A 52,661-nucleotide genomic window follows, 5' to 3' on the forward strand; every position below is an offset into this window, starting at 1 on the left:
TCTTGCAGCTCGCCGTACGCGAGGTACGGCTCGTCGCGCCGCAGGTCGAAGTCGACGCCGGAGGCGCGGGCGATGGGGCCGCTCACGCCGTACGCGTGCACGGCCTCGGCGGGCAGCACGCCGACGTTCCTGGTCCTGGCCCGGAAGATCTCGTTGCCGAGCACAAGCCCGTCGTACACGTCCATCCGCGAACGCACCGAGGCGACGGCGTGCCGCACCCGGCCGAGCCAGCCGAGCGGCAGGTCCTCCTTGAGGCCGCCGACCCGGTTGAACATGTAGTGCATCCGGCCGCCGGAGATCTCCTCCATCACGGCCTGGAGCTCCTCGCGCTCGCGGAACGCGTGGAAGACGGGGGTGATGCCGCCGAGCTCCAGCGGGTACGAGCCGAGGAACATCAGGTGGTTGAGGACGCGGTTCAGCTCGGCGAGCAGGGTGCGGGTCCACACGGCGCGCTCGGGGACCTCCATGCCGAGCATCCGCTCCACGGCCATGACGACGCCGAGCTCGTTGGAGAACGCGGAGAGCCAGTCGTGGCGGTTGGCCAGCATCACGATCTGGCGGTAGTCGCGGGCCTCGAAGAGTTTCTCCGCGCCGCGGTGCATGTAGCCGATGACCGGCTCGGCGTGCTGGATGCGTTCGCCGTCCAGTACGAGCTTGAGGCGTAGCACTCCGTGGGTGGAGGGGTGCTGGGGGCCGATGTTGAGCACCATGTCGGTGCTCTCCGCCCCGCCCCCGATGCCGACCGTCGTCTCCGTCATGGGGTCAGTATCCCCTGCGGGGGGCCGGCGCCTGCGCCGGGTTGGGGTGGGGGGCGCTCCCTTCTCTGCGCAGTTCCTCGCGCCCCTAGAAACCGTCTTCGCCCGCGGACCGTGCGTGGCTGGTCGCGCAGTTCCCCGCGCCCCTTAAGTGCTCGGTGCTGGCCAGCATGGGCCACCTCAGCCCGTCCGGCGTTTGAGGACGAGCGCCGTTCAGGCGCGAACGGGGTCTGGGGCGGAGCCCCAGGGCGTCCGCGGACCGTGTGTGGCTGGTCGCGCAGTTCCCCGCGCCCCTAACCCCGCTCGATCCTGCGGACCGTGGTCGCTTCTCGCGCAGTTCCCCGCGCCCCTGGCAGTACTGGTGCTGGCCCGCATCGGGCATTTCAGCCCGTCCGGCGATTGAGGACGAGCGCCCTTAAGGCGCGAACGGGGTCTGGGGCGGAGCCCCAGGGGCGGGTTGGAGTAGCCAGGTGAAGGTGCCCAGGCCGGACCGGGAGGTCAGCTCCGCTGCTTCGCCCGCCCGGGCGAGAGCCCGTACGTACGCCGCGGGATCCGAGGACGCCAGCGATAGTGGGGGCCGGCCGCCCGAGACCCCCAGGCGAGCCAGCGCCTCGCGCTGGGACAGCAGCTCCGCCCCCGGCAGCGCGCACGCGTCGAGCGCCACATGCGCCGTGATGTCGCAGGACCCGTCCGGCACGGGCGCGACCTCCCGCCCGTCGCGGAACCCGCTCAGCGTCCCGAACGGCGGCCGCGCATCCCGCGTGTGCGCGTAGTCGACCGCCACCGCGAGTCCCGCCTCCAGAGAGCCGACCGCCGCCGCCCACGCCTCGTCGCGCGGCCGCCCGATCTCCGCCCGGGTGCCCGGCTCGGTCAGCGGCCACCAGCGCGCGAGCCACGCGGCGTCCGCGCCCGACACGGGTTCGCCCAGCGTCTCCGTACCATCGGGCCCTACGCGTACGAGCCGGACCACCCCGTCGGGGTCGACCTCGGCCACCTCCACCGGCACGTTGTCGAGCCACTCGTTCGCGAAGAGCAGCCCGCGCACGCCCCGGGGCATCGAGGCGCGCCAGTCGATCCGCTCGTCGAGCCCGGCGGGCCGGGCCGCGCGCTCGACGGCGTACGCGCGGACGGGGAAGTCGGCGGGCAGCGCGGCGAGCACCCCGGTGAGCAGCTCCCCGCGCCCGGCGCCCACGTCGACGAGGTCGACCGGCCCGGGTCCGAGCCCGGCCGCGACCTCCGTAAGGAGGCGGGCGACGGCCCCCGCGAAGAGGGGCGAGGCGTGCACCGACGTACGGAAGTGTCCCGCGGGTCCCTCGGGCCGCAGATAGAACCCGCCGTCCCCGTAGAGCGCCCGCTCGGCCGCCGCGAGCCACCCCCGGGGCCCGTCACCCCCGTCGAGCGCCCCGCCCGCCGCACGGAACACCTCCGGTTCCGCTCCTCCCACGCCCGTCCCCGAACCGCTCCCGCCCGCGGGCTGCTGACACGTCTCATCCGTCACGTGTTCAAGTCTCCACCTTGCGGAGTACGCCGTCGGTGTCAGGATCGCCCCGGCGGTTGACTCCTGCACCTATCCGGCTTCCCTACGCTGGGTTACGTGCAGCGCCTCTATGACTTCATCCGCAGACACCCGACCGGGGTCGACACCTTCTGGGCCGTCATCCTGGTCGGGTTCTCCTGCCTGCAAATCGTGGAGGCGCCGGAGCATCCGAGGCAGGCGGCCTGGAGCATCCAGGCCCTGGTGGCGCTCGGCATGGGCGCGGTCGTGGCGCTGCGGCGCAGGGTGCCCGAGAAGATGCTGCTCCTCGTGATCGGGCTCGGTCTCGCCCAGGTGGCCCTGAACGTCCACCCGCAGATCGCGGACTTCGCGATGCTGGTCATCGTCTACACCGTGGCCTCGGCGGGTGAGCGCTGGGCCTCACGGCTCGCGCTGGTGGGCGGCCTGTTCGCGGCGCCCGTGGCCCAGGTGCGCTGGATGGAGATGGCCGGCGGCACCGACGGCACACCGGAGAAGATCTTCTTTGTCGTCATCATGACCGTCCCCTTCGTGCTGGCCTGGGTGCTCGGCGACTCGATGCGCACCCGCAAGGCGTACTTCGCGCAGCTGGAGGAGCGTGCCTCACGCCTGGAGCGGGAGCGCGAGGCGCAGGCCAAGGTGGCGGTCGCCGCCGAGCGGGCCCGCATCGCGCGCGAGCTCCACGACGTGGTCGCGCACAACGTGTCGGTGATGGTCGTGCAGGCCGACGGCGCCGCGTACGTGATGGACACCTCGCCCGAGCAGGCGAGGACCGCCCTGGAGACGATCTCGACGACCGGCCGCCAGGCCCTCGCCGAGATGCGCCGGCTGCTCGGCGTGCTGCGTACCGGCGAGCACCAGGAGGCGGGCGAGTATGTGCCGCAGCCCGACGTCCAGCAGATCGAGGACCTGGTCGAGACGGTCCGCGGGGCCGGCCTCACCGTCGACTTCAAGATCGAGGGCACCCCGCGCCCGCTGCCCAGCGGCGTCGAGCTCACGGCGTACCGCATCGTGCAGGAGGCCCTCACCAACACCCGCAAGCACGGCGGTCCGGACGCGGGGGCCAGCGTGCGCCTGGTGTACTTCGACGACGGGCTCGGCCTCCTCGTCGAGGACGACGGCCGCGGCGCCGCCCACGAGGTGTACGAGGACGGGGGCGCGGACGGCCAGGGCCACGGTCTGATCGGCATGCGCGAGCGCATCGGCATGGTCGGCGGCACCCTCGACGCGGGTCCGCGCCCCGGTGGCGGCTTCCGCATCAGCGCCCTGCTGCCCCTCAAACCGGCCCACTGACGACGGGCGCCTGATTTCCTGTACGTGCCGCTTACGAGCTCGTACGCGGACCGGTGCTCCGGTACGCGCTCGTGTGCCCGACCTTTGTACGGCTTGATGGAGAGGGAACGATGACGATCCGCGTGATGCTCGTCGACGATCAGGTGCTGCTGCGCACCGGGTTCCGGATGGTGCTCGCCGCCCAGCCGGACATGGAGGTCGTCGCGGAGGCGGGCGACGGCGCGGAGGCGATCGAGACCCTGCGCGCGACCGCCGTCGACGTGGTCCTGATGGATGTGCGCATGCCGCGCCTGGACGGCGTGGAGGCCACCCGGCGTATCTGCGAGGCGACCGATCCGCCGAAGGTGCTGATCCTGACCACCTTCGACCTCGACGAGTACGCCTTCTCCGGCCTGAAGGCGGGTGCCAGCGGCTTCATGCTGAAGGACGTGCCGCCCGCCGAACTGCTGGCCGCGATCCGCTCGGTGCACAGCGGCGACGCGGTGGTCGCGCCCTCGACGACCCGGCGCCTGCTCGACCGGTTCGCGCCGATGCTGCCGAGCGGCGCCAAGGAGCCGGAGCACCGGCAGTTGGAGCGGCTGACCGAGCGCGAACGCGAGGTCATGCTGCTGGTCGCGCAGGGCCTGTCCAACGGTGAGATCGCCGCCCGGCTGGTCCTGTCGGAGGCCACGGTCAAGACCCATGTGGGCCGCATCCTGACCAAGCTGGAACTGCGCGACCGCGTCCAGGTCGTGGTCCTGGCCTACGAGACCGGCCTGGTGCGCGCGGGCGGCGGCGCCAACTGACGTGCGCATGAGGCCACTTGGGGACGGGTCTTTCCGTGACCCCATTGCCCTTAGTTCGATGAGCGTCGTACTATCGGGGGCGTCCAGTGCTCCGGCACTCGGCGCTCGGTGTGATTCGACTGATGATTCGGCTACGGGGGAAGTGGCGTCATGCGTGCGATCAGGTTCGACGAGTTCGGCGGTCCCGAGGTGCTCCGGCTGGTGGAGTCGGAGGTCCCGGCGCCGGGGCCGGGCGAGGTGAGCATCGATGTCGCGTACGTCGGCGTCAACTTCGCCGACCTCAAGGCGCGTTCGGTGGGGTACCGGGTCGAGGCGCTGCCCTTTGTGCCCGGTCTCGAACTGTCCGGCCGGGTCCGTGCGCTCGGCGCCGGGGTCGAGGGGCTCGCGGTCGGCCAGGAGGTCGCCGCGCTGACCGAGGGCGGCGCCTACGCGGACGTGGCCCTCGCCCCGGCCGCCACCGTCTTTCCGCTGCCCGATGGCGTGAGCCTGCGCACGGCCGCCACCCTGCCCACCGTGCTGCCGACCGCGCACGCCCTGATCCACGAGGTGGGCCGGCTCCAGGCCGGTGAGAGCGTCCTGGTGCAGGGCGCGGCGGGCGGTGTCGGCACCGTCGCCGGGCAGCTCGCCAGGCTGGCCGGGGCGGGCGCGGTGTACGGGGTGGTCTCCAGCGGGGCCAAGGCCGACTACGCCCGCAAGCACGGCTACGACGACGCCTTCCTCACCGACACCTTCGACGCGGATGTGCTGCGCGCCACCGGGGGCCGTGGCGTGGACCTGGTCCTCGACCCGGTCGGCGGCGAGACCCTGCGCCGGGGCCTCGACTCGCTCGCGCTGTTCGGCCGGCTCGTCTCGTACGGCAACGCGAGCGGCGAGGCAGCCTGGCAGGTGGGGCAGGACGAGCTGTACGGGCGGGGCCGCAGCGTCTCGGGGTTCTCCATCCTGGGGCTCGCGGCGGGCGACCCCGAGGCGCTGCGCGTGATCGCGGACCGCGCGCTGCGGCTCGCCACCAGCGGGGCGGTGGAGCTGCCGGTCACCGCCGAGTACGCCCTCGAAGAGGCCGCGGGCGCCCATGAGTTGATGGAGAGCCGGACCTCGACGGGCAAGCTCCTGCTGCGGGTTTCCTAGCCGCGGATCCGGCGGGCCGGGGTGCTCCCTGGGAGCGGGGGCCCGGGGTGGGGCGGGGCCCCGCCCCTCCCCGGGCCCCCGCTACCTCAGCACCCCCTCCAGGAAGTCGCTGCCCAGGCGGGCCACCACCGTCAGGTCCAGCTGGTGCAGCACATAGCGGCCGCGCCGCCGGGTGGTGAGGAGGCCCGCCCGCTTCAGGACGGCCAGATGGCGGGAGACCTCGGGCGCGCTGATGCCGTGCTGCTCGGCGAGCTCGCCCGTCGTGTTGGGGGAGCGCGCCAGGTTGCGGCACAGGCGCATCCGCATCGGGTGGGCGAGGGCCTCCATGCGCCGCTTGAGCAGCTCCACCGAGGCGGGGGAGGGCAGTTCGGGACCGTGCACCGGGTAGTGGATCACCGGCCGCCAGCCCGGCGCGTGCAGCACCATCAGATGCGGCCAGCCGAACGAGGTGGGCACGAAGGTGAGCCCGGCACCGGGCTCGGGGTCCAGGGCGGTCGTGTGGCCCTCGCTCAGCTTGTCGATGGCGATCCGGTTGCCGCCGTCGTCCAGGCTGAGCGCGGCCGACACCGCCTGGACTGCCTCGGCGAGCCCCTTGCGGCGCAGCAGCTCCGCCTTGTGCCGTGCGTCCGCGGCCAGTTGGACCCGGGTCCGCCGCCAGGTGTCGGCGAAGAACGCCTGGTCGCAGTCCTCCAGGAGGCGCCGCAGCCAGGCCCGTACTGACGCCGGGTCGTCCAGGAGGCGCCGGGTGAAGTCGACTTGGCGGGGACCCCGGTTCGCGGCCAGCTCCAGGGCGCGCGCCCGCATCGCCGGATCGTGCAGCGGGGAGGGCGTCTTGACCGTGTACAGGTTGCAGGTGAACTCGAGCGCGGCGGAGGTGAACCGCTCGTCCGAGAGCTGGTCGAGCAGGTCGAGGTCCTCGGCGAGCGTCGCGCCCGTGCCGCCGTCCCGGCCGGGTATGCCCGCGAAGGGCATGAACACGTCGGAGAAGGTGTGCCGCCACAGGAATTCGGCCTCGTGCATCCGGTCCGCGAGGTCGGGCTTGAGGGCGGCCGCGGTCGCCGTGGCCCAGCCGTGCAGCCCCGGGTGGTGCCCCGGCTCGGAGAGCGCGTGCAGGGCCAGGCCCAGCTCGGCCAGCGGCGAGATCGCGAAGCCGATGCGCTCGGGCGGCAGGCCCGTGATGTCGATGGTCACGCTCATGCGCCCATGGTGCACCGGGCCACCGACAACCCGGCCGCCGATTGACGGTCCCGGTCAATCGGCGGGCCGGCCGCGCGCCCACCCGGGAACGGGCCCGTTTGACGCGGCCCGTCAATCGGCGCGACGCGCGGCCCGAACGGGACCACTGTGGACGCATGGACGCGATGCAGCAGCACATGATCGACAGCTACCGCGCGGCACGCCTCGGCACGCCCGCGCCACCGGTGCCGGGCACCCACGACGTGGCGACCCTGCGCGGGATACGGGACCGGCGCCGCTTCGAAGCGGTCCTGGCGGGCCGTCTCGCCACCGGCCGGGTACGGGCCGCCCTGGCCCATCTGTTCGCCCCGCAGCACCACCACCGCCACCCGCCCGCCTGCCACTGAGCGCGGCCCCCGCGGGAACCCGGCCCCCGCGGGAACCCGGCCCCCGGGTGAGCGCGGTCCTCGGGAGCCCCCGGGGGCTACGGCAGCCGGCGTACGAAGTCGGCGACCGCGGCCCGTACGTCCTCGGCGCTCCACCGCAGGCCCGGGGCGTTCACGGTGACCTCGGTGAGGGCCAGGCCCGCCGGCCCCGAGGGGCTCGGGAACCAGCGCCGGAACAGACAGACGCCGCTCTCCTCTGCCTGCTGGAGCGCGGCCGCGCCGAGCACCTCGGCGTCGTAGGGCAGCCACACCTGGAACTGGTGGGTGTGCGGCGGCTCGGGGTGCACCCGGAACCATGGCACGCCCGCCTGCGCGAGACCCTCCCCGATCGCCTGCGCCACGACCTTGGCGTGGGCCACGTACGCGGGCAGCCGGGGCAGCTCCTTGCGCAGGCCGAGCAGCCCGGACAGGGCGGCGGGAAACTGCTGGAAGAGCTGGCCGCCGTAGCGGTGTCGCCAGGTGCGGGCCTCCGCGATCAGCGACTCGGGGCCCACCAGGACGGCGCCCGAGAGGCCGCCCAGCGTCTTGTAGAAGGACACGTACACGCTGTCCGCGAGGCCCGCGATCTCCCGCAGGGGCCTGCCGAAGTGGGCGGTGGTCTCCCAGAGCCGGGCGCCGTCGAAGTGCACCACCGCGTCCCGCTCGCGGGCCGCCTCGACCACGGCCACCAGCTCGTCCCAGCCCGGCAGGACGAAGCCCGCGTCGCGCAGCGGAAGCTCCAGCATCAGCGTGCCGAAGGGCTCCTCGAAGGTGAGCACCTCCTCCGCGTTCGGCAGCCGCGGCTCGTCGGTCGGATGGACCGTGCGCAAGCCGCTGAGCTGGGCGAAGGCCTGGCGCTCGTGCACCTCGGGGTGGGCCAGCGGGTGCAGGGCGACCGTCGGGTTCCCGGTGCGCGCCGCCCAGCAGCGCAGCGCGGCCTGCTGGGCCATGGTGCCGGTGGGGAAGAACAGACCGGCCGGAAAACCCAGCTCCTCGGCGGTGGCCCGCTCCAGCTCCGCCACCGCGCCGCTGCCGTAGAGGTCGGCGAACTCGTCCAGGTCGTACACCTCGGCGCCGTCCGCCAGGAGGGCCCTCAGACGCTCACCGAGGGTGTGGTCGCCCGAGTGCTCGGCCAGGGTCCGTTCCGCGCCCCTGAAGACGGCCAGGCGGCGCTGGTGGGCCTGGTCCGGGGTCTCCCCGGGGCCGTCCTCGGGGGTGGGGGAGGCGGTCTGGGGGTCGGAATCCCGCTCGGTTTCTGCCATGGCGCGATGATCGCCCACACCCTGTGGACAACCAAAGGGGTTTCCGTGCCCGGGGCGTAGCATGAGGGGCCGTTTGATTTTGGTTTGGCGTCCGGTACCCCTCGCGGACTGGAACGGAAGGCCCACCGCGTGAACGCACCATCAGAGCACCGCCACGAACACTCCCCGGCGGACCGCCCCGCCCGCCTCACCGTGGGCGTCGTCGGCGCGGGCCGGGTCGGCCCCGCGCTCGCCGCCGCGCTCCAGCTGGCCGGACACCGCCCGGTCGCGGTGTCCGGGGTCTCCGACGCCTCGGTGCGCCGGGCCGCCGCCCTGCTGCCCGACGTGCCGCTGCTGCCGCCCGCCCAGGTCCTCGAGCGCGCCGAGCTGGTCCTGCTGACCGTCCCCGACGACGCCCTGCCGGGCCTGGTCGAGGGCCTCGCCGAGACCGGCGCGATCCGGCCCGGCCAGCTCCTGGTGCACACCTCGGGGCGGTACGGCACCGCCGTCCTCGACCCCGCGCGGCGGGCCGGCGCGCTGCCCCTCGCCCTGCACCCGGCGATGACGTTCACCGGGACCGCCGTCGACGTCCAGCGCCTGGCGGGCTGCTCGTTCGGCGTGACCGCCCCCGAAGAGCTGCGCCTGGCCGCCGAGGCCCTGGTCATCGAGATGGGTGGCGAGCCCGAGTGGATCGAGGAGGCGGCCCGCCCGCTCTACCACGCGGCCCTCGCGCTCGGCGCCAACCACCTGGTCACGCTGGTCGCCCAGTCCCTGGAGGTGCTCTCCCAGGCCGGGGTCGCCCACCCCGACCGGATGCTCGGCCCGCTGCTCGGCGCGGCCCTGGACAACGCCCTGCGCTCCGGGGACGCGGCCCTGACCGGGCCGGTCGCGCGCGGCGACGCCGGCACGGTCGCCGCGCACGTGGCCGAGTTGCGCGAGCACGCCCCGGGCACGGTCGCCGGATACCTCGCGATGGCCCGTACGACCGCGGACCGCGCGCTGGCCCACGGCCTGCTCAAGCCCGAGCTCGCCCAGGACCTGCTCGGTGTGCTCGCCGAAGGAGAATCCCGATGACTACGCCGACGACACCGACTTCACCGACGGCATCGGCGACACCGACTTCACCGACGGCATCGGCGACACCGACTTCACCGACGGCATCGACGACCCCGACGGCATCGGGGGCATCGGCGGCATCGACGACGCCGACGGGCCGCACCGCCCTGGTGCGTACGGCCGCACAGCTCGCGGCCCTGGAGCGGACCGGGCGCCGCGCCGTGGTGATGACCATGGGCGCGCTCCACGAGGGCCACGCCACCTTGATCCGCACCGCCCGCACCCTGGCCGGGACCGCCGGGCAGGTGGTGGTCACGGTCTTCGTCAACCCGCTGCAATTCGGTGCGGGCGAGGACCTGGACCGCTATCCGCGCACCCTGGACGCGGACCGCGCGATCGCCGAACGGGAGGGCGCCGACGCGGTGTTCGCACCCTCCGTGGACGAGGTCTACCCCGGCGGCGAGCCCCAGGTGCGGGTCACCGCGGGCCCCATGGGCGAGCTCCTCGAAGGCGCCTCGCGGCCCGGCCACTTCGACGGCATGCTGACCGTCGTCGCCAAGCTGCTCCACCTCACCGCGCCCGACGTCGCCCTGTACGGACAGAAGGACGCCCAGCAGCTCGCCCTGATCCGGCGCATGGTGCGCGACCTGAACTTCCCCGTGGAGATCGTCGGCGTGCCCACCGTGCGCGAGGACGACGGGCTCGCCCTGTCCAGCCGCAACCGCTACCTCTCCCCGGCCGAGCGGTCCGCGGCCCGCGCCCTGTCGCGCGCGCTGTTCGCCGCGCGCGACCGGCTCGCCGCCGAACACGCCCTGCACGCGCGGGCCACCGCCGGCGGCGCCGTCTCGGGCCGGGCCGACGCGCTCACCGCGATCGGCGAGGCCCGCGCCGCCGCCGACGCCCACGCGGTGGCCGCGGCCGCGCCGTCGCCCGCGGCCATCAAGGCCGTCGCCCAGGGCGTCCTGGACGACGCGGCGAAGGCCGAACCCCCGGTCGTGGCCGACTACTTGGCGCTGGTCGACCCCGCGACCTTCCGCGAGGCCCCCGAGGGATTCGCCGGGGAGGCGATCCTCGCGGTCGCCGCCCGCGTCGGCACCACGCGCCTCATCGACAACATCCCGCTCACGTTCGGAGCACCGGAATGACAAGCACCGGAATACGCCTTGACGCCCCCGCCCCCGGCTGGGCCATCGACGCGGACGTCGTGGTGGTGGGCTCCGGCGTCGCGGGCCTGACCGCCGCGCTGCGCTGCACCGCGGCCGGCCTGGCCACGGTCGTCGTGACCAAGGCCCGCCTGGACGACGGCTCCACGCGCTGGGCGCAGGGCGGCATAGCGGCGGCCCTCGGCGAGGGCGACACCCCCGAGCAGCACCTGGACGACACCCTGGTCGCGGGCGCCGGCCTCTGCGACGAGAACGCGGTACGCCTCCTGGTCACCGAAGGCCCGGGCGCCGTACGGCGGTTGATCGACACCGGCGCCCACTTCGACACCGACGACTCGGGCGCGATCTCGCTCACCCGCGAAGGCGGCCACCACCGCCGGCGCATCGCGCACGCGGGCGGCGACGCGACGGGCGCCGAGATCTCGCGCGCGCTCGTCGAGGCCGTCCGCACCCAGGCGGTGCGCACCATCGAGAACGCCCTGGTCCTCGACCTCCTCAAGGACGCCGAAGGACGCACCGCGGGCATCACCCTGCACGTCATGGGCGAGGGCCAGCACGACGGCGTCGGCGCGGTCCGCGCGCCCAACGTGGTCCTCGCGACCGGCGGTATGGGCCAGGTGTTCTCGGCGACCACCAACCCGTCGGTGTCCACCGGCGACGGGGTGGCGCTCGCGCTGCGTGCCGGAGCCGAGATCTCCGACCTCGAATTCGTCCAGTTCCACCCCACGGTCCTCTTCCTCGGCGCGGACTCGGAGGGCCAGCAGCCGCTGGTCTCGGAGGCCGTACGGGGCGAGGGCGCCCACCTCGTCGACGCGTACGGCACCCGCTTCATGCTGGGGCAGCACGAGCTGGCGGAGCTCGCCCCGCGCGACATCGTCGCCAAGGCCATCACCCGCCAGATGCAGGCGCAGGACGCCGTGAACATGTACCTGGACGGCCGGCACTTCGGCGCCGAGATGTGGGAGCAGCGCTTCCCCACCATCCTGGCCGCCTGCCGCTCGCACGGCATCGACCCGGTGACCGAGCCGATCCCGGTCGCCCCGGCCGCCCACTACGCCTCTGGTGGCATCCGCACCGACCTGCGCGGCCGCACCACGGTGCCCGGCCTGTACGCGTGCGGCGAGGTCGCCTGCACCGGCGTCCACGGCGCCAACCGGCTCGCCTCCAACTCCCTGCTCGAAGGCCTGGTCTTCGCGGAGAACATCGCGGCGGACATCGCCGCGAACGGGGGCGGCGAATCCGCGCCGGTGGCCACAACTCCCGTACCGGACACGGCAGTTGACACCAAGCCCGACGAAGGGCCGGTGCCGCTGCTCGACCCGGCCGCCCGTATCCAGATCCAGCGCATCATGACCAACGGCGCCGGGGTGCTGCGCTCCGCCGAGAGCCTCGCCGAGGCGGCCGAGCGCCTGGAGGCGATCCGCGCCGACGAGCGCAAGGCCGCCGTGCCGGGCGTGGAGGCGTGGGAGACCACCAACCTCCTGCTCGTCGCCCGCGTCCTGGTCGCGGCGGCCGCCGCCCGCGAGGAGACCCGCGGCTGCCACTGGCGCGAGGACCGCCCCGACCGCGACGACGCGGCCTGGCGGCGCCACCTCGTGGTCCGCGTCACCCCCGGGCGGAGCCTGGACATCCGCCCCACCCCCAGCGCCACCTTCCCCCCGACCGTCGCAGCCACCCCCCTGGAGCCGTAACCGTGAGCACGCCCGAGGAACTCCGTCCCCAGCCCGTGGACGTCCCCCTGATCCAGATCGGTGCGCCCGCGCAGGGCGGCGGCTGTGGCGACGACTGCGGCTGCGGCGGCGGCGAGGAGGTGTACGAGTGCGGGCTCGATCCCGCCCTCGCCGCGCTGCTCGCCGAGTCGGGCCTGGACCCCGTACAGGTCGAGGACATCGCCCACCTCGCCATCGAGGAGGACCTGGACGGCGGCTTCGACGTCACGTCGGCGGCCACCGTGCCCCAGGACGCCGTCGCCACCGGCGACTTCACCGCCCGCGAGGCGGGCACGGTGGCCGGTCTGCGCGTCGCCGAGGCCATCCTGTCCATCGTGTGCACCGAGGAGTTCGAGGTCGAGCGGCACGTCGCCGACGGCGACCGCGTCGAGGCCGGGCAGAAGCTGCTCAGCGTCACCACCCGCACCCGCGACCTGCTGACCGGCGAGCGCAGCGCGCTCAACCTGCTGTGCCGCCTGTCCGGCATCGCGACCGCCACCCGCGCCTGGGCGGACGCTCTGGAGGGCACGGGCGCCAAGGTCCGCGACACCCGCAAGACCACCCCGGGCCTGCGCGCCCTGGAGAAGTACGCGGTGCGCTGCGGCGGCGGCGTCAACCACCGCATGTCCCTGTCGGACGCGGCGCTGGTCAAGGACAACCACGTGGTCGCGGCCGGCGGCGTCGCCGAGGCGTTCAAGGCCGTACGTGACCGCTTCCCGGACCTCGCCATCGAGGTCGAGGTGGACACGCTTGCCCAGGTCACCGAAGTCCTGGACGCGGGCGCCGACCTGATCCTGCTCGACAACTTCACCCCGGCCCAGACCGCCGAGGCGGTCGCCCTGGTCGCGGGCCGCGCCATGCTGGAGTCCTCGGGCCGCCTCACCCTGGCGAACGCCGCCGAGTACGCCGCGACGGGCGTCGACTACTTGGCGGTGGGCGCCCTCACGCACTCCTCGCCGATCCTGGACATCGGCCTCGACCTGCGCGAGGCCGGCCGGGAGGGCTCGGCCTGATGCTGCTCACCATCGACGTCGGCAACACCCATACCGTCCTCGGCCTGTTCGACGGCGAGGAGGTCATCGAGCACTGGCGGATCTCCACCGACGCCCGCCGCACCGCAGACGAGCTGGCCGTGCTGCTCAACGGCCTGATGGGCACCCACCCCATGCTGGGCGCGGAGCTCGGCGACGGCATCGAGGGCATCGCGATCTGCGCGACCGTCCCCTCGGTCCTGCACGAGCTGCGCGAGGTGACCCGCCGCTACTACGGCGACGTCCCCGCGATCCTGGTGGAGCCGGGCATCAAGACGGGGGTGCCGGTCCTGACCGACAACCCCAAGGAGGTCGGCGCCGACCGCATCGTCAACTCCATCGCCGCCGTCGAGCTCTACGGCGGCCCGGCGATCGTCGTGGACTTCGGCACGGGCACGACGTTCGACGCGGTGAGCGCGCGCGGTGAGTACGTGGGCGGCGTGATCGCCCCCGGCATCGAGATCTCCGTCGACGCGCTGGGCATCAAGGGCGCCCAGCTCCGCAAGATCGAGGTGGCCCGCCCCCGCTCGGTGATCGGCAAGAACACCGTCGAGGCGATGCAGTCCGGCATCGTGTACGGCTTCGCGGGCCAGGTCGACGGCGTCGTGCGGCGCATGAAGCGCGAACTGGTCGGCCCCGACGGCGACCCGGACGACGTGACGGTCATCGCCACCGGCGGGCTCGCCCCCATGGTGCTCGGCGAGGCCGAGGAGATCGACGAGCACGAGCCCTGGCTGACCCTGATCGGCCTGCGCCTTGTGTACGAGCGGAACGTGGCGCGCTCCTGAGACGGCGGCCGGGCGCGCGGGGAAAACCACCCGGCAACGCGCCCGGCATCGGCCCATTAACCCGATTTTGTCCAATTAAGACGTATCGTCGCCGCATGCCCACGCCATACGGATCCCGCGGTGGCATGGCGTTCGGTGCGGACGAGCTGCGTGTGCTCCGACGCGCCCTCGCCATCGCCCTCCACCCCAGCGCCGTCCAGGATGAGGACATCAAGGACTGTCTGCGCCTGGCCGACTCGGTGGACGAGGCGGTCCGCGAGGGGGAGCGGCTGCGCGCCTTCCTCCTCGCCGACCTCGCCCGCTACCGCGACGCGCTCCCCGGCTCCCTGCCCGGCTACACCGAGCTGCTCCAGGACGCCCTGGCGGCCGGCTACGACCCCGGACCCGACGACCTGTCCGCCCTGCGTGCCCTGCGCTCGAACCCGGTCTGCGCGGCCCTCCTGGAGCGCTGCCGCCGGATCGCCGAACGCTCCGTGCGCGACCGCCTCGCCGGGCGTGCCGTGGCCGCCGCAGCGCCACGCATCCGGCTGCTCACCCTGGTGGGCGGTGGCGCCGACCGGGACGAGAAGCCCGAGCCCAAGCCGGCCCCGGCCCGCCCGGCCCCCGCGCACCCCGCGCCCGAGCGCCCCGTACCGAAGCCCTCCGAGGCCTTCCCGCCACGCCGACGCCCGGTGCCCCCGCCCGAGGAACGGCGCGCGGGCTAGCTACCCTGTCGGTATGGACTACGTTTCCGCGCTTCTGCCCCCCGTGGTGATGGCCATCTTCTTCATCGCGCTCGTCGTGACGATCGTGAAGAGCCAGGGCGGTTCCAACAAGGGCAAGGAGGACGCGGCCGTCGACGGCGCCCTCGCCCGCGCCGAGGCCGCACGGCAGAAGCCCGCCTCGTCCTGACCTCCGGGCCGGGACGAGCACCTACAACGGGGGCGCACGGGAACCATTTCCCGCCGTGCGCCCTTTTTGCTGCGCGCTAACCGCAAATGACCGGCCATTCGCGACATCTCCCACTATGGTGCAGATGTGCCCCGTCAATTGGGAGAGCTGGAAGACGCCGTCATGACCCGGGTCTGGCAGTGGAACCGTCCGGTGACCGTCCGGGAAGTCCTCGAAGACCTTCAGCAGGAACGGTCCATCGCGTACACCACCGTCATGACCGTAATGGACAATCTCCATCAGAAGGGCTGGGTCCGCAGGGAAGTCGACGGCCGGGCCTATCGATATACGGCGGTCTCCACGCGGGCCGCGTACGCCGCCGCCCTGATGAACGAAGCGTGGTCCCAGAGCGACAACCGGGCGGCCGCACTCGTCGCGTTCTTCGGGATGATGTCGCCCGAGGAGCGCGAAGCGCTGCGCGATGCCGTGCGCATGGTGCAGGAGCCGGAACCCGAACGGGATCGCGAAGCCGAACAGGGATCCGAAGAGGGCGATGCGCCCGGCGACAGCACGGGGCGATAGCGTCCAGGCATGTCTTATCCCGCCGCGAATGCGGTCACCGTCCGCCGGGCCAGGACCGGCGATGTACGAGCCGTACGAAGCCTTCTCGACGCGTACGTGGGTGACGGGATCCTGCTCGACAAAGCGACGGTCACCCTTTACGAGTCCATCCAGGAGTTCTGGGTGGCGGAACGCGAGTCGGACGCCCGTGTGGTGGGCTGCGGGGCTCTGCACGTGATGTGGGAAGACCTCGCCGAAGTGCGTACTCTCGCCGTGGACCCCGAGTTCCACGGCAAGGGCATCGGACATATGGTGCTCGGCAAGCTGCTCGACACCGCCCGCCGGCTCGGAGTGAGCCGGGTTTTCTGCCTCACGTTCGAAGTCGCCTTCTTCGCGAAGCACGGGTTCACCGAGATCGGCGAGACTCCCGGCGATACCGTCGACACAGATGTCTACAGCGAGCTGCTGCGCTCCTATGACGAGGGCGTCGCCGAGTTCCTCGGTCTCGAACGGGTGAAGCCGAACACCTTGGGCAACAGCCGGATGCTTCTGCACCTGTGATCGGGGAAGCGGCACGAAGCTGTCGGAACCCTATGTCCGAATCGCGTACGTTTCCCGCGGAGCAAGGATCCTGAACCTCTCCAGGGGGTTTGTGTTTTCCAGTCAAAAGCGGTTTCCTTTCCGCGTACTGCATTTTCGATGAAAGGAAATCCGGTGGCACAGAAGGTTCAGGTCCTTCTTGTCGATGACCTCGACGGTGGCGAGGCTGACGAGACCGTGACGTTCGCTCTTGACGGGAAGAGCTTCGAGATCGACCTCACCACCGCCAACGCGGACAAGCTTCGCGGTCTTCTTGAGCCCTACGTCAAGAGCGGCCGGCGTACCGGTGGTCGCGCGGCGGGCGGTCGCGGGAAGGCCCGTGGCGCGCTGCTCGGCACGGGCAACCAGAACACGGCCGAGATCCGCAAGTGGGCCAAGGAGCAGGGTTACAACGTGAACGACCGCGGACGCGTCCCGGCCGAAATCCGTGAAGCCTACGAGAAGCAGAACGGCTGAGTTTCCGCGTTCCCCGCACCACCTGGGGATTGAGCGTGAAACAACCGGGCCCGGTGGCATTCCGTCGCCGCCGCGGCCACCAGCCTCACGAGGCTGAGGCCCGCGGCGCGGCCGTCCCGCGCGGTCCGCGAGGCGCCGGAAGCGCCCTTCTCGCCGTCCCCACCGCACTGGGTGAGCCCGGTGAACGAGGGCAGCCGCGCCTCGACCTCGCAGCCGGGCTCGGGGGGCCGCAGCCATACGGCGGCCCCCGGCGAGCCGGTCCAGCCGGGCGGCACCGGGGCGGTCATCCGCCCCCCGGCGCCGATGGCCCGCAGGTCCAGGGCGACCCCGCCCCACTCCAGCCAGTCGAGCAGCCCCGGCAGCTCGTCCGCGCTTCCGGCCGCCACCAGCCAGCGCATCCGGCGCCCCACCAGGGCGACCGGCCCGCTCCGCCCGTACCGCCGAAGGAGCGCGAAGCCGGCGGCCGCCGGAAGTTCCAGGACGTCGAAGCGCAGTCCGGTGAGCAGCTGCACCGGGGGACCCGCCGAGACGGCCCAGCCGAGCCCGCTTTCGTACCACTGCGCGAGCGAGCCGTTCAGGGGGGTGCGGGGCTGCGGGACGGTGAAGGCCATACCCGGAGCAACTTCCAAAACGGCCCGGAGTTACGCTGGGTTTCCATGCGACCGCACTCCGCTGTGGATTTTGCGGCGCTCGGGGGTGTGGGCGGGCGCAAGGTTGTTCGCCCGTAGCTTACGGAACCGGGGAACGTCGCATGGAGTGTCAGTCCGGGCGGGTAAGACATTCCTAGTGGGGAGGGGCGACACGCTCGTCAGACGGTCTCACGTTCGCCATCGGCGTACTGGAGACAGGGGTATCTGTCTGGCCTGCGGGAACATCGTCTCGCACCATCGGGTTGGAGCAGTTGTCGGCTGTTCGGGCCGGGAGGCAATGAACGGGTGTCGGCAGTTGGAATGAGCTGTCCCGCCCTGCGGGACTAGCATGCGGAAGGACAGGGAGGGGAACGCCCCCTAACTGCCCGACCGCTCTGAGGAGCGATTAACGATGTTCGAGAGGTTCACCGACCGCGCGCGGCGGGTTGTCGTCCTGGCTCAGGAAGAAGCCCGGATGCTCAACCACAACTACATCGGCACCGAGCACATCCTCCTGGGCCTGATCCACGAGGGTGAGGGTGTCGCCGCTAAGGCCCTGGAGAGCCTCGGGATTTCGCTCGAGGCGGTCCGCCAGCAGGTGGAGGAGATCATCGGTCAGGGCCAGCAGGCCCCGTCCGGGCACATCCCCTTCACCCCTCGCGCCAAGAAGGTCCTGGAGCTTTCGCTCCGCGAGGCCCTCCAGCTCGGCCACAACTACATCGGCACCGAGCACATCCTGCTCGGCCTGATCCGCGAGGGCGAGGGCGTCGCCGCCCAGGTCCTGGTGAAGCTGGGCGCCGATCTCAACCGGGTGCGGCAGCAGGTCATCCAGCTGCTCTCCGGCTACCAGGGCAAGGAAGCCGCCACCGCCGGCGGCCCTGCGGAGGGCACGCCCTCCACGTCCCTGGTGCTCGACCAGTTCGGCCGCAACCTGACGCAGGCCGCTCGCGAATCCAAGCTCGACCCGGTCATCGGGCGCGAGAAGGAGATCGAGCGTGTCATGCAGGTCCTGTCGCGCCGTACCAAGAACAACCCGGTCCTCATCGGCGAGCCCGGCGTCGGCAAGACCGCCGTCGTGGAGGGCCTGGCCCAGGCGATCGTCAAGGGCGAGGTGCCCGAGACGCTCAAGGACAAGCACCTCTACACGCTGGACCTCGGCGCCCTGGTCGCCGGTTCCCGCTACCGCGGTGACTTCGAGGAGCGCCTGAAGAAGGTCCTCAAGGAGATCCGCACCCGCGGCGACATCATCCTGTTCATCGACGAGCTCCACACCCTGGTGGGTGCGGGTGCCGCCGAGGGCGCGATCGACGCGGCGAGCATCCTCAAGCCGATGCTGGCCCGCGGTGAGCTCCAGACCATCGGTGCCACCACCCTCGACGAGTACCGCAAGCACCTGGAGAAGGACGCGGCTCTCGAGCGCCGCTTCCAGCCCATCCAGGTCGCCGAGCCGTCGCTGCCGCACACCATCGAGATCCTCAAGGGTCTGCGCGACCGCTACGAGGCCCACCACCGCGTTTCCATCACCGACGAGGCGCTGGTCCAGGCCGCGACGCTGGCCGACCGGTACATCTCGGACCGCTTCCTGCCGGACAAGGCGATCGACCTGATCGACGAGGCCGGCTCCCGGATGCGCATCCGCCGGATGACCGCGCCGCCGGACCTCCGCGAGTTCGACGAGAAGATCGCGGGCGTGCGCCGCGACAAGGAGTCGGCCATCGACTCCCAGGACTTCGAGAAGGCGGCTTCTCTCCGCGACAAGGAGAAGCAGCTGCTCGCCGCGAAGGCCAAGCGCGAGAAGGAGTGGAAGGCCGGCGACATGGACGTCGTCGCCGAGGTCGACGGCGAGCTGATCGCCGAGGTGCTGGCCACGGCCACGGGCATCCCGGTCTTCAAGCTCACCGAGGAGGAGTCCTCGCGGCTGCTCCGCATGGAGGACGAGCTGCACAAGCGCGTCATCGGCCAGAAGGACGCCATCAAGGCGCTCTCGCAGGCCATCCGCCGTACGCGTGCCGGTCTGAAGGACCCGAAGCGCCCCGGTGGCTCGTTCATCTTCGCCGGCCCGTCCGGTGTCGGTAAGACCGAGCTGTCCAAGACGCTGGCGGAATTCCTCTTCGGTGACGAGGACGCGCTGATCTCCCTCGACATGTCGGAGTTCAGCGAGAAGCACACGGTTTCCCGCCTCTTCGGTTCGCCCCCCGGTTACGTGGGTTACGAAGAGGGCGGCCAGCTCACCGAGAAGGTGCGCCGCAAGCCGTTCTCCGTCGTCCTGTTCGACGAGGTCGAGAAGGCCCACCCCGATATCTTCAATTCCCTGCTCCAGATTCTGGAAGACGGTCGCCTGACCGACTCCCAGGGCCGGGTCGTGGACTTCAAGAACACGGTCATCATCATGACGACCAACCTCGGGACCCGGGACATCTCCAAGGGCTTCAACCTGGGCTTCGCCGCCCAGGGCGATGTGAAGACCGGGTACGACCGGATGAAGGCCAAGGTCAACGAGGAGCTGAAGCAGCACTTCCGCCCCGAGTTCCTCAACCGTGTCGACGACACGGTGGTCTTCCACCAGCTCACCGAGGAAGACATCATCCAGATCGTCGACCTCATGATCGACAAGGTGGACGAGCGCCTCAAGGACCGCGACATGGGCATCGAGCTCAATGCCGAGGCCAAGTCGCTGCTCGCCAAGAAGGGCTACGACCCGATCATGGGCGCCCGGCCGCTGCGCCGGACGATCCAGCGGGAGATCGAGGACATCCTCTCCGAGAAGATCCTCTTCGGAGAGCTGCGCCCCGGTCACATCGTGGTCATCGGCACCGAGGGCGAGGGTGAAGCGGCGAAGTTCACCTTCCGCGGCGAGGAGAAGTCGGCGCTGCCCGACGTCCCGCCGATCGAGGACGCGGCCGCCGGTGGCGGTCCGAACCTGAGCAAGGAGGCGTAGACCTCCCCGGAGGTCCCGCCCGAAGGGACTGCCCCGGCCCGTACGCACCGTACGGGCCGGGGCAGTCCCTTTTCGTCGTTCAGGGGGCGAGCGGGCCTCCGTTGACGGTGACCGTCAGGCCGGGGCGGCGCAGCAGGGCGCCCGGGTTCCAGGAGCCCGCCTGGACGGTGCCGACCGCGAGGTCCACCGTCGTCAGCGCCGGGAAGGCAGCGAGGACGGCGCCGAGATCGCCGTCGGAGTTGGCGAGCCACAGGTCGAGGTGGCGGACGCTCGGCAGCGGGGCCACCCCGGCGAGGGCCGCCACCGAGCTCAGCGCGACGCCGAGCCGGGTGATGCCGGGCCGCCCCCGCACATACGCCAGGAGCCGCCGGGTGGTCGCCGTGGAGGACGGGGCGAGCTCCAGATAGCTGAGGGCGGGCCAGCGGCTCAGGGCGTCGAAGCCGGAGACCTGGTCGGCCTCCAGATGCAGGGTGGTGACGCCGTTCAGCACCGGAAGCTGCGCCAGATGGAGATCGGTGCTGCTGCCGAACAGCAGGGTGCGCAGCGCCGGGACCTCGCCGAGCGGGGACAGGTCGACCTCCTGCGAGGCGACGTCGAGCAGTCCGAGCGAGGTCAGGCGGGGCAGCCGGGCGAGCTGGGTGAGGTCGCGCAGACCCGAGCCGCGCAGCACCTCCAGATCGGTGAGGCGCTCCGCGCTGTCCCGTAAGAAGGCCAGCCCGGTCAGGCGCTCGGTGCCGTTCAGACGCAGCGCCGCCACCTCGCGCCCGCGCAGCGCGGCGTGCAGCTCCTCGGCGGTCAGGTCGGGCGGCACGGTGATCCACAGCCGGCGGGCGCCGGGCACGTGCGGGAGCTGGGCGAGTTGCCAGCGGGTCTCCACATGCAGCCGGGCCTCCCTCAGATCGAGGTGGGCGAGGACTTCGCGGGCGTAGCGCTCGGCGGGGTAGCGCGACCACTCGGTGGCGAACAGGTCCACGGCGTCCGGGTGGGCCGCGGACCACGCGCGGGCGTGCTCGATGGCCTCCGCGTTGCCGACCCGGTTGATGAGCCCCACCACGTGCGCGAGCGCCTCGGGGGAGGCCGTCGCCGGGTCCGGGAGATGGTCGAGGACGGGCGGGCCCAGGCGCGCCAGCAGGGTGACGGTCTCCAGGTCGCGGGGTGGAAGCAGCGCCGTGATGTGCTCGCGGACCCGGCGGGCGGTGGTCTCGTCGAGGTAGGCGGCGTGCTGGGCGCAGCGCGCCGCCAGCACATGGATCTTGGCCCTGTCCTGGGGGTTCGGCTGCCGGGAGCCCGCGTCGAGCAGGCCGTTGATGAGGACGGGACGGTCGCGGCGGCCGCAGTGTCCGGCGGCGAGCAGGATCACGTCCTGCCACTGCTGTTCCTCCGAGGCGTGCCGAAGGAGTTCGCCCAGGTGCCCGTCCTCGATGAACTCCTTGGCGGCGAGGAAGTCCTGGAAGGTGCGGTGGGTGAACTGGAAGACGTCGTCGGCGTGTTCCTGGAGGAGTCCGCTGCGGTTGAGGAGGTGGCGCAGCACGTCCTTGGGGGTGCCCTGGCCGCGTACGTTCTCCATCCCTGAGAGGGCGCGCTTGAGCTGGCGCAGCGCCTGGTCGCGGGAGAACTCCGACTGTCCCTCGCGCACCAGCCACACCGCGATCCGCTGGAGCAGCTCGGTGCACTCCTCGGCGCTGATCTGGATGCCTTCGGGCGACTCGACCTTGCGCTGCTGGTCCCGGTTGCCGAGCAGCATCCGCAGGGCGGCCTCGTACAGCTTCCAGCGGGTGTCGGGCAGGAAGCCCTGGCGCAGCCGGTGCAGGGCGCAGATCACGGCGCAGAGCAGCGGGGTGCGGGCCAGGCCCCGCAGGGTGCTGTTCTGCTTGAACTGCTCGGACAGGTCGCGTTCCAGCTCGTCGAGGTCCTCGTGCGGGCCGCTGTCGAGCCGGGCCGCGCGGTGCCAGGCGGCGATGAACGCGGTGATGTCCTCGTCGTTCATCGGGAGCAGTCTGAGCTCCTCGAAGCCCGCGTACTTCAGCCAGTCCGGCTCGACCGCCATCGGCCGTACCGTCACCACGCAGCGGGTGCGCGGATAGCGGTCCAGGAGGGCGGCGAGCCAGCGGTGCGCCTCCTCACGGTCCTCCTGGGGCACTTCGTCGAGGCCGTCCACCAGGAGCAGCGCCCGCCCCGTCTTCAGGACCCGGCCCGCCCAGCCCTCGGGCGCCTCGTCGACCACCAGGCGTGCCGCGGTGGGGAGTTGGGCGGGCAGCGGGAAGGTGGCGCCCTGGGCGCGCAGGGTGCGCAGCGGTACCACGAAGGGGACCAGCGCGTTGAGGTCCGCCAGCCCCGGTCCGAGCCGTCCGGCCGCCGCGTGCGCCGCCAGCCACCACACCAGGGTGGTCTTGCCGGCGCCCGCCTCGCCCCGGATGAGGGCCCGGGGGCGGGAGGCGAGCAGGGCGTCGATGCGCTGCGGGGCGCTGTCCATCAGGGGGCGGCCCGGCTGCGGGGGCTCGGTCGCCTTGGGTCTCGCCTCCAGGCTGAGGTAGGCGGTGTCCAGGTCCCACTCGGAGTCCCGCTTGTTCAGCTCGTCCAGGCCGAAGATCTTCGTCTTGCGGTACGAGGCGCCGATGGCCTCGGCGTACTCGTGCTCGTAGCGCTGGTCCTGCGGGGGTACGCCGGTGACGAGTTCGAGGGCGGTCACCGCGGCGAGCGTGGCGAACGCGGCCAGGAAGCCCTCCGAGGCGAAGATGCCCCGCAGCGGCACGCACACCACCCGGCGGTGGCCGCGCCCGCGCGGGATCTCCTTGACCAGGCCGAGCAGGGTGGCCGCCGCGAACAGGGGGGCGCCCGACAGGCCCATGAGCGGCGAGCTGCCGTCGGCGCGCTCGGCGGCCGGGGGCCGGTGCAGTTCGCAGACCAGATCCTGGCGCAGGCTCCCGGCGACCGGCAGGACCGTGCCCACGAACTGGTCGTAGTCCAGGTGGTGGTCGGCGCCGTAGCGCTGGATGTCGGGGAAGCCGATGATCTCGCAGCCGGGCAGCGACTGGGCGGTGTCGACGGTGCCCAGCCGCAGCAGACCCGGCAGTAGCTCCTCGTCGCTGTAGATCAGTGCCGCGTCCAACTCGTCGTCCCGCCACAGGACTTGACCGGTCACCTCGCCGATCGCCGGATGGGCGAGGCGGACCGGCGGGGCGCCCACCAGGTTGTGCGCACAGGTCAGCACCAGCCACGGGGAGACGATGACCCCGCTGCCCTGGCAGCCCTCCGACAGGATGGCCACGACCCGGTCGGCGGTCGTGGGCGGGGCGGCGCTCACCGCGGGCCGGCCGCGAAGCCTCCGCCCGGCCGGGGGTTGTGGACCTTCCAGGCGGAGCCGTCGGCGGCGGTGTGCGGCTTCAGGGTGAAGGACACCCTGTGCGTACGCCCCGTGACGCGCCCCGCGTCGGCGCCCGCCTCCACCACCCAGGCCCGGGCCTTGAGGCCGCCCCTGCGTTCCTTGCGGAGCTCGAACGTGAACTCCATCTGGATGTCGCCGAGCTCGAAGACCAGCGGCTCCCCGGCGCCTCGGGCGGCGGCCTCGATGAGCTGCTCGCGTACGGACTCGATGGCGTCGGCGAGTTCGATCCCGTCCGCGTCATGGCTGTCGTCGGTCATGTCTGTTCCCCCTCGCTCACCCCAAGTCTCTCTCTGAGTACGGGAGTTGGGACAGGGGTGGGAGGGGTCGGGAGGTGCCGACCCGGACGGCCCGGGGGTGCCGGCCCGGACGGTCTGGGCGGGCGGCCCGTGCGCGCGGGGCCCGCGGGCCTGGGCGGGCGGCCCGCGGCGGGGCCCACGGCGCGGCCACGCCATGGGTTGCGTGCCGTTGGTCCTGAAAAGGAAGGGCTTAGGTCCCGGTTGCGGTGACAAGGCGCACAGGAGATCAGGGGCCTACTAGGTGCCTTAGGGGCCGTTGGGGCGTATTTACCCTTATATCGCCTATTCCCCTTCTGATCGTTACGGCTTTCCTTCGTAGATGGGCGTTTTGGGCGGAGATGGAGTCACGCGCTACCAAGGTGAGGTCGACCCGGTGTGCCGCTGTGCGTGCCGGGTCCGCGCATGCCGCCGGATCCCACTCGGCGGCGATCCCCTGTCGCCGTACGAAAGAGTTCTCCCCGCATGTCCCAGCGCACCTCGTCCCAGACCGTCCGCCCCTCCGCCGCCCGGCTGCGCGCCCTGGCGGTCTCCGTCGTCGCGACGGGAGCGGGGGCCGCCACGCTCCTCGGCGCGGGCGTCGCGGCGGCCGACGAGGCCAGCGCCCTGCCGCTCGCCGCGACCACCGTCACCACCAGCGCCGTCGCCGACCAGGCCAAGGCGCAGGGCAAGGCCGCGGCCACCGCGCGACAGGCCGCCGCGGCCAAGGCCGCCTCCTGGGTGCAGCCGGTCGCGCGCTACACGCTGAGCGCGAGCTTCGGTCTGGGCGGCTCGATGTGGTCGCACAAGCACTCCGGCCAGGACTTCGCCGTGCCCAGCGGCACCCCGGTCTCCGCCGCGCACTCCGGCACCGTCGTGAAGGCCGGCCCGGTCGGCGCCGGTGACGGCCCCGCGTACGGCAACGCGATCGTGATCCGGCACGCCGACCACACGTACTCGCAGTACGCCCACCTGTCCCACATCGGCGTACGCGTCGGCCAGCGCGTGGCCACCGGCGAGCGGATCGCGCTGTCGGGCAACACCGGCAACTCCAGCGGCCCGCACCTGCACTTCGAGATCCGTACGACGCCGAACTACGGCTCGGCCGTCAACCCGGTGGCCTTCCTGCGGACGGTGGGCGTCACGGTCTGATCCGTTGGGCGCCGGATCCGATTGGTGCGCGCCCTAGGCGCGCGAGTTGTGATGGGCCTGGGTCACCAGGTCACTGGCGACTTCGAGGACGCTCAGGCGCTTCTCCTCGGGGCCGCCCTCCATGTCCTTGAGGACGAACATCCCGGCGTGCATCGAGAACAGCGCCGTGAAGCAGCGGATCTGGTCGGCCATGGTGGCCTCCGGGTCCTTCAGCAGGTCGACCATCGCGTGCATCCGCTCCTTGAACATCTCGCCGATGCTCAGCTCGCGCATGGTCGCCTGGTTCTCCTGCATGAACCGGAACAGCGGCTCGGCCCCGAAGAGGGCCTCGCTGTAGCGGCGCATGATCTCCAGTTTGACGTCGAGGGTGTGCGGCTGGGTGCGCCCCCACTCGATCACCTCGTCCATGGGCCTCGTGAGGTCCTGGAAGAGGCTGATGATGATGTCTTCCTTGGTCTTGAAGTGGTAGTAGAGCGCGGCCTTGGTGACCTCCAGCCGCTCCGCGATCTCGCGCAGCGAGGTCTTCTCGTACCCCTGCTCGCCGAAGAGCTCCAGGGCGACGTCCTGGATCCGCTGGCGGGTGTTTCCTCTGGCCATGCCTGCTCTCCCGAATGCGTACGGGCGCCGTCCCCCGGCGCCCGTGCCGTTTGTCATTTACTTACTTGACGCCCGGCAAGTTGGGGTCTACCTTCCCCAGTGTAGTGGTAACTAGCCGGGCGACAAGTAAGTAGCTCTCCCGGCGGACGTCAGGCTTCAGGGAGTTGGGGACGATGGCTACGGGGATACCGGACGAGAAGGCAGTGGATGCGGAGGTGACCGACGCGCCGCAGCCACGCAGCGTGCGGGTCGTGCTCCTCGCCCTCATGATCGCGATGCTGCTCGCCATGCTCGACAACATGATCGTGAACACGGCGATGCCGACGATCGTGGGCGAGCTCGGCGGACTCGAGCACCTGTCCTGGGTGGTCACCGCCTACACCCTGGCCACCGCCGCCTCCACCCCGATCTGGGGCAAGCTCGGCGACATGTACGGGCGCAAGGGCGCCTTCCTCACCTCCATCGCGATCTTCCTGCTCGGCTCCGCGCTCAGCGGCATGGCGCAGGACATGAGCCAGCTCATCGGCTTCCGCGCGATCCAGGGCCTGGGCGCGGGCGGCCTCATGGTCGGCGTCATGGCGATCATCGGTGACCTCATTCCGCCCCGCGAGCGCGGCAAGTACCAGGGCATGATGGCCGGCGTCATGGCGCTCGCCATGATCGGCGGACCGCTGGTCGGCGGCGCCATCACCGACCACCTCGGCTGGCGCTGGACGTTCTACATCAACCTCCCGCTCGGCGCGGTCGCGCTGGCCATGGTCACCGCCGTCCTGCACTTGCCCAAGAAGCGGGCGCGCGGCCGGATCGACTACCTCGGCACCATCCTGCTGACCGTGGGCATCACCTCGATCGTCCTGGTCACCACCTGGGGCGGCTCGCAGTACGCCTGGGGCTCCGCGATCATCATGGAGCTCATCGCACTCGGCGTCGTCGCCGTCGTCGGCTTCCTCTTCGTCGAGACCAAGGCCGCCGAGCCGATCCTGCCGCTGCACATCTTCCGCAACCGCAACTTCTCGCTCATGTCCGGGATCGGCTTCCTCACCGGCTTCGTGATGTTCGGCGCGATGCTGTTCCTGCCGCTGTACCAGCAGTCCGTGCAGGGCGCCTCCGCCACCAACTCCGGCCTGCTGCTCCTGCCGATGCTGCTCTCGATGATGGCCGTCTCGCTGATCGCGGGCCGCGTCACCACCAGCAGCGGCAAGTACAAGATCTTCCCGATCCTGGGCGGCGCGCTCGTCGTGGTGGGCCTGTTCCTCCTCTCCACGATGGACGTCACCACGACCCGGTTCATGTCCGGCGTCTACATGGCGGTGCTCGGCGCGGGCATGGGCTTCCTGATGCAGATCACGATGCTGGTCGCGCAGAACAGCGTCGAGATGAAGGACATGGGCGTCGCCTCGTCCTCCACGACCCTCTTCCGTACGCTCGGCTCGTCCTTCGGCGTCTCGATCATGGGCGCGATCTTCACCAACCGGGTCGGCGACGAGATGGTGCGCCGGCTCGGGGCGGGCGCGGGCAAGCTGGGCTCGGCCCAGCTCGACCACGCGAGCCTGCTGAAGCTGCCGGCGCCGGTGCGCGAGGCGTACCAGTACGCCGTCTCCTCCGGTACGCACGGAACGTTCCTGGTCGGCTCGATCATCGCGGTGGCCATGTTCGTGGCGGCCCTCTTCGTGAAGGAGGTCCCGCTGCGGGGCGCCGCGCCGGCCCCCGAGCCCGAGCGGGACGGGGCGCCGGTGGCTCCGCCGGTCACCGAGTCGGTGTCGTAGGGATTTCCCGCCCGCCCGCCTTCGCAGGGGGCCGGAGGCCCGGCCCCCTGGGGCCCGCGGCCCCCGGCCCCCTGTGCGTCCGTCCGGCCCGCATCGCCGACGGCACATCGTCAACAGCCTTGCCGTGACCGGCCGTTGGCGTTCCTCGTTCGCGTGACGGGAGACGCCGGGCACCCCCTACGCCTGCACCGCACCCGCCCCCGGCGGCTGCGCCGGGAAGCTGCCCGTGTTGGTGGGGGCGTGCTCGGGGAGCCAGAGCACGGCGATCGCCCCGCCGGTGCCGGCCGCGTTGGGCGAGCCCTCGGGGGCCGCGTTGCGGAAGGTGAGGCGGGCGCCCAGCACCTTCGCCTGGCCCGCGGCGATCGTGAGACCCAGTCCGTGCCCATTGCCCGACCGGTCGCTCGACCCGGTACGGAACCGGCTCGGCCCGTCGCGCAGCAGCGCCTCCGGGAACCCGGCCCCGTGGTCGCGGACCCGTACCACCCGGCCCTCGACGGTGACCTCCACCGGACCCCCGCCGTGCTTGGCGGCGTTGCCCAGCAGATTGCCCAGGATGCGCTCCAGGCGGCGCGGGTCGGTGCTGACCCACGACTCGTGGACGACCCGCACCTTCACCTCGGGGTCGAACGCGGTGACCCGGCGGCTCACGAACTCGCCGAGCGCGATGTCCTGGAGCTCGGCCCGCTCGGAGGCGCTGTCCAGGCGGGCGACCTCCAGGACGTCCTCCACCAGCGTGCGCATGGCCTGCGCCCGGTTGCGCACCAGCTCGGTGGGGCGGCCCGGAGGCAGGAGTTCGGCGGCGGTGAGCAGCCCCGTGACCGGGGTGCGCAGCTCGTGCGCGATGTCCGCGGTGACCCGGCGCTCGGCCTCGATGCGCTCCTGGAGCGCGTCGGTGAGCGCGTCCACCGCGCGGGCGAGCTCGTCGGTCTCGTCGCGTACGACACCGCCGATGGCGTCCCGCACCCGTACGTCCGTGTTGCCCTCGGCGACCCTGCCCGCCGCGTCGGCCGCCTTGCGGAGCCTGCGGGAGATCTGGCCGCCGATGAGGATGCCGAGCGCGCAGCCGCCGAAGACGACCGCCACCGAGCCGATGACCAGGGCGCGGTCGAGGTCCGCCATCACATTGGAGCTGCGGTCGGTGAAGGTGGAGTGCAGCGACAGGACGTCGCCGTTGCCGACGGGCACCGCGGCCCAGATGTCGGGCGGCCCGCTGTCGCGCTCCTGCACCGAGGAGACCTTGCGCCCTTGCAGCGCCTTGGACTTGAGGGCGCCCGGCAGCGCGGGATCGTTCAGCTTGGTGCCGAAGCGGACCCGCTTGTTGCTCGTCTCGTAGTAGTTCTGCGCGAAGTTGAGCCGCTCCATCTGCACTTCGCGGGCGTTGTCGAGCATCGAGACGCGGGCCGCGTTGTGCACCACGAGGCTCAGCGCCATCACGGTGAGCGCGCCCACCGCCGTGATCGCGATACTGATCTTCCAGCGGACGCCGGTCCGCAGCACGGGGCGCCTCACTGGCCCATCACGCCTTCAGTTTGTAGCCGAAGCCACGGACGGTCTCGATCCGGTCCTGCCCGATCTTGGTGCGCAGCCGCTGCACATGCACGTCCACCACCCGGGTGTCGCCGCCCCAGCCGTAGTCCCAGACCCGCTCCAGGAGTTTGTCGCGGGACAGCACCGTGCCGGGGGCCGAGGAGAACTCGAGGAGCAGCCGCATCTCGGTGGGGGTCAGCGCGACGGTCTCGCCGCCCTTGGTGACCTCCATGCCCTCGGTGTCGATCTCGATGTCGCCGAACGCGAGGACCCCGCTCCCCGAGGCGTCCTCGGGCGGCTCGGCGGCGGCGCCGGGGCCGCCCGCGTGCCCGAAGCGGCGCAGCACGGCGCGGATCCGGGCGACCAGGACGGCACCGTCGAACGGCTTGGTGACGTAGTCGTCCGCGCCGGCCTCCAGGCCGAGGACGACGTCGATGGAGTCGGCGCGCGCGGACAGCATGATGACCGGCACGGTCGACTCGTCGCGGATGCGGCGGCACAGGCTCACGCCGTCCAGGCCCGGCAGCATCACGTCGAGCAGGGCGATGTCGGGCCGGTCCGCGCGGAACGCTTCCAGGCCGGAAAGCCCGTCGGGCATGGCGGTCACGGTGAAGCCGTCCCGCTCCAGGGCGAGCTGGGTGGCTTCACGGATCACGTCGTCGTCCTCGACGAACAGAACATGGGTCTCGGCCATCGCGCTGCTCTCTCAGTTCTCCGGCGGTCTCTTGCGGCGCCCGGCGGCCGTGCCGCGGTCCGTGGCGCCGGTGCGGCTCGTCGGTGTGCTGGGCGCGGTACCAGTCTGCGGCATCCCCACGGCGCGGCTCACCGACGCGGGCGGCGCGGTCAGGGAGTGGTGGGCGCGGGGGCGCTGGTCCCACTGCCGTCGACGGCCTTGCTGTAGTCGTTCTCCACCTGGTCCTGCTGCGCGAACTTGCCGGTCGCGCCGCCCGACCAGCGATACGTCGTCACGACCTCGCTCGACGCGAAGGCCGGCTTGTCGCCGGGCGCGTACATCTGCCGCGTCACCACCAGATCGCCCCGGTCGATCTCGGCGTACACGGGCGTCTCCTCGGCGGTGAAGACGTTGTCGTACGAGGCGCCGGACGCGCGGTACACATAGGCGCCGAGGCCCACGGCGTCGGCGCAGTTCATGACGTTCACGACGACGTCCTGGCCGGTCGTGCCGGTCAGGTGCCCGTACGTCACGTCGATGGGGTACTCGTCCTTGGTGCAGGGTTTGAGCTGGGCCTTGACCCGGGCGCTGACCTTCGGGTCGCCCTTGAGCAGCCGCACCGGGTCGACCTTGGCGAAGGGTGCCTGGGTGGACGCGCTCGGCGACGGCGTGGCGTGGGCGACCTTGTCGGCGGGCGGTGCCACGCCCTCGTCCCGGGTGCCGGTGCCGCCCGTGGAGCAACCGGTCATGAACAGCCCGAGGGCGGAGATCCCGGCCAGTGCCGTGGTCCCCGCCGTCACCGCGCTCCCCCTGTGCCTGGTCAGGCCGCGCACCGCTCCCGCCCCTTTACGTCGCCCGCGTTGCCGTGCTCCAGCGCGCGGAAGTCCAGCTCGCGGCTCTCCAGCTCCTGGCGGAGCCGGGCCAGCGCCCGGTGCAGCGTGCTCTTCACGGTGCCGGCCGACATGCCCAGGGCCGCGGCCGTCTCCTCGGTGCTCATCTGCTCCCAGTGTCGCAGCACGACCACGCTGCGCTGCTTGGGGGCGAGCACCTTGAGGACGTCCATCAGCAGGGCGCGGTCGGCGCGCTGCTCGGAGCCGTCCTCGACGCGGGCGTCGGGAAGCTGCTCGGTGGGCACCTCTTCGAGCTTGCGGGCGCGCCACCACTCGGTCCGCGTGTTGATCATGACGCGGCGCAGGTAGGCGTCGGCCAGCGTCTTGTCGGCGATGCCGTCCCAGCGGCCGTAGGTGCGGGCCAGCGCGGTCTGGAGCAGGTCCTGCGCGTCCACGGGGTCCGGAACGAGCCGCCGGGCACTGCGCAGCAGCGCGTCCTGCCGGGTGCGTACGTACTCCTCGAACTCAAGCACCTCGCCCTGCGCCATACCCAACCGCCTCCGTCATCCCCGTGAGCTGGTCCCGCTCGTCCTGCTGGTCGCTTACGTGAATGAACCTACGGAGCGCTTGTCACGGGCCTGTGCGGAGGAGCCGTCGGGAGGCGCACGGTGAGCCATCGGTTGTGTAACAGCCGAGGTTTACCGCCGTTTTCCAGGGGTAACGGCTCCCTTTCGGGCGTTACGGACACAGTCGGACGCCCTGCGGCCGCGGGGGTGGCGCCGGTCCGAGCTCAGGACTGGGGGAGCCGGTAGCGGCCGCCGTCGAGCGGTTCGACCAGACCGTCGGAGACCAGGCCGTCCAGCGCCCTGGCCCGCTGCACCGGCTCGTGCCAGGCCGCGTCGAGCGCCGACTGCGGTACGGATCCGGTGGCGTCCCGCAGCACCGCGAGGAGCCGGCCGCGCACCTGCCGGTCGGTGCCCGCGTAGGTCTGGCCGCGCCGCGCCGGGCCCTGGTGCGCGGGCTTGCCGGCCAGCCGCCAGGCGCACTGCGCGGCGATCGGACAGCGCCCGCACGTCTCGTTCTTGGCCGTGCAGACCAGCGCGCCGAGCTCCATGGACGCGGCCGCCCAGCGCGCGGCGGTGACCTCGTCCTCGGGCAGCAGCGCCCGCGCCAGGCGCCGCTCGGCGGCGGTGGTCGCGGTCGGCGGGTACTGGACGCCGGTCACGGCCCGCGCGAAGACCCGGCGGACGTTGGTGTCGAGGACGGCGTGACGCTGCCCGTAGGCGAACGAGGCGACCGCGGCCGCCGTGTACTCACCGATGCCGGGCAGCGCGAGAAGCTGCCCGTGGTCGGCCGGTACGTCGCCGCCGTGGCGTTCCGTTATGGCGAGCGCGGCGCCGTGCAGCCGCAGCGCGCGGCGCGGGTAGCCGAGGCGGCCCCAGGCGCGGACCGCCTCGCCGGGCGCGTCGGCCGCCAGGTCGGCCGGGCGCGGCCAGCGGGCCAGCCACTGCTCGTACACCGGGAGCACCCGGCTGACCGGGGTCTGCTGAAGCATGAACTCGCTGACCATCACGCCCCAGGCGCCCGCCTCGGGGCGCCGCCAGGGCAGGTCGCGGGCGTGTTCGCCGAACCATCCGATGACGGATTCGTGGAGGACGGCGGGCCGGGTCGTCTCGTTCGTCTCGTTCGTGGGCACGGTGGGCATCGTCGGCAGAATGTTCATCGCAGAGCCGATCCTGGCATGTTCGGGTCCGAAGGGGGGCGCGCGGCGGGTCTCAGCGGCGTGCGTGCTGCCTGGCGTGCATGCGCGCGCCGGGCCCGGTGAACCAGGCGACCGGCGCGATGTCGCTGGTACGCATCGACTCGGCAAGCGCCCGCACCGGGCGGGTGCCCGCCTTGACGACGATCAGCGCGATCACGGTGCCGAGCACCAGGCCGACCGCCACGTCGTGCGGGTAGTGCACGCCGACGAAGACCCGCGAGAAGGCCATCGCCAGAGCCATCGGCACGGTGATCATCCAGATCCGCGACCAGGCCAGCGCGAGCGCGACGGCCGCGGCGCCCGCGATCGTGGCGTGGTTGGAGGGGAACGACCAGTCGCCGTTGACCGGGCAGGCGATCAGCGAGGTCGCCGCGCCCGCCACCGCCCGGCAGGGCCGCTCCTCGTCGATCAGCGACTTCATCACCTCGCTGCACAGGTAGGCGGCCGCCGTCGCGAGGGGCGCGAGCAGGGCCAGGGCGAACGACGTCGTGTCCCGGCGGCGCGCCCGCCACCAGGCGCAGACGAACAGCACGCCGAACAGCAGGAGTCCGAGCTCCGTCCAGACCTCGACGAAGCTCTGCACCCAGGACGGCATGTCGTGGGCGAAGTCGGTGATGTTGCGGTAGAGCTCACTATCCATGGTGACGGACAGTATGAATGATGAAGGGCCGGTGACCACGAGTCGCCCGGAAGGCGGCGCCCAGGTTGCGGAGTGATGCGCTCCGGAATGATGATCCGCAAAACTTCGCCGGAGTGGCGGCGGGTGGGGCGGGAGTTGGCGCCGATCTCTCGTAAGGTTCGGTGCGTGGGATCTCTGCGCAATCCGGTCGGGCCGCTTCCCTCCTCCATCTACTGGCGACGGAGGGCCGTCGCGCTGTCCTTGATCGCCTTGCTGGCCATCCTCGTTCTGTGGTTCGCCACTTCGGGCGGCGGCGGCAGCAAGGGCGGCACCAGCAAGGGCCCGAACCCCACGCAGTCCATCACGCCGGGCCCCACGGGCTCCGGCCCCGCCATCAGTACGGCCCCGGGCGGCCGCGACGAATCGAGCGGATCCGGCGGTTCCGGTGGTTCCGGTGGGTCGGGCGGATCCGCAGGCTCGGCCGGCTCCGGTGGCCCTGGCGGCTCCGGCGGCGCCAACTCCGCGGACGGCGGTACGAGTACGGGCTCGGGCGGCTCCGACTCCGGTTCCGGGGGCGGCAGTTCGGGTGGCAACGGTGAGGGCCGCAACCGGGTTCCGGCCGGCTCCCCCCTGCCGATCTGCGCCCCGGGTTCACTGTCCCTGACCCTGCGCAGCACCAAGACGACGTTCGGGCCGGGGGAGAAGCCGCGCATCGAGGTCGTCCTCAAGAACAACTCGGCCTCGACGTGCAAGGCGGACCTCGGGCCGAAGGGGGCCGTCGTGACGGTCACCTCCACCGGCAACGACCGCGTGTGGTCCACGGACGACTGTCCCTCCGGGGACCCGGCCCTCTTCTTCCAGGTGCCGGGCGGGGCGACGATCACCCACGCCGTGGAGTGGGACCGGTCGAAGTCGGCGCCGGGGTGTGCGACGCCGCCGGCGGGGGCGGTGTCCCCGGGCACGTACCTCCTGGAGGCCCACTTCCCCGGGCTCCCGGTGGCGCGGGCGTCCTTCGCCCTGGCGAAGGATTAGCCCCCACCCCACCCCTTCCCGAAACCCTCCGGGGGATGTCGGCTCGGCTGCGGGCCGTGCGTGGCTGGTCGCGCAGTTCCCCGCGCCCCCAAACCCGCTTTTGTCTGCGGGCCGCAGCCGGCTGATCGCGCAGTTCCTCGCGCCCCTTAACTGCTCGGTGCTGGGGCACCTTCAGCCCGTCCGGCGATTGAGGACGAGCGCCGTTCAGGCGCGAACGGGGTCTGGGGCGGAGCCCCAGGAAGCCCGGCTTTCGGGTGCGGGCCGTGTGTGGCTGGTCGCGCAGTTCCTCGCGCCCCTTAACTGCTCGGTGCTGGGGCACCTTCAGCCCGTCCGGCGTTTGAGGACGAGCGCCCTTTAAGGCGCGAAGGGGGTCTGGGGCGGAGCCCCAGGGGTGCCTATACGTACCGCTCCAGGATGGAGGACTCGGCCAGCCGCGAGAGCCCCTCCCGCACGCTCCGCGCCCGCGCCTCCCCGACGCCGTCGACCGTCTGGAGGTCGTCCACCGAGGCGGCCAGCAGTTTCTGCAAGCCCCCGAAGTGCTCGACGAGCCGCTCGATGATCGCTCCCGGCAGCCGCGGCACCTTCGCGAGGAGCCGGTAGCCCCGCGGGGACACCGCGGAGTCCAGCGTCTCGGGGGAGCCGCTGTAGCCCAACGCCCTTGCCACTATGGGCAGTTCGAGCAGTTCCGCGTGGGTGAGGTCGTTGAGCTCGCGCAGCGCCTCGTCCACCGTGCGGGACCGCTTGGCGGTGGGCTCGGGCACGTAGTCCCGTACGACCAGCTCCCGCTCGGGCTCGACCCCGGCGATCAGCTCGTCGAGCTGGAGGGAGAGCAGCCGCCCGTCCGTGCCCAACTCCACCACGTACTCGGCGATTTCCGTCGCGATGCGCCGCACCATCTCCAGGCGCTGGGCGACCGCCGTGACGTCCCGCACCGTCACCAGGTCCTCGATTTCGAGGGCGGACAGCGTGCCCGCGACCTCGTCGAGGCGGAGCTTGTACCGCTCAAGCGTGGCCAGCGCCTGGTTCGCGCGGGACAGGATCGCCGCCGACTCCTCCAGGACCCGGCGCTCGCCGTTCACGTACAGCGCGATCAGGCGCATGGACTGGCTGACCGACACCACCGGGTAGTTGCACTGCTTGGAGACGCGGTCCGCCGTGCGGTGGCGGGTGCCCGTCTCGTCGGTGGGGATGCCCGCGTCGGGCACGAGCTGCACACCGGCGCGGTGGATCTTGGTGATGTCCTTGTCGAGGACGAGCGCCCCGTCGAGCTTGCACAGCTCGCGCAGGCGCGTCGCGGCGAACTCGACGTCCAGGACGAAGCCGCCCGTGCACATCGAGTCGACGGTCTTGTCGAGGCCGAGCACGATCAGACCGCCGGTGTTGCCGCGCAGGATGCGCTCCAGGCCGTCGCGGAGCGCGGTGCCGGGCGCGACGGCGCTCAGCGCGGCCCGCATCAGTGCTTCGTTACCGGAGCCTGTGCCGGACTTTCCGGGTGCTGATGCCCGGTCGTTGGCTGCCACTGCACTCCTCCGGTGTTGCTCATACGGCGCGTACTGCTCGCGTGCTGCGTGCGTACCGCTCGTACGGACGGGCGAGACCAGGGCAAAGTCTACCGGCGCGGCTACTCCTCCCGTGGGGCCTGTGCGCGACGGCCGCGCGGCAGCACCCGCAGCGCGTCCCCCATGTCGGCGACTTCCGTGACCTTCATACCGGCCGGGACCTTGCCGGGGTCGGTCGGCACCAGGGCGTGCGTGAAGCCGAGGCGGTGCGCCTCGGCCAGCCGGCGCTGGACTCCGGTGACCCTTCTGACCTCGCCCGCGAGGCCCACCTCGCCGATGGCGACGAGGTTCTTGGGCAGCGGAGTGTCGCTGGCCGCCGAGGCGAGCGCGAGGGCGATCGCGAGGTCGGCCGCGGGCTCGGAGAGCTTCACCCCGCCCACCGTCGCGCTGTAGATGTCGCGCTTGCCGAGAGCGGTGATGCGGCCGCGCTGTTCAAGGACCGCGAGCATCATCGAGACGCGGGAGGTCTCCAGGCCGGAGGTGGTGCGGCGCGGGGAGGGGATCTGCGAGTCGACGGTGAGCGCCTGCACCTCGGCGACCAGGGGGCGGCGGCCCTCCAGGGTGACGGTGAGACAGGTGCCCGGCACCGCCACGTCGCGCCGGGTGAGGAACAGGCCGCTGGGGTCGGCGAGTCCGATGATGCCCTCGTCGTGCAGCTCGAAGCAGCCGACCTCGTCGGTCGCGCCGTAGCGGTTCTTGACGCCGCGCACCAGGCGCAGCCGCGCGTGCCGGTCGCCCTCGAAGGAGAGCACGACGTCCACGAGGTGCTCCAGGAGGCGGGGGCCCGCGATCGCGCCGTCCTTGGTGACATGGCCGACCAGGAGCGTGGACATGCCGCGCTCCTTGGAGGCGCGGATCAGCGCGCCCGCGACCTCGCGGACCTGGGCCATGCCGCCGGGGGCGCCGTCGATCTCGGGCGAGGCGACGGTCTGCACCGAGTCCAGGACGAGGAGCGAGGGCTTCACCGCGTCGAGGTGGCCGAGCACGGCCGACAGGTCCGTCTCGGCGGCGAGATAGAGGTGGTCGTTCAGCGCCTTGATGCGGTCGGCGCGCATCCTGACCTGGCTCGCCGACTCCTCGCCCGTGATGTAGAGCGTGCGGTGGTCGTCACTGGCCGCCTTGGCCGCCACGTCCAGGAGCAGCGTGGACTTGCCGACGCCGGGCTCGCCCGCGAGCAGTACCACCGCGCCCGGCACGAGACCTCCGCCGAGCACCCGGTCGAGCTCGCTGACGCCGGTGGTGCGGGCGGTCGCCTGGCGGCCGTCCACCTGGCCGATGGGCAGCGCGGCCGTGGAGACCCGGCCCGCCGCCGTGGTGCGCACCGCGGGCGCGCCGTACTCCTCGACCGTCCCCCAGGCCTGGCACTCGGGGCAACGGCCGAGCCACTTGGCGGTGGTCCAGCCGCATTCGGTGCAGCGGTAGGACGGCCGGTCCTTCGCGGATTTCGTACGGGCAGCCATGGCGTCACCGTATAGGGGCCCACTGACAATCCCGCCCGGGCGGCCGTGCGAAGGCGGTCGGAAGACCTCGGGCGGGGCCGGGCGCGAGGCCGGGCGCGGGCACCGGTCTTCCGCGCCCCGCCGTTCGGGTGGACGGAGCCCGCTCCGCGTCGCCCCGATGGGCCGCGTCCGTTGGCACAGTGCGTGATGGGTCTGCCATGGAATGCCATGGAATTCCCGATTCCTGTCCCCTTTTGAGGGATACGTTCACCCGTAAGGATTAAATGTGCTCAACCGGTACGAAGAAGCCCCGATGCTGCCCCTACGGTCGCACGCGTGACGAGCAGCAGACTGGATCAACCAGCGCACAACACCGGCGCACACCGGGCGCAGCGCCGTGCGCCCCGCACGTTGGCCCAGCGCCCGCCCGCCCGGTACGAGGCGTACCTGGACGGCCTGTTCACCTACTGCCTGTCCGTCCTGTGCGACCACGACGAGGCGACGGCGGCCCTCGGCGACATACTCGCCGTCTCCGAGCGCCAGTACGCGCGCTGCCCCGCGGCCGAGGCCGAACGCAGGGCGTGGCTGTACGCGCTCGCCCGCTGGGCCTGTCTGCGCAAGCTGGCCGAGCGCAGACGCAACCGGCAGGGCGCCCACACCGGCCGCGCCCCCGAGGCACCCCCCGCCGTGGAGGTCTCCGAGGAGGAGCGGGAGCGCCGCCGCCGCGAACTGGCCCTGCTCGCCTGGCCCGAGGCGGCCGGCACCACCCCCGAACAGCGTGAGGCGCTCGAACTCGCGGTCCGCCACCACCTCGGCGCCCGCGAGGTCGCCTCGGTGCTCGGCATGAACTACCCGGCCGCGCGCGAACTGCTCGCCGCGGGCGCCTGCGAGGTCGAGCGGACCCGGGCCGCGCTCGCCGTCGTCGAGATGGGCGGCTGCCCGACCGTGGCCCAACTGACCGGCGATCACCAGGTGTTGCTCTCCGCGGCGCTGCGCCGCGAACTGGTCCGGCACGTCGACGACTGCCCCCGCTGCCGCCGCGCCGCCGAACGCGCGGGCGCGGCCGGACCCTGGCCCGGGTCGACCGTCACCCCGGCCGCGCTGCCGCTGGCGAAGGCGCCGCGGGCCGCCGCGCAGGCCGCGATGATGCATGTGCCGCGCACGCGCGCCGGTGCTCCGCGCTTCGACCGCACCGGGTTCCCGATGGACCCCAAGGACCGGGCCGCCCGGCGCGACCGGCTACGGGCCAGGGCGGTGACCACCACCGTCGTCGCGACCGTCGTCGCGGCCCCCGTCTTCGCGCTGTGGGCCGCCTACCGGGGCGCCCCCGCCACCGGCGAGCCGCAGGCCGGCGCCGCGAAGGTCACCGCGAGCGAGGCCGACGGTCCCGGCGCGCGCCCGCACGACCGTTACGAGAACGCCGGCAACGCCCGCGCCCAGCCCGACACCCGCTTCACCGCCGGCAGCCGCGCCCCCGACGTGTCGGTCGAGGTCATCAGCCCCACGACCGCCCCGGCGGGCCCCGGCCGGCTCGCGGTCGCGGCGAGTTCGGCGGGCGACACGACCGTCCTGACGCTCACCTCGACCGGCGGCGCCCCCGTCGACTGGTCGCTGCGCAGCCGCGCCCGCTGGCTCACCATCAGCCAGAGCGCGGGCCGGCTCGCGCCCGGCCAGAGCGTCACCGTGTACATCCGGGTCGACCACACCCAGGAGCCGCAGCACGCCTGGTCGGTGCGGGTCGACGTGGAGCCGTCGGGCGCGGCGGTACGGATCAGCGGTGACGGCACACCGGTCGCGCCCCCGTCCTCGCCCGTTCCCGGCGGCTCGGGCCACCCCGGCCCGCCCGGATCCAGCGCGTCGCCGACCCCCCGGCCGACGCCGACGCCGAGCAGCCCGACGCCCACGCCCACCCCGCCGAGCCAGAGCCCGACCCCGACGGACACTCCCTCGCCCACCGGGACACCGCCCTCACCGTCCCCGAGCGGCTGACAACTCGCCGCTCGGGCAAGGGAGTTACCGCGCCGGGTCGGCCGGATGCGGGGCGACGAGCGGCAGCAGCGAGGCGAGCCGCGCCTCGCACTGCTCGACCAGGACCGCGTACGCCTCCTCGCCCATCAGCTCCGTCAGCTCCGGCCGGTACGTCACATACACCGGCTCGCCCGCGCCATGGGCGGAGGTCGCCGAGGTGCACCACCAGTGCAGGTCGTGGCCGCCGGGCCCCCAGCCGCGGCGGTCGTACTCGCCGATCGAGATCTGGAGCACCTTGGTGTCGTCGGGCCGCTCGATCCAGTCGTACGTCCGGCGCACCGGCAGCTGCCAGCAGACGTCCGGCTTGGTCTCCAGCGGCTCCTTGCCCTCCTTGAGGGCGAGGATGTGCAGCGAGCAGCCCATGCCGCCGGGGAAGCCCGGCCGGTTCTGGAAGATGCACGAGCCGTTCCAGCGGCGGGTCTGGCGGTCGCCGTCCTCGTCGGTCTGGATCCAGCCCGTCTCCGTGCCGACGTCGTGGAACTGCCACAGCTCGGGGGTGAGCCGCGCCACGTGCCCGGCCACCCGCTTCTCGTCGTCCTCGTCGGAGAAGTGGGCGCCAAGCGTGCAGCAGCCGTCGTCGGCCCGGCCCGCCTCGATGCCCTGGCAGCCACTGCCGAAGATGCAGGTCCACCGCGAGGTGAGCCAGGTCAGGTCGCAGCGGAAGACCTGCTCGTCGTCGGCGGGGTCGGGGAACTCGACCCAGGCGCGCGGGAAGTCGATCCCCTGCTCGTCCTGGATCACTGGGGCGGGGTTCTTCGGGGCCTTGGCTTTGCCCGGCTTCGCCTTTTTCGTCTTTGGCACACCTCCAGCGTATGTCCGAGGGCGCCTCCGGACGCGCAGTAGCGTTCGGTCCATGAGACTCGGAGTCCTCGATGTGGGGTCGAACACGGTTCATCTGCTGGTGGTGGACGCGCACGCCGGTGCCGCGCCGCTGCCCGCGCACTCGCACAAGGCCGAACTGCGGCTCGCCGAACTCCTCGACGAGGACGGCGCGATCGGCGCGGAGGGCATCGACCGGCTGGTCGCCACCATCAGCGAGGCACTGCTCTCCGCCGAGGACAAGGGCGTTCAGGAACTGCTTCCCTTCGCGACCTCGGCGGTGCGCGAGGCCAGCAACGTCGACCAGGTCACCGCCCGGGTCCGCGACGAGACCGGGGTCGATCTGGGCGTGCTCTCCGGAGAGGAGGAGGCCCGCCTCACCTTTCTCGCGGCGCGGCGCTGGTACGGCTGGTCGGCGGGGAAGCTGCTCCTGCTCGACATCGGCGGGGGCTCCCTCGAGGTGGCGTACGGGATCGACGAGGAGCCGGTCGCGGCGGTCTCGCTGCCGCTGGGCGCCGGGCGGCTGACCGCCGGCTGGCTGCCGGGCGACCCGCCGGACCCGTCCGACGTACGCGCCCTGCGCCGCCACGTACGGGCCCAAATCGCGGGCACGGTAGGGGAGTTCGCGCGCTCGGGGCGGCCGGACCATGTGGTCGCCACGTCCAAGACGTTCAAGCAGCTCGCCCGGATCGCGGGGGCCGCGCGGTCGAGCGAGGGCGCCTATGTGCAGCGCACGCTGAGTCGTACGTCACTTCAGGAGTGGGTGCCCAAGCTCGCCGCGATGACGACCGAGCAGCGCACCACCCTGCCCGGCGTCTCGCAGGGCCGGGCGCCGCAACTGCTCGCGGGCGCGCTCGTCGCGGAGGGCGCGATGGACCTGTTCGCGGTCGACGAACTGGAGATCTGCCCCTGGGCGCTGCGCGAGGGCGTGATCCTGCGCCACCTCGACCACCTGCCGGCGGTGTGACGCCGACCACGGTGTCGCGCGCGCGGCCGCGTGCCGTCCAGAACGCCGGGCGGCGCGTAACGCGTTGTCGGCGGATGTGACGTTCGTCGGTCTCCTCGGACCGCCTCCCCGCCCGGCGGTGACGGCCCGTACCCTGTCTGCGTGGCAGAACCAGTGGTGCGCATCCCGGATGCGAAGGTCGCCCTGTCCACGGCCTCGGTTTACCCGGAGTCGACGGCGACGGCCTTCGAGATCGCCGCGCGCCTGGGCTACGACGGCGTCGAGGTCATGGTCTGGACCGACCCCGTCAGCCAGGACATCGAAGCCCTGCGGCGGCTCTCCGACTATCACCAGGTGCCGATCCTGGCCGTCCACGCGCCGTGTCTGCTGATCACCCAGCGGGTCTGGTCCACCGATCCCTGGGTGAAGCTCCAGCGGGCGCGGGCGGCGGCGGAGAAGCTCGGCGCGTCGGCGGTGGTGGTCCATCCCCCCTTCCGCTGGCAGCGCCAGTACTCCCGCGACTTCGTGAGCGGGATCTGGCGGATGGCGGACGAGACGGACGTCAGATTCGCCGTCGAGAACATGTACCCGTGGCGCTACCGGGACCGCGAGATGCTGGCGTACGCGCCCGACTGGGACGTGACGAAGGACGACTACCGCCACTTCACCGTCGACCTGTCGCACGCCGCGACCTCCCGTACGGACGCGATGGCCATGGTCGACCGGATGGGCGACCGGCTGGCCCACGTCCACCTCGCGGACGGGCGCGGCTCGGCGAAGGACGAGCACCTGGTGCCCGGCCGGGGCACGCAGCCGTGCGCGGAACTCCTGGAGCGCCTCGCGCTGACGGGCTTCGACGGGCATGTCGTCATCGAGGTCAACACCCGCCGGGCCATGTCCGCCGCCGAACGCGAGGCCGACCTCGCGGAGGCGCTCGCCTTCACCCGCCTGCACCTGGCGTCCGCGCCGGCCCGCCGCGCATGACACCGGCGGCGGGCGGGGCCGGGCCGGACGCGGACCCCCCCGCTCCGCGCCGCCGCGGCCGGCCGCCGCGGGCCGCCGCCGAGGCGGGGCCCGGCACGCGTGAGCGCATCCTGTCCGCGGCGCGTACGGAGTTCTCCGGGCGGGGGTACGACAAGACGTCCATGCGGGGCATCGCCAAGGCGGCGGGGGTGGACGCGTCGCTGGTCCACCACTACTTCGGTACGAAGGAGGCGGTGTTCGCGGCGGCCATCGAGGTCGACTTCGAGCCCGCCCTCACCGCGGACGCGATCCTCGGCGACTCCCTGGACGGCGTCGGTGAACGCCTCGCCCGCCACTTCCTGGGCATCTGGGAGAACCCGGTGACCCGCACCCCCCTGATCGCGGTGATCCGCTCGGCCCTCACGCACGAGGCGGCCGCGAAGGTCCTGCGCGGCGTGGTGCTGCGGCGCCTCCTGGAGCGGGTCGCGGCCGACCTCGACGTGCCGGATCCCCGCTTCCGGGCGGAGCTGGCGGCGTCGCACATGATGGGGATCGTGATCATGCGGTACGTGTTGGAGGTCGAGCCGCTGGCGTCCGTGCCGGCGGAACGCATCGTGACCGAGGTGGGCCCCACCCTCCAGCGCTACCTGACCGAATAGCCCCCTGGGGCTCCGCCCCAGACCCCGAGCACCTTTGCCCACCCGCCCGCCCGTAGGCGCAGGGTTGGTTGGTTCGGGCCTTCCTGGGGCTCCGCCCCAGACCCCGTTCGCGCCTTAAGGGCGCTCGTCCTCAATCGCCGGACGGGCTGAAATGCCCGATGCGGGCCAGCACCGATACCGCTAAGGGGCGCGGGGAACTGCGCGAGAAGCGACCACGGCCCGCACACGACCGATGGTTTTGGGGGCGCGGGGAACTGCGCGAGAAGCGACCACGGTCCGCGCCCGTACGACATCCCCCCGGAGGGTTTAGGGAAGGGGCGGGGAGGGGCCCCCGGGGTCTGGGGCGAAGCCCCAGCAGCTGCCCACCCCCCCCCGACCCGGAGGGTCACATGGCGAACCCCGGATCCCGCCATTCGGACACCCTGTCCAGATGGCGGAGCCCCGGCGTAGGCTCACACCAGAGCACGCCCATACCTAGGAGACGAGCGACGATGCCCGAGCTGAGGTCCCGCACAGTCACCCACGGCCGCAACATGGCGGGCGCCCGCGCCCTGATGCGGGCCTCCGGTGTAGCGAGCGAGGACATCGGCAAGCCGATCATCGCCGTGGCGAACAGCTTCACGGAGTTCGTGCCGGGCCACACCCACCTCGCCCCCGTGGGCCGGATCGTCAGCGAGGCCATCCTGGCCGCCGGCGCCGTGCCCCGCGAGTTCAACACCATCGCCGTGGACGACGGCATCGCGATGGGCCACGGCGGCATGCTCTACAGCCTGCCCTCCCGCGACCTCATCGCGGACAGCGTGGAGTACATGGTGGAGGCGCACTGCGCGGACGCCCTGATCTGCATCTCCAACTGCGACAAGATCACCCCCGGCATGCTGATGGCCGCGCTGCGCCTCAACATCCCCACCGTCTTCGTCTCCGGCGGCCCGATGGAGTCCGGCAAGGCGACCCTGGTCGACGGCACGGTCCGCACCCTCGACCTGGTCGACGCGATCTCGGACGCGGTCAACGACAAGATCTCCGACGCGGACATCCTCCGCATCGAGGAGAACGCCTGTCCCACCTGCGGCTCCTGTTCCGGCATGTTCACGGCCAACTCCATGAACTGCCTGACCGAGGCGATCGGCCTCTCCCTCCCCGGCAACGGCTCGGTCCTCGCGACCCACACCGCGCGCCGCGCCCTGTACGAGAACGCGGCCCGCACGGTCGTCGAGATCACCAAGCGGCACTACGAGGACGACGACCACTCCGTCCTGCCCCGCTCCATCGCGACCCGCGCCGCGTTCGAGAACGCCATGGCGCTCGACATCGCCATGGGCGGCTCCACCAACACGATCCTGCACCTGCTGGCCGCCGCCCAGGAGGCCGAACTCGACTACGGCCTCAGCGACATGGACGCCGTCAGCCGCCGCGTCCCGTGCCTGGCCAAGGTGGCGCCGAACGTCGCCAAGGACCGTACGTACTACATGGAGGACGTGCACCGCGCCGGCGGCATCCCCGCGATCCTCGGCGAGCTGTACCGCGCGGGCCTGCTCAACGAGGACGTTCACACCGTCCACTCCCGCTCCATCAAGGAGTGGCTGGACGCCTGGGACGTGCGGGGCGGCTCCCCGTCCCCCGAGGCCGTCGAGCTGTGGCACGCGGCTCCCGGCTGCGTCCGTTCGGCGACCGCGTTCTCGCAGTCCGAGCGCTGGGACACCCTGGACACCGACGCCGCCGAGGGCTGCATCCGGGACGCGGCGCACGCGTACAGCAAGGACGGCGGCCTCGCCGTGCTGCGCGGCAACCTCGCCGAGGACGGCTGTGTGGTGAAGACGGCCGGCGTCGACGAGTCGATCTGGACCTTCGAGGGCCCGGCCGTCGTCTGCGAGTCGCAGGAGGACGCCGTCGACAAGATCCTGCGCAAGGAGATCACGCACGGCGACGTCGTCGTGATCCGCTACGAGGGCCCCAAGGGCGGCCCCGGCATGCAGGAGATGCTGTACCCGACGTCGTTCCTCAAGGGCCGCGGCCTCGGCAAGACCTGCGCGCTGATCACCGACGGCCGCTTCTCCGGCGGCACCTCGGGCCTGTCCATCGGCCACGCCTCGCCCGAGGCGGCGTCCGGCGGCACCATCGCGCTGGTCGAGGACGGTGACCGCATCCGCATCGACATCCCCAACCGGTCCATCGAACTCCTGGTCCCCGAGGCCGAGTTGGCGTCCCGCCGCGAGGCGCTGGGCGGGGTGTACGCCCCGAAGAACCGCGAGCGCAAGGTGTCCGCCGCGCTGCGCGCCTACGCCGCCATGGCCACCAGCGCCGACCGCGGCGCGGTGCGCGACGTGTCGAAGCTGGGCTGAGGCCGACAGGGGGCCCTGAGGGCCGGGCGGGTCGGTAGGCGCCCGCGTCCTCCCCCCCTGCCGGTTCCCCTGACGTACCGTCACCAACTCCCGATATCGGCCGAGTCGACCGCGAACACCGACCCGTCGGGGGAGGCCGCGTACAGGCGGCCCCCGGCCGCGAGCGGCGCCGGGAGGGCGGGCGTGAAGGTGTAACGCCCGTCGTGCATACGGGGGTTGGTCTGCCCGGCCAGTACGCCCTTGCCCGCGTCGAAGGCGAGCAGTCTGCCGTCGGCGCCGGTCAGAAGCACCTGCCCGCCCGCGGCGACCGGCCGCGAGGCGCGGGCCACCCCCGTGTCGAGCCGCCACTTCTCCGCGCCGTGCGCGGAGTCGACCGCGACCAGCGCCCCGCCCGCCCCGAACAGGTAGACGGCGTCCCCGTCGATCCCGGCCTGCGCCTGGTCGAGCGGGGCCGACAGCGTGGTGCGGCGCGGGGCATGGGTGGCCGTGTCCAGGCGTACGACCGCCGAGGTGAACCCGGCGGCGTCGGTCGCCAGCAGGACCAGGGCCCCGGCGTCGGCCGCGACCGGCCGCAGCCGCCCCTCCACCCGGGCCCGCCACCGCACGGAACCACCGGCCGGGTCGACGGCGGACACGGAGGTCGAGCCGCCGTCGGCGGAAGGGGTGACGGCATAGGCCACGGCGCCCGCGCCCCCGGACGTGACCCACTGGGAGCGCGGCCCGCCCACCGCCTTGCGCCATGTCTCCTTGCCGGTAAGGGAGTTGAGTGCCGTGACATGTCCGTCGGCCGTGATGAGCAGCACGGCGCCACCCGCGGGGCGGACCGCCGAGTACGCCGATACGTCCGCGGACCACACCGGCTTCCCGGTCGCGGGGTCGTACGCCCGCAACGGGCCGCCCGGGGTCCGCGCCAGCACCCGGCCGCCCGCCACGACCGGGGCGTAGTCGTCGGAGAGCGGTTGCCCGTCCGCCCCCGGCACCGACCACACGGCCTTTCCGCTCGTGGCGTCGAGCCGGGTCAGCGCGATGCCCGGCGCGGAACAGTAGAGCGCGCCGCCGCCGTCCCCGGCCGAGCAGAAAGCCGTACGGTTTCCGCCGCCCTCCTTGGCCGCTGCCCCCAACCGCGCTTCCCAGGGCCGGAATTGGGGCGCGTCATGGTGTTCCGGGGCGTCGGCCTCGGTCCCGGTGCCGTCGGGCATCGCCCGTACGGCGACCACCCCCGCCCCGGCGACGGCGACGAGGGCGAGCGTGGCGACGCCCCAGCGGAGCCGGCGCAGCCGACCGGGTCCGGAACCGCGGCCGGACGCGGCTGCGGACCCGTCGGGGACGCCCTCGCCGTTCCCGGCCATCGCGACGCCCGAGCCATCCTCCGGCGAGGACGACCGGGGCCGATCCGGAGCCGAAAGGGCCGGAACCGAAGGGGCTGGAACCGGGGCTGAAACCGAAGAGGCTGAAACCGAAGAGGCCGGAGCCGGAAAGGCCGGAACGGGAAAAGCCGGAACCGGATTGCGGAACCGCTGCGTCGGGATCTGCGCCTCGGAGCCGTACGCGGCGGACCGCAGCGCCGACATCAGCTCGTCCGGGGTGGGCCGCTCACCGGGATCCTTGGCGAGACAGCCCTGGAGGACCGGCACGAGATCCTCGGGCACCCCTGCCAACTCCGGCTCGTTGTGCACGACTTGATAGGCGACGACGTAAGGGGATTCGGAGTCGAAGGGCCCGCGCCCGGTCGCCGCGTGCACGAGGACGGCCCCCATGGCGAACACGTCCGCCGCGGGCCCGACCTCACGAGGCCGCTGGAACTGCTCGGGCGCCATGAAGGGCGGGGTGCCGATGAGCTTGCCGGTCTCGGTCCGCAGATCGCTGTCGTACGGACGGGAGATCCCGAAGTCGATGACCTTGGGCCCGTCGGCGGCGAGCAGCACATTGCTCGGCTTGAGGTCGCGGTGCACCACTCCGGCGCGGTGAATGTCGCGCAGCGCCTCGGCGAGCCCCGCGCCGAGCCGGCGTACCTCGTCGGCGGGCAGCGGTCCGCTGTGCTTGACGCGTTCGGCGAGGGTGTGGCCGGGGATGTGCAGGGTGGCCATCCAGGGCCGTTCGGCGTCCGGATCGGCGTCGACCACCGAGGCGGTGAAGGCGCCGCTGACGCGTCGGGCCGCCGACACCTCCTGCCGGAACCGCGCCCGGAATTCCGGATCGGCGGCGTGCTGGGCGTGTACGACCTTGACGGCGAGCCGCATGCCGGAGGGGGAAGTGGCCAGATGCACCACCCCCATGCCGCCCGAGCCGATGACGGATTCGAGCCGGTAGCTGCCGACGGATTCCGGATCCTCGGCGCCCGGCGCCCCGAACCCGATACCGCGTGGCGACGCCATGGCCCACCCCCGTGTGTCCGTTGTACGCGCGCCCCGACGGAGCCTAGTCGATGGGGCGTACGGGCCCGAGGGGCCTTGCTAGCCTGCGTGTTGCACACAGAGTGAAGCCAAGGGGCGAGCACATCGGTGCGCGCCGGGCGAGTACCTGGGGGAGCACATGGGGGAGATGGGCATGACAGCGGAATCGGCCGAAACAGCCATGGCGGCGTCGCTCGGGACGCATCGCTACCCGGTGGCCCCGGGCTGCGAACTGAACGTCCGCAGCGGCCCCGGCACCGGCTACTCGATCGTGGACGTCCTGCCGGTCGGCGCGACCGTCCCGATCAACTGCCAGACGCCCGGCACGACCGTCACGGGCCCGTACGGCACCTCGAACATCTGGGACAACATCGGCAACGGCCGGTTCGTCGCGGACGCGTACGTCAAGACGGGCAGTGACGGGTACGTCGCACCGCGCTGCGGATAGCGCGGAGGAGCGGCCGGCTCCGGGGATACGGGGATAATCGTCCCCATGAGCGAGAACAAGGGCGAGAGCGGGAGCGACGCCGCCGGCCGGGGTGACGGCGGCGGCGCCACGGCGACGCCCGCCGGGCCCCGCCCCGAGCCCATCCGTTTCTTCGGCACGACGTGGGTGGACCACGACCACGGGTACGGCCTGCGCCGGGCCGGCGTGGCGATCGGCTCGCTGGCGGCGGCGGTGGCGGCCTGCTTCGTCCTGCGCTTCGCGTACGAGGGCCTGCGGCTCGCGAACACCGGGGCCTTCGTGAACGTGCTGGTGGTCGTGATGTTCGCGATCTGTAGCGCGCTCGCCTTCCGCAAGACGTGGGAGGGCTTCTCGACCCGCCCGTCCGACCCCGACGCGGACCGCTCCCTCCAGGGCCTGAAGGCCATCGGCTTCATCGGCTCCCTGCTCGCGTACTTCTTCCGCACCTTCACGGAGGCCCCCGGGGAGTCCCTGCACCGCGAGGAGTACGAAGCGGCCCGCGCCCGGTACGAACGCCGCCGCGGCACCCGCACGGGGAACCCTTCGGGGAGGAAGCGGCCCAAGCGGCGGTAGGCGGAGGCCGGTGGTGCGACGGCCAGAGCGGGGGAGCGCCCAGAGCGGCGGGAGCGGCGAAAACCCGCTCCCCGGCCCCCTCCCGCCCGGCAGACTCGTTCCACATGGCCACGCATCAGACCCGCGCCCACTCCTTCAACGCCGCCGCCGCCCAGTACGCCGCGAACCGCCCCTCCTACCCTCCCCTCCTCCTCGACACCCTGGAGGAGCTGGCGGGCCGCCCACTGCGCAACGCCCGGGTCGCGGACATCGGCGCGGGCACCGGTATCGCCAGCGCCCTGCTGCACGAGCGTGGCGCGCGGGTCACCGCGGTGGAGCCCGGCGAGGGCATGGCCGCGCAGTTCCGCAGGAGCAACCCCGAGATCCCCCTGGTGCGGGGCGACGGCAACCGCCTGCCGCTGGCCACGTCGTCCGCGGATTTCCTCACGTACGCCCAGGCCTGGCACTGGACCGACCCGGCCGAAGCCGGCCCGGAGGCCCGCCGCGTGCTGCGGCCGGGCGGGGCGCTCGCACTGTGGTGGAACGTCACGGACCACTCGGCGCGGTGGCAGGCCGCGCAGGACGCCCGCATGCACGACTACGTCCGGACGGGCGGGACCGCGCCCGCCGAACGAGGCGGCCACCGCTGGGCCGACATCCCCGGCCTCCACTTCACCGAACGCCGCATCCCGCACACCCGCCGGATCCCCCTCGCCACCCACCTGGCGAACCTGAGCAGCCACTCGGCGTTCCTGGTCCTGGGCGAGGAACGGACGAAGGAGTTCATGGCGAGGGAGCACGACGTGCTGAGCGCCCTCTTCCCGGACGGCACGGTGGAGGAACGCTACGTGGTCCACCTGCGCCTGGCCCTCAACTGACAGGCGCCCAAAGCAGAGGCCACGGAGAGGGGGCGCACCGGACGGCTCGCACGGCTCTCGCGGCCGCCCCGGATCCTTGACGACGCACCCCCGCGGGAGCACTATTCATCATATGGTGAATTATGAGCCCGCCCCCGCGCGCGGCACCACCTCATCGCCCGGCGGCACGGCCTCCCCACCCGTAGGCGACGCCTTCGGGAGCGCCCCCGGCGATGCGGCGGTCACCTCCGGCACCCCGCCCCCCGCCGTGACGGCGAGCTCCCTCACCGCCGTACGGGCCGGCCGCCCCGTCCTGCGCGACCTGGACTTCACCGTCCCGCGCGGCCGCATCACCGGGCTCCTCGGCCCCTCCGGCTGCGGAAAGTCGACCCTGATGCGGGCCGTCGTGGGTACGCAGGCGAACGTCACCGGCACCCTCACGGTCCTGGGCGCCCCCGCGGGCACGCCGGCCCTGCGCGAACGCGTCGGCTACGTGACCCAAGCCCCCTCGGTCTACCAGGACTTGACGGTGCGTCAGAATCTGGACTACTTCGCCGCCGTACTCCACCCCGGCCGATCCCACCGCGCGGCCCGCGCCGAAGCGGTCGCCCGGGCCATCACGGACGTCGACCTCACCAGCCACGCCGACCAGCGGGCCGGCAGGCTCTCCGGCGGCCAACGGAGCCGCGTCTCGCTCGCCGTCGCCCTGCTCGGAACCCCCGAACTGCTCGTCCTGGACGAACCGACCGTCGGCCTCGACCCCGTACTCCGCCGAGACCTCTGGCACCTCTTCCACACCATCGCCGACACCCGCGGCACGACGATCCTGATCTCCTCGCACGTCATGGACGAGGCGGAACGCTGCGGGCACCTGCTCCTCCTGCGCGACGGCACCCTTCTCGCCGAGGACACCCCGGACGCCCTGCGCACCCGTACCAGCACCGAAACGGTGGAGGAAGCCTTCCTCCACCTGGTGGACAGGGCCACGCCATGACGACGTCCGCGACGCCGAGCGCGCACCCCGCCCCGCCGGCCCACCCACCCCGAGGCAGCGCCATGACCGCATCCCGCACCCTCGCGACCGCCGCCCGCGTCCTGCGCCAGTTGCGCCACGACCCGCGCACCATCGCGCTGCTCCTGGTCATCCCGTCGCTCATGATCGTCCTGCTGCGGTACGTGTTCGACGCCGACACCGCCGTCTTCAACAGCATCGGCGCCTCACTGCTCGGCATCTTCCCGCTGATCACGATGTTCCTGGTGTCCTCCATCGCCACCCTGCGCGAACGCACCTCGGGCACCCTGGAACGCCTGCTCGCCATGCCGCTGGGCAAAGGCGATCTGATCGGGGGCTACGCCCTCGCCTTCGGCGCGCTCGCCGTGCTCCAGTCGCTCATCGCGACGGGCATCTCGCTCTGGCTCCTGGACCTGAACGTCATCGGCTCCCCGTGGCTGCTGCTCCTGGTCGCCCTGCTCGACGCCCTGCTCGGCACCGCCCTCGGCCTGTTCGTCTCGGCCTTCGCCGCCTCGGAGTTCCAGGCCGTCCAGTTCATGCCGGCGGTGATCTTCCCCCAACTCCTGCTGTGCGGCCTGTTCACCCCGCGCGACACGATGCAGCCGATCCTGCGCGCCCTCTCGGACGTCCTGCCCATGTCGTACGCGGTCGACGCGATGACCCAGGTCCTCCACCACCCTGAGGCGACCGCCGCCTTCGCGCGGGACACCGGCATCGTGGCGGCGGTGGCGGTGGTGGTCCTCGCCCTGGGCGCGGCGACTCTGCGCCGCCGAACCCCGTGACCCCGCGCCCTCCCGGCCGAGCCCCGTGACCCCGCGCCCGCGTCCCACGCGCCGAACCGCGCCGAAGCCCCCGTACCGCCCATCGGACGCCCCCTCCGGCCATCCCCACCCGATGCGAGGATGACGTCAGCAAGCGCGCCGCACCACCTGGAGGGTTGACCGCATGACCCAGACCGTCGCAGTCCTCGGCACCGGCAAGATCGGTGAGGCCCTCCTCAGCGGAATGATCCGGGCCGGCTGGCACCCGGCCAACCTCCTCGTGACCGCCCGCCGCCGGGAACGCGCCGAAGAACTGCGCACCCGCTACGGCGTGGACGCCGTCACCAACGCCGAAGCGGCCAAACGCGCCGACACCCTGATCCTCGCGGTGAAGCCGCAGGACATGGGCGCCCTCCTGGACGAGCTCGCCCCGCACCTCACCAACGACCGCCTGGTGATCAGCGCCGCGGCGGGCATCCCGAGCGCCTTCCTCGAAGCCCGCCTCGCGGCCGGCACCCCGGTCGTCCGTGTCATGCCGAACACGCCCGTACTGGTCGACGAGGGCATGTCCGTGATCAGCGCCGGCAGCCACGCGACCCCGGCCCACCTCGCGCACGCGGAGGAGATCTTCGGCGGCGTCGGCAAGACCCTGCGCGTCCCGGAGTCGCAGCAGGACGCGGCGACCGCCCTCTCCGGCTCGGGCCCGGCCTACTTCTACTACCTCGTCGAGGCGATGACCGACGCCGGCATCCTGCTCGGTCTGCCCCGTGCCCAGGCGTACGACCTGATCGTGCAGTCCGCGATCGGCGCCGCCGTGATGCTCCGCGACAGCGGCGAGCACCCGGTGAAGCTCCGCGAGGCGGTGATGTCCCCGGCGGGCACGACTATCAGCGCGATCCGGGAGCTGGAGAACCACGGCGTACGGGCCGCCCTGATCGCAGCCCTGGAAGCGGCCCGGGACCGAAGCCGCGAATTGGCCTCCGGCACGAGCTGACCCCCTAACCCGCGGTCGTACGGCGAAGCGTGGCCCCCTCTTCCTCATGTGCCGCAGCACGGCCGTACGACCATCGGCGGGGCAGCCACCCCACGGCAACCATCGCCATCCCGCCGCCTACCAGCGCCAGCGCGACCCCGCCGACCAGGCTCAACACCCCGATGGGGAGCCGAGGCAGCTCGGCGCGGCCGGCCTGGAAGACGGTGTCCTGGGTGTCGGCGTCCCCGCCCCCGGACACATCCGGCCCCACAACCAAAGCCCGCGCCCCATCAACCGGCCCACCCGGCGCCGGGGAGCCAACCGGGCCGCCCGATGGTGGGGTCGCAACCGGCCCGCCCGGTGTGGGGGCCGGAACCGACCCACCCAGTGTTGGGGTCGCAACCGGCCCACCCCCGACGGCGTGCACCAACCGGCCCCGCCGATGCACCGCCCGAACATCGCGCAGGTCCGCCGCGAGCCGACACCCCTCACGCAACCTCGCCTCCAGCCGGCCCACCTCATCCGCCGAGCGGCTGCCCGGACAGTCGTGCGCCCGCTGGATCTGGGCCTGGTGCCCCTCATTGACCGCGTCGACGACCCGCAGCCGCATCCGGGCGACCCGCTCATCCCCATCCATGGCGTACGCGGCCCCCGGGGCGACGGCCATCCCCAGTACGAGGAGGGTCGCGGCGGCCACGGCGATCCGAAGAAGAGTCCTCATGGCCGCCACGCTAGGGCGAACGACGGCCCCACCAGATCGGCCGTCCCGCCAGGCCTGCCTCGGCCAAAAGCACGAGGCCAGGCGCGTACGCGGCCCCCTCGGACGGCCCGCTCCTGGGCACCTGGCCGAGGGTTGACACGCCCCTCCCTCGTACGTAATGTTCTCCGAGTTGTCCGACGTGAGCGCCGACCCCGGTCGGTCCCCGGACAGCCATTCCGCATCAACCACTTCTCATGAACGACACCTCGTCGTCTCATTTTTCGTGCGCTTTTGCGAAATGAGGAATCCGCGTTCGAGAACGCGCCCCGATTGGCGTCGGGGCCCAGGATTCCGCTAATGTCTCACTCGTCGAAACGGCCCAACAGCCGTGAAGACAAGCCGACTTGGCCCCGGGAGACCGGGAATTGGAACCGAAAGGATCTGATAGAGTCGGAGCCGCCGG

48 protein-coding genes (1 of these 48 only partly in view) are annotated in these 52,661 nt (G+C 72.4%); 29 read left to right on the plus strand and 19 right to left on the minus strand.

Going from position 1 to position 52,661, the window contains the following annotated elements; genetic code table 11:
- Positions 1 to 758: the 5' portion of an NADH-quinone oxidoreductase subunit D gene (locus N4G70_RS20995; RefSeq protein WP_261714209.1), read on the minus strand. 385 nt of this gene lie to the left of the window's left edge; only the first 758 of its 1,143 coding nucleotides appear in the window; the start codon lies at positions 756 to 758; the stop codon falls past the left edge of the window.
- 412 nt (positions 759 to 1,170) lie between these two features.
- Entirely contained in the window at positions 1,171 to 2,178 is a 1,008-nt protein-coding gene (locus N4G70_RS21000; RefSeq protein WP_261714263.1) for an SAM-dependent methyltransferase, read from the minus strand.
- A gap of 171 nt (positions 2,179 to 2,349) precedes the next feature.
- Here N4G70_RS21000 and N4G70_RS21005 point away from each other — a divergent pair, with 171 nt between their 5' ends.
- The 3 genes from N4G70_RS21005 (at position 2,350) to N4G70_RS21015 (ending at position 5,471) form a co-directional block, all read left to right on the plus strand.
- Positions 2,350 to 3,561 (plus strand): sensor histidine kinase, encoded by a 1,212-nt coding sequence (locus N4G70_RS21005; RefSeq protein WP_261714210.1) that lies wholly within the window; start codon positions 2,350 to 2,352, stop codon positions 3,559 to 3,561.
- 110 nt (positions 3,562 to 3,671) lie between these two features.
- Positions 3,672 to 4,346 carry a response regulator transcription factor gene (locus N4G70_RS21010; protein ID WP_261714211.1) on the plus strand — a complete coding sequence of 225 codons (675 nt, stop codon included), beginning with the start codon at positions 3,672 to 3,674 and terminating at the stop codon, positions 4,344 to 4,346.
- Positions 4,347 to 4,496: 150 nt separating this feature from the next.
- Positions 4,497 to 5,471, plus strand: coding sequence for a zinc-binding dehydrogenase (locus tag N4G70_RS21015; protein WP_261714212.1), 975 nt, complete (start codon positions 4,497 to 4,499; stop codon positions 5,469 to 5,471).
- 81 nt (positions 5,472 to 5,552) lie between these two features.
- Here N4G70_RS21015 and N4G70_RS21020 read toward each other — a convergent pair whose 3' ends face one another.
- A complete protein-coding gene (locus N4G70_RS21020; protein ID WP_261714264.1) occupies positions 5,553 to 6,662 on the minus strand; it encodes a DUF5937 family protein in 1,110 nt (369 codons plus the stop codon).
- A 161-nt stretch (positions 6,663 to 6,823) separates the two neighbouring features.
- On the opposite strand from N4G70_RS21020, the gene N4G70_RS21025 reads away from it, so the two are divergent.
- Positions 6,824 to 7,054, plus strand: a complete 231-nt coding sequence (locus N4G70_RS21025) for a hypothetical protein (protein ID WP_261714213.1) — start codon at positions 6,824 to 6,826, stop codon at positions 7,052 to 7,054.
- A gap of 77 nt (positions 7,055 to 7,131) precedes the next feature.
- Here N4G70_RS21025 and N4G70_RS21030 read toward each other — a convergent pair whose 3' ends face one another.
- The gene (locus tag N4G70_RS21030) at positions 7,132 to 8,334 is read right to left on the minus strand and encodes a low specificity L-threonine aldolase (RefSeq protein ID WP_261714214.1); all 1,203 of its coding nucleotides are present in this window, start codon (positions 8,332 to 8,334) and stop codon (positions 7,132 to 7,134) included.
- Between the two features lie 129 nt (positions 8,335 to 8,463).
- Between N4G70_RS21030 and N4G70_RS21035 the strand changes: the two genes are divergently transcribed.
- The 10 genes from N4G70_RS21035 to N4G70_RS21080 all read left to right on the plus strand — a co-directional run bounded on the left by N4G70_RS21035 (position 8,464) and on the right by N4G70_RS21080 (position 16,547).
- Positions 8,464 to 9,387 carry a Rossmann-like and DUF2520 domain-containing protein gene (locus N4G70_RS21035; RefSeq protein WP_261714215.1) on the plus strand — a complete coding sequence of 308 codons (924 nt, stop codon included), beginning with the start codon at positions 8,464 to 8,466 and terminating at the stop codon, positions 9,385 to 9,387.
- Positions 9,384 to 10,514 carry a pantoate--beta-alanine ligase gene (gene panC, locus N4G70_RS21040; protein WP_261714216.1) on the plus strand — a complete coding sequence of 377 codons (1,131 nt, stop codon included), beginning with the start codon at positions 9,384 to 9,386 and terminating at the stop codon, positions 10,512 to 10,514. The genes N4G70_RS21035 and panC overlap by 4 nt, the downstream gene beginning before the upstream one ends.
- The gene (locus tag N4G70_RS21045) at positions 10,511 to 12,223 is read left to right on the plus strand and encodes an L-aspartate oxidase (protein ID WP_261714217.1); all 1,713 of its coding nucleotides are present in this window, start codon (positions 10,511 to 10,513) and stop codon (positions 12,221 to 12,223) included. The genes panC and N4G70_RS21045 overlap by 4 nt, the downstream gene beginning before the upstream one ends.
- 2 nt (positions 12,224 to 12,225) lie before the next feature.
- Positions 12,226 to 13,254 carry a carboxylating nicotinate-nucleotide diphosphorylase gene (nadC, locus tag N4G70_RS21050; RefSeq protein ID WP_261714218.1) on the plus strand — a complete coding sequence of 343 codons (1,029 nt, stop codon included), beginning with the start codon at positions 12,226 to 12,228 and terminating at the stop codon, positions 13,252 to 13,254.
- A complete protein-coding gene (locus N4G70_RS21055) occupies positions 13,254 to 14,060 on the plus strand; it encodes a type III pantothenate kinase (RefSeq protein WP_261714219.1) in 807 nt (268 codons plus the stop codon). Before nadC ends, N4G70_RS21055 begins: the two co-directional genes overlap by 1 nt.
- Positions 14,061 to 14,185: 125 nt before the next feature.
- Positions 14,186 to 14,764, plus strand: coding sequence for a hypothetical protein (locus tag N4G70_RS21060; protein WP_261714265.1), 579 nt, complete (start codon positions 14,186 to 14,188; stop codon positions 14,762 to 14,764).
- A gap of 13 nt (positions 14,765 to 14,777) precedes the next feature.
- Positions 14,778 to 14,951 carry a hypothetical protein gene (locus N4G70_RS21065; protein WP_162952548.1) on the plus strand — a complete coding sequence of 58 codons (174 nt, stop codon included), beginning with the start codon at positions 14,778 to 14,780 and terminating at the stop codon, positions 14,949 to 14,951.
- A 126-nt stretch (positions 14,952 to 15,077) separates the two neighbouring features.
- Positions 15,078 to 15,512 carry a BlaI/MecI/CopY family transcriptional regulator gene (locus N4G70_RS21070; RefSeq protein WP_261714220.1) on the plus strand — a complete coding sequence of 145 codons (435 nt, stop codon included), beginning with the start codon at positions 15,078 to 15,080 and terminating at the stop codon, positions 15,510 to 15,512.
- 9 nt (positions 15,513 to 15,521) lie between these two features.
- A complete protein-coding gene (locus tag N4G70_RS21075; protein ID WP_261714221.1) occupies positions 15,522 to 16,052 on the plus strand; it encodes an amino-acid N-acetyltransferase in 531 nt (176 codons plus the stop codon).
- A gap of 153 nt (positions 16,053 to 16,205) precedes the next feature.
- The gene (locus N4G70_RS21080; RefSeq protein ID WP_053729112.1) at positions 16,206 to 16,547 is read left to right on the plus strand and encodes an Lsr2 family protein; all 342 of its coding nucleotides are present in this window, start codon (positions 16,206 to 16,208) and stop codon (positions 16,545 to 16,547) included.
- On the opposite strand, the gene N4G70_RS21085 is transcribed toward N4G70_RS21080, so the two are convergent.
- A complete protein-coding gene (locus N4G70_RS21085; protein ID WP_261714222.1) occupies positions 16,526 to 17,158 on the minus strand; it encodes an SCO3374 family protein in 633 nt (210 codons plus the stop codon). The genes N4G70_RS21080 and N4G70_RS21085 overlap by 22 nt on opposite strands.
- A 430-nt stretch (positions 17,159 to 17,588) precedes the next feature.
- On the opposite strand from N4G70_RS21085, the gene N4G70_RS21090 reads away from it, so the two are divergent.
- Entirely contained in the window at positions 17,589 to 20,114 is a 2,526-nt protein-coding gene (locus N4G70_RS21090) for an ATP-dependent Clp protease ATP-binding subunit (RefSeq protein ID WP_261714223.1), read from the plus strand.
- 79 nt (positions 20,115 to 20,193) lie between these two features.
- On the opposite strand, the gene N4G70_RS21095 is transcribed toward N4G70_RS21090, so the two are convergent.
- Both N4G70_RS21095 and N4G70_RS21100 read right to left on the minus strand, forming a co-directional pair.
- Positions 20,194 to 23,418, minus strand: a complete 3,225-nt coding sequence (locus N4G70_RS21095; protein ID WP_261714224.1) for an NACHT domain-containing protein — start codon at positions 23,416 to 23,418, stop codon at positions 20,194 to 20,196.
- Positions 23,415 to 23,756: a trypco2 family protein gene (locus tag N4G70_RS21100; protein WP_261714225.1), complete on the minus strand. Its 342-nt coding sequence runs from the start codon at positions 23,754 to 23,756 to the stop codon at positions 23,415 to 23,417. Before N4G70_RS21100 ends, N4G70_RS21095 begins: the two co-directional genes overlap by 4 nt.
- 501 nt (positions 23,757 to 24,257) lie before the next feature.
- Here N4G70_RS21100 and N4G70_RS21105 point away from each other — a divergent pair.
- Positions 24,258 to 24,923 carry a M23 family metallopeptidase gene (locus N4G70_RS21105; RefSeq protein WP_261714226.1) on the plus strand — a complete coding sequence of 222 codons (666 nt, stop codon included), beginning with the start codon at positions 24,258 to 24,260 and terminating at the stop codon, positions 24,921 to 24,923.
- Positions 24,924 to 24,956: 33 nt separating this feature from the next.
- On the opposite strand, the gene N4G70_RS21110 is transcribed toward N4G70_RS21105, so the two are convergent.
- Positions 24,957 to 25,520, minus strand: coding sequence for a TetR/AcrR family transcriptional regulator (locus tag N4G70_RS21110; protein WP_261714227.1), 564 nt, complete (start codon positions 25,518 to 25,520; stop codon positions 24,957 to 24,959).
- 173 nt (positions 25,521 to 25,693) lie between these two features.
- On the opposite strand from N4G70_RS21110, the gene N4G70_RS21115 reads away from it, so the two are divergent.
- Positions 25,694 to 27,286, plus strand: a complete 1,593-nt coding sequence (locus tag N4G70_RS21115) for an MDR family MFS transporter (RefSeq protein ID WP_261714228.1) — start codon at positions 25,694 to 25,696, stop codon at positions 27,284 to 27,286.
- A gap of 177 nt (positions 27,287 to 27,463) precedes the next feature.
- On the opposite strand, the gene cseC is transcribed toward N4G70_RS21115, so the two are convergent.
- The 6 genes from cseC to N4G70_RS21145 form a co-directional block, all read right to left on the minus strand.
- Positions 27,464 to 28,795, minus strand: a complete 1,332-nt coding sequence (gene cseC / locus N4G70_RS21120; RefSeq protein ID WP_261714229.1) for a two-component system sensor histidine kinase CseC — start codon at positions 28,793 to 28,795, stop codon at positions 27,464 to 27,466.
- 7 nt (positions 28,796 to 28,802) lie between these two features.
- Complete coding sequence (gene cseB, locus N4G70_RS21125) at positions 28,803 to 29,507, minus strand: two-component system response regulator CseB (RefSeq protein WP_261714230.1); 705 nt, start codon at positions 29,505 to 29,507, stop codon at positions 28,803 to 28,805.
- A gap of 149 nt (positions 29,508 to 29,656) precedes the next feature.
- Positions 29,657 to 30,286, minus strand: a complete 630-nt coding sequence (locus tag N4G70_RS21130) for a hypothetical protein (RefSeq protein ID WP_261714231.1) — start codon at positions 30,284 to 30,286, stop codon at positions 29,657 to 29,659.
- 20 nt (positions 30,287 to 30,306) lie between these two features.
- On the minus strand, positions 30,307 to 30,864 hold the full coding sequence (locus N4G70_RS21135) for a SigE family RNA polymerase sigma factor (RefSeq protein ID WP_120722085.1): 558 nt from the start codon (positions 30,862 to 30,864) through the stop codon (positions 30,307 to 30,309).
- Between the two features lie 242 nt (positions 30,865 to 31,106).
- Positions 31,107 to 32,021 (minus strand): A/G-specific adenine glycosylase, encoded by a 915-nt coding sequence (locus tag N4G70_RS21140; protein ID WP_388730436.1) that lies wholly within the window; start codon positions 32,019 to 32,021, stop codon positions 31,107 to 31,109.
- A 70-nt stretch (positions 32,022 to 32,091) separates the two neighbouring features.
- Positions 32,092 to 32,718 carry a phosphatase PAP2 family protein gene (locus tag N4G70_RS21145; RefSeq protein WP_261714233.1) on the minus strand — a complete coding sequence of 209 codons (627 nt, stop codon included), beginning with the start codon at positions 32,716 to 32,718 and terminating at the stop codon, positions 32,092 to 32,094.
- A gap of 165 nt (positions 32,719 to 32,883) precedes the next feature.
- Between N4G70_RS21145 and N4G70_RS21150 the strand changes: the two genes are divergently transcribed.
- Positions 32,884 to 33,729: a hypothetical protein gene (locus N4G70_RS21150; protein WP_261714234.1), complete on the plus strand. Its 846-nt coding sequence runs from the start codon at positions 32,884 to 32,886 to the stop codon at positions 33,727 to 33,729.
- A 395-nt stretch (positions 33,730 to 34,124) separates the two neighbouring features.
- Here the strand turns inward: N4G70_RS21150 and disA are convergent, their stop codons facing one another.
- Entirely contained in the window at positions 34,125 to 35,249 is a 1,125-nt protein-coding gene (disA, locus tag N4G70_RS21155; RefSeq protein ID WP_120722082.1) for a DNA integrity scanning diadenylate cyclase DisA, read from the minus strand.
- Positions 35,250 to 35,350: 101 nt separating this feature from the next.
- Positions 35,351 to 36,748 (minus strand): DNA repair protein RadA, encoded by a 1,398-nt coding sequence (gene radA / locus N4G70_RS21160; RefSeq protein WP_261714235.1) that lies wholly within the window; start codon positions 36,746 to 36,748, stop codon positions 35,351 to 35,353.
- A gap of 315 nt (positions 36,749 to 37,063) precedes the next feature.
- On the opposite strand from radA, the gene N4G70_RS21165 reads away from it, so the two are divergent.
- Positions 37,064 to 38,716: a BACON domain-containing protein gene (locus tag N4G70_RS21165; RefSeq protein WP_261714236.1), complete on the plus strand. Its 1,653-nt coding sequence runs from the start codon at positions 37,064 to 37,066 to the stop codon at positions 38,714 to 38,716.
- Positions 38,717 to 38,740: 24 nt separating this feature from the next.
- On the opposite strand, the gene N4G70_RS21170 is transcribed toward N4G70_RS21165, so the two are convergent.
- Positions 38,741 to 39,556 (minus strand): hypothetical protein, encoded by an 816-nt coding sequence (locus N4G70_RS21170; protein WP_388730015.1) that lies wholly within the window; start codon positions 39,554 to 39,556, stop codon positions 38,741 to 38,743.
- Between the two features lie 52 nt (positions 39,557 to 39,608).
- On the opposite strand from N4G70_RS21170, the gene N4G70_RS21175 reads away from it, so the two are divergent.
- The 4 genes from N4G70_RS21175 to ilvD all read left to right on the plus strand — a co-directional run bounded on the left by N4G70_RS21175 (position 39,609) and on the right by ilvD (position 44,484).
- A complete protein-coding gene (locus N4G70_RS21175) occupies positions 39,609 to 40,541 on the plus strand; it encodes a Ppx/GppA phosphatase family protein (RefSeq protein WP_261714237.1) in 933 nt (310 codons plus the stop codon).
- 141 nt (positions 40,542 to 40,682) lie between these two features.
- Positions 40,683 to 41,504 (plus strand): sugar phosphate isomerase/epimerase, encoded by an 822-nt coding sequence (locus N4G70_RS21180; protein WP_261714238.1) that lies wholly within the window; start codon positions 40,683 to 40,685, stop codon positions 41,502 to 41,504.
- Positions 41,501 to 42,142, plus strand: a complete 642-nt coding sequence (locus N4G70_RS21185) for a TetR family transcriptional regulator (RefSeq protein ID WP_261714239.1) — start codon at positions 41,501 to 41,503, stop codon at positions 42,140 to 42,142. Before N4G70_RS21180 ends, N4G70_RS21185 begins: the two co-directional genes overlap by 4 nt.
- Positions 42,143 to 42,633: 491 nt before the next feature.
- Positions 42,634 to 44,484, plus strand: a complete 1,851-nt coding sequence (ilvD, locus tag N4G70_RS21190) for a dihydroxy-acid dehydratase (RefSeq protein ID WP_261714240.1) — start codon at positions 42,634 to 42,636, stop codon at positions 44,482 to 44,484.
- An 80-nt stretch (positions 44,485 to 44,564) separates the two neighbouring features.
- Here the strand turns inward: ilvD and N4G70_RS21195 are convergent, their stop codons facing one another.
- Positions 44,565 to 46,859 (minus strand): protein kinase domain-containing protein, encoded by a 2,295-nt coding sequence (locus N4G70_RS21195; protein WP_261714241.1) that lies wholly within the window; start codon positions 46,857 to 46,859, stop codon positions 44,565 to 44,567.
- 172 nt (positions 46,860 to 47,031) lie between these two features.
- Here N4G70_RS21195 and N4G70_RS21200 point away from each other — a divergent pair, with 172 nt between their 5' ends.
- The 6 genes from N4G70_RS21200 to proC all read left to right on the plus strand — a co-directional run bounded on the left by N4G70_RS21200 (position 47,032) and on the right by proC (position 51,519).
- Positions 47,032 to 47,325 carry a peptidase gene (locus tag N4G70_RS21200; RefSeq protein WP_315904277.1) on the plus strand — a complete coding sequence of 98 codons (294 nt, stop codon included), beginning with the start codon at positions 47,032 to 47,034 and terminating at the stop codon, positions 47,323 to 47,325.
- A 45-nt stretch (positions 47,326 to 47,370) separates the two neighbouring features.
- Positions 47,371 to 47,916, plus strand: coding sequence for a hypothetical protein (locus N4G70_RS21205; RefSeq protein ID WP_261714243.1), 546 nt, complete (start codon positions 47,371 to 47,373; stop codon positions 47,914 to 47,916).
- Positions 47,917 to 48,020: 104 nt separating this feature from the next.
- The gene (locus N4G70_RS21210) at positions 48,021 to 48,773 is read left to right on the plus strand and encodes a class I SAM-dependent methyltransferase (protein WP_261714244.1); all 753 of its coding nucleotides are present in this window, start codon (positions 48,021 to 48,023) and stop codon (positions 48,771 to 48,773) included.
- A 112-nt stretch (positions 48,774 to 48,885) separates the two neighbouring features.
- The gene (locus N4G70_RS21215) at positions 48,886 to 49,746 is read left to right on the plus strand and encodes an ABC transporter ATP-binding protein (protein WP_261714245.1); all 861 of its coding nucleotides are present in this window, start codon (positions 48,886 to 48,888) and stop codon (positions 49,744 to 49,746) included.
- Positions 49,743 to 50,546 (plus strand): ABC transporter permease, encoded by an 804-nt coding sequence (locus N4G70_RS21220; RefSeq protein WP_261714246.1) that lies wholly within the window; start codon positions 49,743 to 49,745, stop codon positions 50,544 to 50,546. Before N4G70_RS21215 ends, N4G70_RS21220 begins: the two co-directional genes overlap by 4 nt.
- A 163-nt stretch (positions 50,547 to 50,709) precedes the next feature.
- Positions 50,710 to 51,519, plus strand: a complete 810-nt coding sequence (gene proC, locus N4G70_RS21225) for a pyrroline-5-carboxylate reductase (RefSeq protein WP_261714247.1) — start codon at positions 50,710 to 50,712, stop codon at positions 51,517 to 51,519.
- 4 nt (positions 51,520 to 51,523) lie between these two features.
- On the opposite strand, the gene N4G70_RS21230 is transcribed toward proC, so the two are convergent.
- Positions 51,524 to 52,219 (minus strand): hypothetical protein, encoded by a 696-nt coding sequence (locus tag N4G70_RS21230; RefSeq protein WP_261714248.1) that lies wholly within the window; start codon positions 52,217 to 52,219, stop codon positions 51,524 to 51,526.
- Between the last annotated feature and the right edge of the window lie 442 nt (positions 52,220 to 52,661).

This window comes from Streptomyces sp. ASQP_92, from assembly GCF_025399895.1.
Lineage (GTDB): Bacteria > Actinomycetota > Actinomycetes > Streptomycetales > Streptomycetaceae > Streptomyces.

Coding starts and splice junctions, on each gene's coding strand:
- N4G70_RS21105 (WP_261714226.1), top strand. CDS start 24,258: ATGTCCCAGCGCACCTCGTCCCAGACCGTCCGCCCCTCCGCCGCCCGG.
- N4G70_RS21085 (WP_261714222.1), bottom strand. CDS start 17,158: ATGGCCTTCACCGTCCCGCAGCCCCGCACCCCCCTGAACGGCTCGCTC.
- N4G70_RS21065 (WP_162952548.1), top strand. CDS start 14,778: ATGGACTACGTTTCCGCGCTTCTGCCCCCCGTGGTGATGGCCATCTTC.
- N4G70_RS21010 (WP_261714211.1), top strand. CDS start 3,672: ATGACGATCCGCGTGATGCTCGTCGACGATCAGGTGCTGCTGCGCACC.
- N4G70_RS21230 (WP_261714248.1), bottom strand. CDS start 52,219: ATGAGGACTCTTCTTCGGATCGCCGTGGCCGCCGCGACCCTCCTCGTA.
- N4G70_RS21215 (WP_261714245.1), top strand. CDS start 48,886: ATGGTGAATTATGAGCCCGCCCCCGCGCGCGGCACCACCTCATCGCCC.
- N4G70_RS21195 (WP_261714241.1), bottom strand. CDS start 46,859: ATGGCGTCGCCACGCGGTATCGGGTTCGGGGCGCCGGGCGCCGAGGAT.
- panC (WP_261714216.1), top strand. CDS start 9,384: ATGACTACGCCGACGACACCGACTTCACCGACGGCATCGGCGACACCG.
- N4G70_RS21115 (WP_261714228.1), top strand. CDS start 25,694: ATGGCTACGGGGATACCGGACGAGAAGGCAGTGGATGCGGAGGTGACC.
- N4G70_RS21075 (WP_261714221.1), top strand. CDS start 15,522: ATGTCTTATCCCGCCGCGAATGCGGTCACCGTCCGCCGGGCCAGGACC.
- N4G70_RS21175 (WP_261714237.1), top strand. CDS start 39,609: ATGAGACTCGGAGTCCTCGATGTGGGGTCGAACACGGTTCATCTGCTG.
- ilvD (WP_261714240.1), top strand. CDS start 42,634: ATGCCCGAGCTGAGGTCCCGCACAGTCACCCACGGCCGCAACATGGCG.
- proC (WP_261714247.1), top strand. CDS start 50,710: ATGACCCAGACCGTCGCAGTCCTCGGCACCGGCAAGATCGGTGAGGCC.
- N4G70_RS21185 (WP_261714239.1), top strand. CDS start 41,501: ATGACACCGGCGGCGGGCGGGGCCGGGCCGGACGCGGACCCCCCCGCT.
- N4G70_RS21025 (WP_261714213.1), top strand. CDS start 6,824: ATGGACGCGATGCAGCAGCACATGATCGACAGCTACCGCGCGGCACGC.
- N4G70_RS21090 (WP_261714223.1), top strand. CDS start 17,589: ATGTTCGAGAGGTTCACCGACCGCGCGCGGCGGGTTGTCGTCCTGGCT.
- N4G70_RS21210 (WP_261714244.1), top strand. CDS start 48,021: ATGGCCACGCATCAGACCCGCGCCCACTCCTTCAACGCCGCCGCCGCC.
- N4G70_RS21030 (WP_261714214.1), bottom strand. CDS start 8,334: ATGGCAGAAACCGAGCGGGATTCCGACCCCCAGACCGCCTCCCCCACC.
- N4G70_RS21205 (WP_261714243.1), top strand. CDS start 47,371: ATGAGCGAGAACAAGGGCGAGAGCGGGAGCGACGCCGCCGGCCGGGGT.
- N4G70_RS21055 (WP_261714219.1), top strand. CDS start 13,254: ATGCTGCTCACCATCGACGTCGGCAACACCCATACCGTCCTCGGCCTG.
- N4G70_RS21200 (WP_315904277.1), top strand. CDS start 47,032: ATGACAGCGGAATCGGCCGAAACAGCCATGGCGGCGTCGCTCGGGACG.
- N4G70_RS21045 (WP_261714217.1), top strand. CDS start 10,511: ATGACAAGCACCGGAATACGCCTTGACGCCCCCGCCCCCGGCTGGGCC.
- N4G70_RS21220 (WP_261714246.1), top strand. CDS start 49,743: ATGACGACGTCCGCGACGCCGAGCGCGCACCCCGCCCCGCCGGCCCAC.
- N4G70_RS21110 (WP_261714227.1), bottom strand. CDS start 25,520: ATGGCCAGAGGAAACACCCGCCAGCGGATCCAGGACGTCGCCCTGGAG.
- N4G70_RS21140 (WP_388730436.1), bottom strand. CDS start 32,021: ATGCCCACCGTGCCCACGAACGAGACGAACGAGACGACCCGGCCCGCC.
- radA (WP_261714235.1), bottom strand. CDS start 36,748: ATGGCTGCCCGTACGAAATCCGCGAAGGACCGGCCGTCCTACCGCTGC.
- N4G70_RS21060 (WP_261714265.1), top strand. CDS start 14,186: ATGGCGTTCGGTGCGGACGAGCTGCGTGTGCTCCGACGCGCCCTCGCC.
- N4G70_RS21100 (WP_261714225.1), bottom strand. CDS start 23,756: ATGACCGACGACAGCCATGACGCGGACGGGATCGAACTCGCCGACGCC.
- N4G70_RS21145 (WP_261714233.1), bottom strand. CDS start 32,718: ATGGATAGTGAGCTCTACCGCAACATCACCGACTTCGCCCACGACATG.
- cseB (WP_261714230.1), bottom strand. CDS start 29,507: ATGGCCGAGACCCATGTTCTGTTCGTCGAGGACGACGACGTGATCCGT.
- N4G70_RS21015 (WP_261714212.1), top strand. CDS start 4,497: ATGCGTGCGATCAGGTTCGACGAGTTCGGCGGTCCCGAGGTGCTCCGG.
- N4G70_RS21135 (WP_120722085.1), bottom strand. CDS start 30,864: ATGGCGCAGGGCGAGGTGCTTGAGTTCGAGGAGTACGTACGCACCCGG.